The sequence below is a fragment of the Jannaschia sp. S6380 genome (assembly GCF_023015695.1).
Classification (GTDB): domain Bacteria; phylum Pseudomonadota; class Alphaproteobacteria; order Rhodobacterales; family Rhodobacteraceae; genus Jannaschia.
This window is the reverse complement of record NZ_JALKAS010000002.1, coordinates 448,330-505,651: the sequence shown is the minus strand read 5'-3', so window position 1 is coordinate 505,651 and position 57,322 is coordinate 448,330. Positions and strand designations below refer to the sequence as shown.

General features: G+C 68.9%; 52 protein-coding genes (2 of these 52 running past the window's edge). 29 read left to right on the top strand and 23 right to left on the bottom strand.

Going from position 1 to position 57,322, the window contains the following annotated elements; all coding sequences use genetic code 11:
* Both MWU52_RS15490 and MWU52_RS15485 read right to left on the bottom strand, forming a co-directional pair.
* Positions 1–748, bottom strand: the 5' portion of a protein-coding gene (locus tag MWU52_RS15490) for a DegT/DnrJ/EryC1/StrS family aminotransferase (RefSeq protein ID WP_246953845.1). It extends 428 nt beyond the left edge of the window; the window shows 748 of its 1,176 coding nt (coding positions 1–748); the start codon lies at positions 746–748; its stop codon lies beyond the left edge, outside the window.
* A gap of 52 nt (positions 749–800) precedes the next feature.
* Entirely contained in the window at positions 801–1,475 is a 675-nt protein-coding gene (locus tag MWU52_RS15485) for an HAD family hydrolase (protein ID WP_246953843.1), read from the bottom strand.
* 83 nt (positions 1,476–1,558) lie between these two features.
* Between MWU52_RS15485 and glmU the strand changes: the two genes are divergently transcribed.
* Together glmU and glmS are read left to right on the top strand one after the other, a co-directional pair.
* The gene (gene glmU / locus MWU52_RS15480) at positions 1,559–2,920 is read left to right on the top strand and encodes a bifunctional UDP-N-acetylglucosamine diphosphorylase/glucosamine-1-phosphate N-acetyltransferase GlmU (protein ID WP_246953841.1); all 1,362 of its coding nucleotides are present in this window, start codon (positions 1,559–1,561) and stop codon (positions 2,918–2,920) included.
* Entirely contained in the window at positions 2,920–4,725 is a 1,806-nt protein-coding gene (glmS, locus tag MWU52_RS15475; RefSeq protein WP_246953839.1) for a glutamine--fructose-6-phosphate transaminase (isomerizing), read from the top strand. The genes glmU and glmS overlap by 1 nt, the downstream gene beginning before the upstream one ends.
* Before the next feature lie 7 nt (positions 4,726–4,732).
* On the opposite strand, the gene MWU52_RS15470 is transcribed toward glmS, so the two are convergent.
* Positions 4,733–5,500, bottom strand: coding sequence for a DUF2189 domain-containing protein (locus tag MWU52_RS15470; RefSeq protein WP_246953837.1), 768 nt, complete (start codon positions 5,498–5,500; stop codon positions 4,733–4,735).
* A 154-nt stretch (positions 5,501–5,654) separates the two neighbouring features.
* Between MWU52_RS15470 and MWU52_RS15465 the strand changes: the two genes are divergently transcribed.
* From MWU52_RS15465 to ptsP, 5 genes are all read left to right on the top strand, one after another.
* Positions 5,655–6,914: an aspartate kinase gene (locus tag MWU52_RS15465; protein WP_246953835.1), complete on the top strand. Its 1,260-nt coding sequence runs from the start codon at positions 5,655–5,657 to the stop codon at positions 6,912–6,914.
* Positions 6,915–7,185: 271 nt separating this feature from the next.
* Positions 7,186–8,670: an FAD-binding oxidoreductase gene (locus MWU52_RS15460; RefSeq protein ID WP_246953833.1), complete on the top strand. Its 1,485-nt coding sequence runs from the start codon at positions 7,186–7,188 to the stop codon at positions 8,668–8,670.
* Positions 8,667–9,092: a hypothetical protein gene (locus tag MWU52_RS15455; protein ID WP_246953831.1), complete on the top strand. Its 426-nt coding sequence runs from the start codon at positions 8,667–8,669 to the stop codon at positions 9,090–9,092. Before MWU52_RS15460 ends, MWU52_RS15455 begins: the two co-directional genes overlap by 4 nt.
* Positions 9,089–10,144, top strand: coding sequence for a hypothetical protein (locus MWU52_RS15450; RefSeq protein WP_246953829.1), 1,056 nt, complete (start codon positions 9,089–9,091; stop codon positions 10,142–10,144). The genes MWU52_RS15455 and MWU52_RS15450 overlap by 4 nt, the downstream gene beginning before the upstream one ends.
* Positions 10,145–10,213: 69 nt before the next feature.
* Positions 10,214–12,451 (top strand): phosphoenolpyruvate--protein phosphotransferase, encoded by a 2,238-nt coding sequence (gene ptsP, locus MWU52_RS15445; RefSeq protein WP_246953827.1) that lies wholly within the window; start codon positions 10,214–10,216, stop codon positions 12,449–12,451.
* Here the strand turns inward: ptsP and MWU52_RS15440 are convergent.
* The 4 genes from MWU52_RS15440 to MWU52_RS15425 form a co-directional block, all read right to left on the bottom strand.
* On the bottom strand, positions 12,448–13,215 hold the full coding sequence (locus MWU52_RS15440; RefSeq protein ID WP_246953825.1) for an FCD domain-containing protein: 768 nt from the start codon (positions 13,213–13,215) through the stop codon (positions 12,448–12,450). The two genes, ptsP and MWU52_RS15440, sit on opposite strands and share 4 nt — an antisense overlap.
* Positions 13,216–13,357: 142 nt before the next feature.
* Positions 13,358–14,005, bottom strand: a complete 648-nt coding sequence (locus MWU52_RS15435) for an OmpA family protein (RefSeq protein WP_246953823.1) — start codon at positions 14,003–14,005, stop codon at positions 13,358–13,360.
* A 151-nt stretch (positions 14,006–14,156) separates the two neighbouring features.
* Positions 14,157–14,972 carry a bifunctional helix-turn-helix domain-containing protein/methylated-DNA--[protein]-cysteine S-methyltransferase gene (locus MWU52_RS15430; protein ID WP_246954625.1) on the bottom strand — a complete coding sequence of 272 codons (816 nt, stop codon included), beginning with the start codon at positions 14,970–14,972 and terminating at the stop codon, positions 14,157–14,159.
* Between the two features lie 136 nt (positions 14,973–15,108).
* A complete protein-coding gene (locus MWU52_RS15425) occupies positions 15,109–16,224 on the bottom strand; it encodes a Hint domain-containing protein (protein ID WP_246953821.1) in 1,116 nt (371 codons plus the stop codon).
* Positions 16,225–16,361: 137 nt separating this feature from the next.
* Between MWU52_RS15425 and nth the strand changes: the two genes are divergently transcribed.
* The 4 genes from nth (at position 16,362) to MWU52_RS15405 (ending at position 20,343) form a co-directional block, all read left to right on the top strand.
* Positions 16,362–17,012, top strand: coding sequence for an endonuclease III (nth, locus tag MWU52_RS15420; protein ID WP_246953819.1), 651 nt, complete (start codon positions 16,362–16,364; stop codon positions 17,010–17,012).
* Positions 17,013–17,070: 58 nt separating this feature from the next.
* A complete protein-coding gene (locus tag MWU52_RS15415) occupies positions 17,071–18,057 on the top strand; it encodes an adenosine kinase (RefSeq protein ID WP_246953817.1) in 987 nt (328 codons plus the stop codon).
* 85 nt (positions 18,058–18,142) lie between these two features.
* A complete protein-coding gene (denD, locus tag MWU52_RS15410; RefSeq protein ID WP_246953815.1) occupies positions 18,143–19,123 on the top strand; it encodes a D-erythronate dehydrogenase in 981 nt (326 codons plus the stop codon).
* A 128-nt stretch (positions 19,124–19,251) separates the two neighbouring features.
* Entirely contained in the window at positions 19,252–20,343 is a 1,092-nt protein-coding gene (locus MWU52_RS15405) for a histidine kinase dimerization/phosphoacceptor domain -containing protein (protein ID WP_246953813.1), read from the top strand.
* Positions 20,344–20,346: 3 nt separating this feature from the next.
* Here MWU52_RS15405 and MWU52_RS15400 read toward each other — a convergent pair whose 3' ends face one another.
* Positions 20,347–20,541, bottom strand: a complete 195-nt coding sequence (locus MWU52_RS15400) for a SlyX family protein (protein ID WP_246953811.1) — start codon at positions 20,539–20,541, stop codon at positions 20,347–20,349.
* 70 nt (positions 20,542–20,611) lie between these two features.
* Between MWU52_RS15400 and MWU52_RS15395 the strand changes: the two genes are divergently transcribed.
* Genes MWU52_RS15395 through hisG form a run of 3 tightly spaced genes read left to right on the top strand, consistent with a single transcriptional unit; the run spans position 20,612 to position 24,014 of the window.
* Positions 20,612–22,246, top strand: a complete 1,635-nt coding sequence (locus MWU52_RS15395) for a HisS family protein (protein ID WP_246953809.1) — start codon at positions 20,612–20,614, stop codon at positions 22,244–22,246.
* Positions 22,243–23,334 (top strand): ATP phosphoribosyltransferase regulatory subunit, encoded by a 1,092-nt coding sequence (locus MWU52_RS15390; RefSeq protein WP_246953807.1) that lies wholly within the window; start codon positions 22,243–22,245, stop codon positions 23,332–23,334. Before MWU52_RS15395 ends, MWU52_RS15390 begins: the two co-directional genes overlap by 4 nt.
* Complete coding sequence (hisG, locus tag MWU52_RS15385) at positions 23,331–24,014, top strand: ATP phosphoribosyltransferase (protein ID WP_246953805.1); 684 nt, start codon at positions 23,331–23,333, stop codon at positions 24,012–24,014. The genes MWU52_RS15390 and hisG overlap by 4 nt, the downstream gene beginning before the upstream one ends.
* On the opposite strand, the gene MWU52_RS15380 is transcribed toward hisG, so the two are convergent.
* From MWU52_RS15380 to xdhA, 12 genes are all read right to left on the bottom strand, one after another.
* Positions 24,011–24,664 (bottom strand): DUF938 domain-containing protein, encoded by a 654-nt coding sequence (locus MWU52_RS15380; protein ID WP_246953803.1) that lies wholly within the window; start codon positions 24,662–24,664, stop codon positions 24,011–24,013. The genes hisG and MWU52_RS15380 overlap by 4 nt on opposite strands.
* A complete protein-coding gene (locus MWU52_RS15375) occupies positions 24,661–25,725 on the bottom strand; it encodes an FAD-dependent oxidoreductase (protein ID WP_246953802.1) in 1,065 nt (354 codons plus the stop codon). Before MWU52_RS15375 ends, MWU52_RS15380 begins: the two co-directional genes overlap by 4 nt.
* Positions 25,726–25,794: 69 nt before the next feature.
* Entirely contained in the window at positions 25,795–26,727 is a 933-nt protein-coding gene (locus MWU52_RS15370) for an aldo/keto reductase (protein ID WP_246953800.1), read from the bottom strand.
* 120 nt (positions 26,728–26,847) lie between these two features.
* Positions 26,848–27,648 (bottom strand): nucleotidyltransferase domain-containing protein, encoded by an 801-nt coding sequence (locus MWU52_RS15365; RefSeq protein ID WP_246953798.1) that lies wholly within the window; start codon positions 27,646–27,648, stop codon positions 26,848–26,850.
* A gap of 120 nt (positions 27,649–27,768) precedes the next feature.
* On the bottom strand, positions 27,769–28,860 hold the full coding sequence (locus MWU52_RS15360) for a BMP family ABC transporter substrate-binding protein (protein ID WP_246953795.1): 1,092 nt from the start codon (positions 28,858–28,860) through the stop codon (positions 27,769–27,771).
* A 28-nt stretch (positions 28,861–28,888) separates the two neighbouring features.
* Positions 28,889–29,818 (bottom strand): ABC transporter permease, encoded by a 930-nt coding sequence (locus MWU52_RS15355; protein WP_246953793.1) that lies wholly within the window; start codon positions 29,816–29,818, stop codon positions 28,889–28,891.
* Complete coding sequence (locus MWU52_RS15350; protein WP_246953792.1) at positions 29,819–30,097, bottom strand: hypothetical protein; 279 nt, start codon at positions 30,095–30,097, stop codon at positions 29,819–29,821.
* On the bottom strand, positions 30,094–31,176 hold the full coding sequence (locus MWU52_RS15345) for an ABC transporter permease (protein WP_246953791.1): 1,083 nt from the start codon (positions 31,174–31,176) through the stop codon (positions 30,094–30,096). Before MWU52_RS15345 ends, MWU52_RS15350 begins: the two co-directional genes overlap by 4 nt.
* 9 nt (positions 31,177–31,185) lie before the next feature.
* On the bottom strand, positions 31,186–32,700 hold the full coding sequence (locus MWU52_RS15340; protein ID WP_246953790.1) for an ABC transporter ATP-binding protein: 1,515 nt from the start codon (positions 32,698–32,700) through the stop codon (positions 31,186–31,188).
* Positions 32,697–33,554, bottom strand: a complete 858-nt coding sequence (xdhC, locus tag MWU52_RS15335; RefSeq protein ID WP_246953789.1) for a xanthine dehydrogenase accessory protein XdhC — start codon at positions 33,552–33,554, stop codon at positions 32,697–32,699. The genes MWU52_RS15340 and xdhC overlap by 4 nt, the downstream gene beginning before the upstream one ends.
* Positions 33,551–35,875 carry a xanthine dehydrogenase molybdopterin binding subunit gene (gene xdhB / locus MWU52_RS15330; RefSeq protein ID WP_246953787.1) on the bottom strand — a complete coding sequence of 775 codons (2,325 nt, stop codon included), beginning with the start codon at positions 35,873–35,875 and terminating at the stop codon, positions 33,551–33,553. Before xdhB ends, xdhC begins: the two co-directional genes overlap by 4 nt.
* The gene (gene xdhA / locus MWU52_RS15325) at positions 35,872–37,230 is read right to left on the bottom strand and encodes a xanthine dehydrogenase small subunit (protein WP_246953785.1); all 1,359 of its coding nucleotides are present in this window, start codon (positions 37,228–37,230) and stop codon (positions 35,872–35,874) included. The genes xdhB and xdhA overlap by 4 nt, the downstream gene beginning before the upstream one ends.
* 147 nt (positions 37,231–37,377) lie before the next feature.
* Between xdhA and MWU52_RS15320 the strand changes: the two genes are divergently transcribed.
* The 5 genes from MWU52_RS15320 to MWU52_RS15300 all read left to right on the top strand — a co-directional run bounded on the left by MWU52_RS15320 (position 37,378) and on the right by MWU52_RS15300 (position 45,248).
* The gene (locus MWU52_RS15320; RefSeq protein ID WP_246953783.1) at positions 37,378–37,791 is read left to right on the top strand and encodes a hypothetical protein; all 414 of its coding nucleotides are present in this window, start codon (positions 37,378–37,380) and stop codon (positions 37,789–37,791) included.
* Between the two features lie 62 nt (positions 37,792–37,853).
* A complete protein-coding gene (dnaE, locus tag MWU52_RS15315) occupies positions 37,854–41,372 on the top strand; it encodes a DNA polymerase III subunit alpha (RefSeq protein ID WP_246953781.1) in 3,519 nt (1,172 codons plus the stop codon).
* Between the two features lie 26 nt (positions 41,373–41,398).
* Complete coding sequence (locus MWU52_RS18115) at positions 41,399–42,268, top strand: HNH endonuclease (protein ID WP_246953779.1); 870 nt, start codon at positions 41,399–41,401, stop codon at positions 42,266–42,268.
* Between the two features lie 218 nt (positions 42,269–42,486).
* Positions 42,487–44,076, top strand: a complete 1,590-nt coding sequence (locus MWU52_RS15305; protein WP_246953777.1) for a hypothetical protein — start codon at positions 42,487–42,489, stop codon at positions 44,074–44,076.
* A gap of 2 nt (positions 44,077–44,078) precedes the next feature.
* Entirely contained in the window at positions 44,079–45,248 is a 1,170-nt protein-coding gene (locus MWU52_RS15300; RefSeq protein WP_246953775.1) for a hydantoinase/carbamoylase family amidase, read from the top strand.
* Here MWU52_RS15300 and MWU52_RS15295 read toward each other — a convergent pair.
* Complete coding sequence (locus MWU52_RS15295) at positions 45,245–45,706, bottom strand: Lrp/AsnC family transcriptional regulator (protein WP_246953773.1); 462 nt, start codon at positions 45,704–45,706, stop codon at positions 45,245–45,247. The genes MWU52_RS15300 and MWU52_RS15295 overlap by 4 nt on opposite strands.
* A gap of 103 nt (positions 45,707–45,809) precedes the next feature.
* Between MWU52_RS15295 and MWU52_RS15290 the strand changes: the two genes are divergently transcribed.
* The gene (locus tag MWU52_RS15290; protein WP_246953771.1) at positions 45,810–46,028 is read left to right on the top strand and encodes a DUF6356 family protein; all 219 of its coding nucleotides are present in this window, start codon (positions 45,810–45,812) and stop codon (positions 46,026–46,028) included.
* Positions 46,029–46,034: 6 nt separating this feature from the next.
* On the opposite strand, the gene MWU52_RS15285 is transcribed toward MWU52_RS15290, so the two are convergent.
* Together MWU52_RS15285 and MWU52_RS15280 are read right to left on the bottom strand one after the other, a co-directional pair.
* Entirely contained in the window at positions 46,035–46,724 is a 690-nt protein-coding gene (locus MWU52_RS15285; protein ID WP_246953769.1) for a response regulator transcription factor, read from the bottom strand.
* Positions 46,721–48,625 carry a PAS-domain containing protein gene (locus MWU52_RS15280; protein WP_246953767.1) on the bottom strand — a complete coding sequence of 635 codons (1,905 nt, stop codon included), beginning with the start codon at positions 48,623–48,625 and terminating at the stop codon, positions 46,721–46,723. Before MWU52_RS15280 ends, MWU52_RS15285 begins: the two co-directional genes overlap by 4 nt.
* Before the next feature lie 103 nt (positions 48,626–48,728).
* On the opposite strand from MWU52_RS15280, the gene MWU52_RS15275 reads away from it, so the two are divergent.
* From MWU52_RS15275 to MWU52_RS15235, 9 genes are all read left to right on the top strand, one after another.
* Positions 48,729–49,211, top strand: a complete 483-nt coding sequence (locus MWU52_RS15275; RefSeq protein WP_246953765.1) for a DUF1993 family protein — start codon at positions 48,729–48,731, stop codon at positions 49,209–49,211.
* A gap of 118 nt (positions 49,212–49,329) precedes the next feature.
* On the top strand, positions 49,330–51,282 hold the full coding sequence (locus MWU52_RS15270; RefSeq protein WP_246953763.1) for an AMP-binding protein: 1,953 nt from the start codon (positions 49,330–49,332) through the stop codon (positions 51,280–51,282).
* A gap of 17 nt (positions 51,283–51,299) precedes the next feature.
* A complete protein-coding gene (locus tag MWU52_RS15265) occupies positions 51,300–51,512 on the top strand; it encodes a hypothetical protein (RefSeq protein WP_246953761.1) in 213 nt (70 codons plus the stop codon).
* On the top strand, positions 51,512–52,330 hold the full coding sequence (locus tag MWU52_RS15260) for an ABC transporter ATP-binding protein (protein ID WP_246954622.1): 819 nt from the start codon (positions 51,512–51,514) through the stop codon (positions 52,328–52,330). Before MWU52_RS15265 ends, MWU52_RS15260 begins: the two co-directional genes overlap by 1 nt.
* A gap of 166 nt (positions 52,331–52,496) precedes the next feature.
* Entirely contained in the window at positions 52,497–53,486 is a 990-nt protein-coding gene (locus MWU52_RS15255; protein ID WP_246953759.1) for a branched-chain amino acid ABC transporter permease, read from the top strand.
* A gap of 88 nt (positions 53,487–53,574) precedes the next feature.
* Complete coding sequence (locus tag MWU52_RS15250; RefSeq protein WP_246953757.1) at positions 53,575–54,651, top strand: branched-chain amino acid ABC transporter permease; 1,077 nt, start codon at positions 53,575–53,577, stop codon at positions 54,649–54,651.
* 61 nt (positions 54,652–54,712) lie between these two features.
* On the top strand, positions 54,713–56,008 hold the full coding sequence (locus MWU52_RS15245; protein WP_246953755.1) for an ABC transporter substrate-binding protein: 1,296 nt from the start codon (positions 54,713–54,715) through the stop codon (positions 56,006–56,008).
* Positions 56,009–56,069: 61 nt separating this feature from the next.
* Entirely contained in the window at positions 56,070–57,293 is a 1,224-nt protein-coding gene (locus MWU52_RS15240) for a patatin-like phospholipase family protein (protein WP_246953753.1), read from the top strand.
* A gap of 10 nt (positions 57,294–57,303) precedes the next feature.
* Positions 57,304–57,322: the 5' end (the start) of an ABC transporter ATP-binding protein gene (locus tag MWU52_RS15235; protein WP_246953751.1), read on the top strand. 830 nt of this gene lie beyond the right edge of the window; the window shows 19 of its 849 coding nt (coding positions 1–19); it begins with the start codon at positions 57,304–57,306; the stop codon falls past the right edge of the window.

Genomic DNA, 57,322 nt, shown 5'->3' with positions numbered 1-57,322 from the left:
CGGCGCGCAACTCGTCCATGCGGCCCGACACGTTCGGCATCGCACCCTCGTGGCGGGCGAAGACCTCCTCGGGCGGGGCGGTCCCGTTGCGCGCATAGAGCATGTAGCATCCCGACAGCAGGGTCATCTTCGCGGCCAGGTCGGCATCGTCGGTCACGATCAGCCCGCCTTCGCCCGAATTGATGTGCTTGTAGGTCTGCGTCGAATAGCAGCCGATCGCCCCCCAGCGCCCCGAGGCGACGCCGTCCCAGGATGCCCCCATGGTGTGGGCGCAATCCTCGATCACGGTGACGCCCGCGTCCTCGCAGATCCGCATCAGGCGGTCCATGTCGGCCAGGTGGCCACGCATATGCGACAACAGAAGGACGCGCGCGCGGTGGGCCTTGCCCGCGAGGTCGTCCAGGTCGATGACCAAATCCTCCGTCACCTCGACCAGCACGGGGCGGGCGCCGACGGCCGCGATCGCCCCCGGCACGGGCGCCAGGGTCCACCCGTTGGTCAGCACGGCATCGCCGGGCCCCACACCCAGCGCGCGCAGGGCGCACCCCATCGCATAGCCGCCCGAGGCGACCGCCAGGCAATGCCTCGCGCCGGTCGCGGCCGCGAATTCACGCTCCAGCGTGGAGACCTGGCTGGGATCGGCGCCGTAGCGATGCAGCGCGCCCGACCGCATCACCGCGACGGCGGCGGCGATGGCCTCCTCAGGGATCGGTTCCTGGCGGGTGAAGGACTTGGTGAATGTTTCCATTCGACCAGCTAGGGCCGGCCCCGGTCACGGGTCAATGCCCGCCGCACGCCAACTAGGGAAGGCCGATCGCGGCTAGCGCGCCTTCCAGCCCGGCGTAGTCGTCAAGCAGCGCCTCGGGCTCCAGTTCGGCCACGGCGCGGCCCGGAGGCGCGAAGGTCACCAGGATGCACGGGACGCCGGCCGCGCGGGCCGTGGTGCGGTCGGTTTCGGTATCGCCGACCAGGCAGGCACGGGACATGTCCCCACCCGCACGCGCCACGCTTTGGATCAGGTGTTCGGGATGCGGCTTGCGAACCGCCAGCGTGTCGGCGCCCACCAGGCTGTCGAACAGGTCCGCCACGCCCAACGCTGCCATCAGCTTGACGGCCAGCGCCTCGGGCTTGTTGGTGCATATGCCCACCGCGTCGCCCCGCGCGCGCAGGCGGCGCACCGCGTCCAGCGCCCCGGGATAGAACGCGGTATGCTTGGCGATATCGCGGTCGTAGGCGTCGAGCAGGGGGCGATAGCCGGAATCTACCTCGGCCTCGTCCACCGGACCCAGACGCGACAGGCCCAGCCGCAACATCGCCCGCCCGCCGCGCAAGGCCGTGGCCCGGTCCTCGACCCGACGGGGATCGAGCGCGACGTCGCGGCCCAGCGTCGCGAAGGCCGCGTTCGCTGCCGCCAACAGGTCGCCCGACGTGTCGCACAGCGTGCCGTCGAGGTCGAAGATCACGCAACGTTTCATGGTGGACGTCCTTTTGGGGGTCGCCGGGTTGCGGCATGTGGCCCCTCGGGTAGAACGGCGGGCAACCAAGGGAAAGACCTTCGATGTCCAAACGACCCCCCGTCGCGTTGATCGTCCTGGCCGCCGGACAGGGCAGCCGGATGCGATCCGACCTGCCCAAGGTGCTGCACCGGGTGGCGCATGCCCCGTTGCTGGCGCATGCCCTTCGCACGGGGCACAGCATGGACCCCGCCCGTTGCGTCATCGTCGCGGGTCATGGCGGGGCGGCGGTCGAGGCGGCCGCGCAGGCCCACGCCCCCAAGGCCGATGTCGTCCACCAGACCGAACAGAAGGGCACGGCCCATGCCGTGGCGCAGGCCCGCGCGGCGCTGGAGGGGTTCGACGGCGACGTCATCGTGCTTTATGGCGATACGCCCTTCATCCGGCCCGAGACGCTGGAAGCCATGCGCGCGGCCCGTGCCGATGGCGCCGACGTCGTCGTCCTGGGCTTCGAGGCCGCGGAGCCTGGCCGCTATGGGCGCCTGATCGCACACGGCGACCGGCTGGAGCGGATCGTCGAGGCCAAGGACGCGACCGCGGCGGAACTCGCCGTGCGCCTGTGCAATTCCGGCGTGATCGCGGCACGGGCGTCGGTTCTGTTCGAGCTGATCGACCAGGTCGGATGCGACAACGCGGCCGGCGAGTACTACCTGACCGATATCGTAGGACTGGCCCGCGCCGCGCGCCTGTCGGCCCGCGTCGTCACCTGCCCCGAGGCCGAAACCATGGGCGTGAACACCCGCGCCGACCTGGCTGCCGCCGAGGCCGCGTTCCAGGCCCGCATGCGGCGGGACGCGATGGAGGCCGGCGTGACGCTGACGGCGCCGGACACCGTGTTCCTGGCCTTCGACACCGTCATCGGCCGCGATGTCGTGGTCGAGCCGCATGTCGTCTTCGGCCCCGGCGTGACCGTCGATCCGGGCGCCACGATCCGCGCGTACAGCCATCTGGAGGGGTGCCATGTCTCCGCGGGATGCGTGGTCGGTCCCTATGCCCGCCTGCGCCCCGGGGCGGAGCTGGACCGCGACGTGCGCGTCGGCAACTTCGTCGAGGTCAAGGCCGCGACCCTGCGCCAGGGTGCCAAGATCAACCACCTGTCCTATATCGGCGACGCGGAAATCGGCGTGCGCGCCAATGTCGGCGCTGGCACGATCACCTGCAACTACGACGGGGTGTTCAAGCATCGCACGACCGTGGGCGCGCGGGCCTTCATCGGCTCGAACACCGCGCTGGTGGCCCCGGTCCGGATCGGGGCCGATGCGATGACGGGGTCGGGAAGCGTGATTACCGGCGATGTGCCCGACGGGGCTCTGGGCCTCGGGCGGTCCAAGCAGGTCAACAAGGACGGCTTCGCCCTGCGCCTGATGCGCAAGCTGCGCGAGGCCAAGGCAAGGAAGACGAACTGATGTGCGGTATCATCGGAATACTGGGCGACCACCAGGCGGCGCCGATCATGGTCGACGCGCTCAAGCGGCTGGAATACCGCGGCTATGACAGCGCGGGCATCGCCACGGTCAACGACGGGCGGCTGGACCGGCGCCGGGCCGTGGGCAAGCTCGTGAACCTGGCCGACCTGCTGGTGCATGATCCTCTGGCGGGGATGGCGGGCATCGGCCATACCCGCTGGGCCACGCATGGCGCCCCGTCCGAGGCGAACGCCCATCCGCACCGTGCCGGCCGCGTGGCGGTCGTCCACAACGGCATCATCGAGAACTTCCGCGCGTTGCGGGCCGAACTGGACGGCCCGTGGGAAAGCGAGACCGACACCGAAACCGTCGTGCGCCTCTGCGAGCGGTTCCTGGACGGGGGCATGACCCCGCAGGACGCCGCCTTCGCCACGATCGACCGCCTGCGCGGGGCCTATGCGCTGTGCTTCCTGTTCGAGGGGGAGGGTGACCTACTCGTGGCGGCGCGTGCGGGCTCGCCGCTGGCCGTGGGTCACGGACGGAGCGAGATGTATGTCGGCTCCGATGCGATCGCGCTCGGTCCCCTGACCGACCGCCTGACCTATCTGGAGGAGGGGGACCGCGCCGTTGTCACCCGCGCGGGCGCGCGCATCTTCGACGCGGCGGGGCAGCCGGTGGAGCGCGAGATGCGGCGGATCGCGGTCGACGCGCAACGCATCGAGAAGGCCGGCCACCGGCATTTCATGGCCAAGGAAATCCACGAGCAACCGCAGACCCTGTCCGATGTGATCGCCGCCTATGTCGCGGACGGTCGGATCGCGCCGCCCGCGCCCTACGATTTCGCCGCGACCGACCGGATCCAGATGGTCGCCTGCGGCACCGCGCAGATCGCCTGTTCGGTGGCGAAATACTGGTTCGAGGCACTGGCCGGCCTGCCGGTCGAGGTCGATATCGCGTCGGAGTACCGATACCGCGAGGGGCCCATCGGCGCCGACACGACAGCCCTTTTCGTCAGCCAGTCGGGCGAGACGGCCGATACCCTGGCCGCCCTGCGCTATGCCAGGGGACGCGCGCGCGCGATCCTGTCGGTGGTCAACGTCGCCGAGAGCAGCATCGCCCGCGAAAGCGACGTCGCCCTGCCGATCCATGCCGGGGTGGAGGTGGGCGTGGCCTCGACCAAGGCCTTCGTGAACCAGCTCGCCGTCCTTCTGGCCCTGGCGATCCACGCCGGGGTTCAGCGCGGCCGGATCGACCCCGCGCGCGAGGCGGAACTGGTCGCGGGCCTGCGCGGCCTGCCCGCCATGCTGAGCCAGACCCTGGCCATCGAGGCGCGTTGCGCGGACCTGGCGGGCCGGCTGGCCGAGGCGACAGACATCCTCTTCCTGGGGCGCGGCACGATGTTCCCGATGGCGCATGAGGGGGCGCTGAAGCTCAAGGAGATCAGCTATATCCATGCCGAGGCCTATGCCTCGGGCGAGTTGAAGCACGGGCCGATCGCGCTGGTCGACCGGATGCTGCCGGTGGTCGTCTTCGCGCCGATGGATGCCCTGTTCGACAAGACCGTCAGCAACATGCAGGAGGTCATGGCCCGCGAGGGACAGGTCCTGCTGGTCACCGATGCCGAGGGCGCGGAGCGGGCGTCCGACGGGGTCTGGGACGTGCTCATCCTGCCGACGGTCGATCCGGTCTTCGCGCCGATCCTCTATGCCGTGCCGGCGCAGCTGCTGGCCTATCACACGGCGGTCCACAAGGGCACCGATGTCGACCAGCCCCGGAACCTAGCCAAGTCGGTGACCGTGGAGTGATCCGCGATCACGCCTGCGGGATCGCCCGGCGGTAGAGGTGCCAGCTGGCATGGCCCAGCACCGGCAGCACGATCGGCAGGCCCAGGAACCACGGCACCATCGCCGCCAGCGTCAGCACCGCAATGACCGTGGCCCAAACCAGCATCACGCCCGGGTTGCGGCGGGTCACGCGTAGGCTGGCCAGCATGGCGGTGACGAAATCGACCTCGCGGTCCAAGAGCATCGGCAGGCTGATGGCCGTCAGCGCGAATAGAAGGAACGCGCAGGCCGCACCGAAGGTCATCTGCACGACGAGCATGGCCAGCCCGCGCCCCGACAGATAGGCGCCCAGTTCCCCCGGCGGTCCCAGAAGCGCGGTCGGCCCCATGAACAATGCAAACAGCATGTGGGCCACGAAGCTCCAGAACAGAAAGTACAAAAGGATCACCGCCCCGGCCCAGGGGATCTGCCGCGTCCGCTCCTGCCAGACGACGCCCAGGACGCCGGCGAAGTCGAGCGGCGCGCCCCGGTCCAGCCGCCGGCTGACCTCGTAGAGGCCGACGGCCAGGAACGGCGCCAGCAGCGGGAAACCCAGCGTCAGCGTCAGCGTCCAGGTGAACAGCCCCGCGCCGAGCTGCAGCAGGATCAGCCCCGCCAGCGCATAGATCGCACCGAAGAAAAGTCCGAACCGCGGCGCGCGCCGAAAGTCGGCCCAGCCCGCCCGCAGGACGTCACCCAGGTCGGACAGGTTCAGCGGCGCCGCGTCCGCGGGGCTCGGGTTCCAAGGCGTGGACATGGCGGTCATTCGCGGATCGGTTTCGATTCGCGCGATGCTGGCGCGCATCCGCGCGCAGGGCCTTGATCTGCATCATGGCGGCCCGTCCCGCCGACCTTGCCCCGGCGCCCCCCCTGCCCTAACAGGCGCGAAGCCAACCACCCCGGAGCGCGCCATGCCCCGCCTCGTGATGAAATTCGGCGGCACCTCCGTCGCGAACCTGGATCGCATCCGCCGGGTCGCCAAGCGCGTGGGCGTCGAGGTCGCCCGCGGCTATGACGTGATCGTCGTGGTCAGCGCCATGTCGGGCAAGACCAACGAGCTGGTGGGCTGGGTGAACGAGACCTCGCCGCTCTACGATGCGCGGGAATACGACGCGGTGGTCTCCTCGGGCGAGAACGTGACCGCCGGATTGCTGGCGCTGACCTTGCAGCAGAACGGGATCGAGGCGCGGAGCTGGCAGGGCTGGCAGGTGCCGGTCCGCACTTCCGCGGCCCATTCCAGCGCCCGGATCGAGGAGATCCCGACCGCGAATTTCGACGCCAGGTTCGAAGGCGGCATGCAGGTCGCGGTGGTCGCCGGATTCCAGGGCATCAGCCCCGAAGGGCGCATCACCACGCTGGGACGCGGCGGATCGGACACCACCGCCGTGGCCTTCGCCGCCGCGTTCGGCGCCGAGCGCTGCGACATCTACACCGATGTCGACGGGGTCTATACGACCGATCCGCGGATCACGTCGAAGGCCCGCAAGCTGGACCGCATCGCCTTCGAGGAAATGCTGGAGCTGGCTTCGCTCGGCGCCAAGGTGCTGCAGACGCGGTCGGTGGAACTGGCGATGCGCTACAAGGTGCGCCTGCGCGTGCTGTCGAGTTTCGAGGAACTGTCCGACGATGCGGGAACGCTCGTCTGCGACGAGGAGGACATCATGGAATCGAACGTGATCGCCGGGGTCGCCTTCGTGCGCGACGAGGCCAAGATGACGCTGATCTCGGTCGCCGACCGGCCTGGCGTTTCGGCCGCCATCTTCGGGCCGCTGGCCGAAGCGGGCGTGAACGTGGACATGATCGTCCAGAACATCGCCGAGGACGGCCGCACCGACATGACCTTCAGCCTGCCGGTCGACCACGTCGCGCGGGCCGAGAAGGCCGTGCGCGACGCGATGGACCGCGAGGAGATCAACTTCCACGACCTGATCGCCGACGAAGGCGTCAGCAAGGTCTCGGTCGTGGGCATCGGCATGCGAAGCCATGCGGGCGTCGCCGCGCGGATGTTCAGCGCGCTTTCGGCCGAGGGGATCAATATCAAGGTCATCACCACGTCCGAGATCAAGATCAGCGTGCTGATCGACCGCAAGTACATGGAACTGGCGGTGCAGGCGCTGCATGACGCGTTCGAGCTGGAAAAGGGCGCCGCCGGCGCCGATGTCACCGGATAACAGCGCCCCGCTATCGCGCGCCGGGCGACCCCTGTGGCAGGATGGGGGCATGAAAAGTCTGCCCCATATCCCCGTCTTCTGGATGGTCGTCTGCCTCGGCCTCGCCCTGATGCTACCCGCCCTCGGAGGCGATCCGACGCCCATGATCGCCCGGCCCTGACGCGATCGGCGCGACCGGGATGCGACACATGACGCGCCAACTTCGACAGCCCCCTGTCCGGGGCCACGCCCGCCCGGCATGATGCCACCGAGGCCGGAGTGGAGGACGACGATGGGCAGGATCACGCGGCGCGCGGCGCTGCTGGGAACGGGTGCCGTGATCGGTGCTGTCGCTGCACATGCCTGGTCGCCGGCGCTGCCGGACGCGACGGCCCTGACCCGTCTGCCGGAAGCCACGCCGGAGGGCATGCTGAACGACGCCTCGCTGCTGCAAGCCACGCCGATACATCGCCACAGGGTGACGGACGCGACGGGGGATGCTTTCGTCGACCTGATCCGTGCCGAGATGAACGAGGCGCGCGCAGCCGGACGGCCCGTCTGCGTCTCGGCGGCGCGGCATTCGATGGGTGGGCAGTCCATCCCGCGGTACGGCCACGCGATCACTGCCGACAACGGCGCGCTGGAGTTGGACCGGGACGCAGGCACCTACCGCGTCCATTCCGGGGCGCGCTGGGCCCAAGTGATCGCGGCGCTGGATGCGGAAGGGTTCAGCCCGAAGATCATGCAGTCGAACCACGACTTCGGCGTTGCCGCCTGTTTCTGCGTCAACGCGCATGGCTGGCCCGCGCCGTTCGGGCCGATGGGATCGTCGGTGCGGTCGCTGCGGCTGGTCCTGCCGTCGGGCGATCTGGTAACGGCCTCGCGGGATGAGAACGCCGATCTGTTCGCCATGAGCATGGGCGGCTACGGCCTGACCGGTGCGATCGTCGACCTGGAGGTGGAGGCGGTGCCGAACGCGCGCCTCGTCCCCCGCTTCGACGAAATGCCGGCCGGGGACTTCGCCACCGCCTTCCGCGCGGCGCTGGACGGGGGCGATGTGCCGATGGCCTATGGCCGGCTCAACGTGGCGCGGGACGGGTTCTTCGACCGCGCCCTTCTGATCACCTATCGCGCGACCGAGGATCAGGCCGACCTGCCGCCCGCCGCCGGGTCGGGCGCGGTATCGAAGTTGGCGCGGCACCTATACCGCGCGCAACTGGGGCGAGAGCGGATGAAGGCGCTGCGCTGGTGGCTGGAGGCGGATGTCGGCCCCCGCGTGGCCGGGGGCGAGACGACGCGGAACAGCCTCGTCAACGAACCCGTCGTCACGCTGGACGATCGCGATCCGACGCGCACCGACATCCTGCACGAATATTTCGTACCCTTCGAAAGCTGGGATGCCTATCTGGACCTATGCCGCAACGTGATCCCCGGCAGCTTCCAGGAGTTCCTGAACGTCACGTTGCGCTTCGTCGACACCGACGCCGAAAGCTGGCTCAGCTATGCCGCCACGCCCCGCATCGCCACCGTCATGTCCTTCAGCCAGGAGATGTCGGCCCGCGCCGAAGCGGACATGGCGCGGATGACGCGCGAGCTGATCGACGGGATCCTCGCCATCGGGGGCAGCTACTACCTGCCTTACCGTCCGCACGCGACGCCGGACCAGTTCGCCCGCGCCTATCCCCGTGCGGCGGACTTCGCGGCGGCCAAGCGGGCGATGGATCCGGACCTGATCTTCCGCAACAACCTGTGGGACCGATACGTGGGAACGCTATGACCCTCCAACGCAAGCTCGCCTGGGCCTATGCCGCCATCCTGCTGGCCGTGGCCTCGATCAACTACCTGCCGGTGCCGGGCCTCGTGGATGCGGAGGGGCTGGCCTTCGGCATCTTCGCGCTCGATCCGTTCGACGACGCGCTGCACGTGATCTCGGCGCTCTGGGCCGGCTGGGCCGCCTGGCGGTCGCACAAGGCGGCCGAGTTCTTTCTGATCGCGTTCGGGTTCCTGTACCTGATGGACGGGGCGCTGGGGATGCTGACGGGCTGGGGCTATCTGGATCTCGCCATCTGCTTCAACGCGTCGCTTGGGGCGGATTTCGGCCTGTTCCGCTGGCTTGCGAATCTGCCGCACATGATCCTGGGGGGCGTGGCGCTGGCGACGGGCCTGGCGTCACTGCGACAGCGGCCCGCCATCGCATGAAATTTCTGCTGCGTCTGGCCCGGCGGCTGCTCGTCGTGCTTCTGGTCGTCGTGCTGACCCTGCTGGCGCCCTCGGCCTATGTCGAGCTGGCCTGCCGGGGCGAGGCGGTGCCGCAATCCGCCTCGATCCTGCCGCCCGAGCATCGGCGCGCCGAAGCGCGAACGCTTCTGACTTATCCCGAATGGCACATCGTGCACGCCTATGACGACTACGCCCGGGTTATCGCGGATGGTGACCCGCATGATTACGGCTTCTTCTCCGCGATCGGCGGGTTCTGGTCATCCTTCTGCGCCCTGTCCGAACGCGCCGATGCGTTTGGGGCCGAGGATGGCGGCAGCCGGCAGACCGTGCATGTCATCGGTATCAGCTTCACGGCCGAGATGCTGATGAAAGCCCTCTACGAGGAGACGCTGGGCCGGATGGCCGCCACGACGACCGAAGCGCGCCGCCCGATCGAGGAGGCGGATGCGACGCAGATGGCCGAGTACGCAACCTTCCTGCAGCAGGTGCCGTGGTACGAAAGGGATTTCGGCGCCACTGTCGCTGCGCTCGACGCCGCCCTCGGGCCCGATCCGACCCTGCGCGACCGCGAGCGGCGGCTGGCGCTGGGCCTCGAATACGGGGTCAAGGCGCGCTACGCCCGGGTGATCGAGGCCGCGGTGGCCGGTGTCGGCGGGGATGCGCCGACGCTGCGATTGATCCTGCACGGCATCACGCGGACGAAGGCCCTGGAATGGGACGGCGTACGGGTGCTGGAGATGCGGGAGGAGGGGCTGGTCCTCGAGACGCCCCGCTACCGCGAACTGACCGATATTCTGGCCGGACTGGCCTTTCAGGGTGCCGATTTCGTCGAGATCGCGGGCAACGACGACATCCTGTTCACAACGATCTCGCGCGTCCCGGCGGAAGGACCGGGCATCATCACCAGCCTTCCGCGACAGGGAAGGGGCGATTTTCGCAACCTCCACCTCGTCTTCGTGCCCGATCTGGCGTCGCATCTGCGCGATCTGGCCGAAAACCGCCTCACGCTCGAGCATATCCACGACTACTGACGCGACGGACCCTCCCCTTCGGCGCCCGGGGGCCATATAGGGGTTGGGACGAGGGAGGCGGATCGACCGATGGCAGCGCCGAAGGACAGCGACAGCCGCAAGCTGCTGCGACGGCTTCAGGCCGTCATGGCCGAAGCCGGCGCGGGGCAGGAACGCCTGGACCGCATCGTGGCGCTCGTCGCCTCGTCGATGTCGACCGAGGTCTGCTCGATCTATCTGCATCGCGACGAGCAGACGCTGGAGCTTTGCGCGACCGAGGGGCTGAACCCTGCTTCCGTCCATGTCACCCGGATGCGTGTGGGCGAGGGTCTGGTCGGCCGCGTCGCACGCAGGCGCGCGCCCCTGAACACCGCCGACGCGCCCGCCACCAAGGGCTTCCGCTACATGCCCGAGACCGGCGAGGAGGTGTATTCCAGCTTCCTCGGCGTGCCGATCCAGCGCCTGGGCGAGCGGCTGGGCGTGCTGGTCGTGCAATCGAAGGATGCCCGCGAATTCACCGAGGACGAGGTCTACGCCCTGGAAGTCGTGGCCATGGTCCTGGCCGAAATGACCGAACTGGGCGCATTCACCGGCGAGGGCGAGGCGCTGAAGCCGCGCCATGCCCAGCAGGTCCTGTTCCGTGGCGTGACCGGCCAGGAAGGCGCCTGCGACGGGGTCGTCCACCTGCACGATCCAAGGGTCGTCATTTCGAACCCGATCTCGGACGACCCGGAAACCGAGCTGACGCGCCTGCGAGAGGCCGTGGACAAGCTGCGCCTCTCGGTCGATCGCATGCTGACGCAGGCGCATGGCGACCGCGCGCAGGAGGAGGTGATCGAGGCCTTCCGCATGTTCGCCTATTCACGGTCCTGGCTGCGGCGGATGGAGGACGACATCGACGCGGGCCTGACGGCCGAAGCCGCCGTGGAGAAGGAGCAGACCGCCGCCCGCGCGCGCATGGCCGGGGCCGATCCGTATCTGCGCGACCGGCTGGCCGACCTGGACGACCTGTCGAATCGCCTGCTGCGCATGCTGACGGGTCAGGGGCGCGACCGGGGCAACCTGCCGGACAACGCGGTTCTGGTCGCGCGCAATATCGGGCCGGGCGAGTTGCTGGACTACGGGCGCAAGCTCAAGGGCGTCGTGCTGGAGGACGGCGCCGTCGGCAGCCACGCGGCGATCGTCGCGCGCGCCTGGGCGATTCCGTTGGTGATCCAGGCGCGGGGCATCACCACCGAGGCCCTCTCGGGCGACCGGATCCTGGTGGATGGCGATCAGGGTGTGGTGCATCTGCGCCCCGACGAGATGGTGCGCAACGCCTTCGGCGAGAAGCTGGCGATGGCAGCCGAAGCCCAGACCCGCTATGCCACGATCCGCGACCGCGACTGCGTGACGATGGACGGCTGCCGGATCGAGCTGATGATGAATGCCGGCCTGATCGCCGATCTGCCCTCGCTGCCCAATTCCGGGGCCGAGGGGGTGGGGCTGTTCCGGACCGAATTGCAGTTCCTGACCCGGAACAAGGTGCCCCGCCGGGCCGAGCTGGCGTCGCTCTATGCCCGCGTGATCGACGCCGCGCATGGCAAGCCGGTAATCTTCCGCACGCTGGATATCGGGTCCGACAAGGTCCTGCCCTACATGAAGGCCACCGAGGAGCCGAACCCGGCGCTGGGCTGGCGCGCGATCCGGGTCGGGCTGGACAAGACCGGCGTCATGCGGATGCAGCTGCAGGCGCTTTTGCGGGCGGCGAACGGACGGCCCCTGAACGTCATGTTTCCCTTCATCGCGCAGATGGAGGAGTTCCTGGAGGCGCGCGCCCATCTGACGCGTGAGGTCCACCGCGAAACGTCCCTCGGCCATGTCCTGCCCGAAACCCTGCGTGTGGGCGCGATGCTGGAGACGCCGAGCCTCGCCTTCGCGCCCCGCCGCTTCTTCGAGGAGGCGGATTTCATCTCCGTCGGCGGCAACGACCTGAAGCAGTTCTTCTTCGCCGCCGACCGCGAGAACGAGCGCGTGCGCCGGCGCTATGATACGTTGAACGTCAGCTTTCTGACCCTGATCGAGCAGATCGTCGCCCGCTGCGAGGAGGCCGGAACGCCAGTGTCCTTCTGCGGCGAGGATGCCGGCCGCCCGGTCGAGGCGCTGTGCTTCGCTGCCATGGGCCTGCGCTGCCTGTCGATGCGCCCGGCCTCGATCGGTCCGGTCAAGCACATGCTCTTGAAGGCCGACCTGTCCGAAGTGCGCGACGTCATCAACCGGGCCCGGGTGTCCGGCGAACAGACGGTGCGGCCCGCCGTCATGGACTACCTGCGCACGCGCTCGGGCTAGCGCCCCACTTCCTGTTGCAGGCGCAGGCGCGCGACGTCCTCGTGGCGGTCGGCCTCGCGCTGTTCGGCAAGGCTGGCGCGGACATAGTTCAGATGCGCCTCGATCGCCCCGCGCGCGGCCTCCGGATCGCGGGCCTGCAACCCGTCATTGATCGCCCGGTGCTGATCCAGCAGCATGTCGCGCGTGGTGCGGCGCCGGAACATGACGGAGCGATTGTAGAACACGCCCTCTCGCAGCAGATCCATCATCGAGCGCATCATGTGCAGCATGATGACATTGTGGCTCGCCTCGACGATGGCCATGTGGAAATCCGCGTCCAGCGCCGCCTCCTCCGACGGGTCGCGCTTGGAATGGGCCCCCTCCATCTTGCGGAAGATCGTGTCGACCAACTCGAGATCGGTGTCGGAGCCATGCGTGGCAGCCCGCGCCGCGGCCAGCCCCTCCATGTCGCGCCGAAAGGCGATGTAGTCGAAGAGCGCGTCCTCGTGACTGGCGAAAAGGCGGGTCAGGGCGGGCGAGAACGCGTTGCCCAGCACGTCGGCCACGAAGACGCCCGCGCCGGCCCGACTGCTGAGCAGGCCGCGATCCTGCAATTCCGCCACCGCCTCGCGCAGCGACGGACGCGACACGCCCAGCCGCTCGGACAGTTCGCGTTCCGCCGGCAGGCGATCGCCGGGGCGCAGAATGCCACGCAGGATCAGCTGCTCGATCTGGCGAACGACGGCTGCGGCGAGCTTCTCGGCGGTGACGGGCTGGAACGGCATGGCGGATCCCCGGAATTGGTCAAAACCTATGACCACCGCCCCCGAAATCCAACGACCGATTGCGATGCCGCGGAATCCAGACGTGAATACGCCCGCCGGATCGCACGATCCGACGGGCGTGGTCTCGGGGCCGACAGTAGGATCAGACCGGCGTGATGACGATCTCGACTCGGCGGTTCTGCTGCTTGCCCGCGGCGGTGTTGTTGGTCGCCACGGGCTGGCTCTCGCCGCGGCCGATGGGCACCACGCGCGAACCGCTCACGCCCTGCTCCAGCAGGACGCCGGCCACCGCACGGGCACGGCGTTCGGACAGATCCTGGTTGTAGGCAGCCGAGCCGTCGCTGTCGGTATGGCCAATCACCTGGACCGTGGTGTTGGGATACTGCTGCAGGTTGCCGGCCAGCGCACGAATGTCGCTTTGCAGGTCGGGGCGCAGGTTGGCGCTGTCGGTGGCGAACAGGATGTCCTGCGGCATCGTCACGATCAGCTCGGACCCGGTGTTGGTGATGGTGATACGGTCGTCGCCCAGCTGCGCCCGCAGATCGGCCGCCTGACGGTCGAGGCGCGAGCCGATCGCCCCGCCGACGAGGCCGCCGACCACGGCGCCCGCGGCGATTTCGTCGGCGCGACTGCCATCTCCGGCGATCGCGCCGGCGGCGGCGCCGATGCCGGCCCCGATCAGGGCACCGTTGCGCGTGCGGTTCGGCTCGCCGGTGGTGGCGTCGACGCAGCCGGCCAGCACCAGGCTTCCGGCGACGGCGATAAGGGCGGGTGTTTTCACAAGGGTCATCTCAGGCTTTCCAGATTGGGTCGCGGTTGTGCGGCACGACAACGCATGTCCGCCCGGACTGTTCCACCCCGGTGGCGCATCGACGGTCGGATGCGCGGGGCTCCGCCGCAGATGGGCGCCAACCCACGCGATAGGCAATAGCAGCCCCGTGTCACGCGGTGGCGGCCTCCCGTTCGGCGCGGCTCGATTCCCAGGCCAGCAGGGCGCGCTTGACCGGAAGGCCCCAATGGTATCCGCCCAGGCCCCCCGACTTGCGTAGGGCACGGTGGCACGGGATCAGCCAGCTGACCGGGTTCCGGCCGACCGCGGTGCCCACGGCGCGCACCGCCCGCGGATGGCCCACGGCGCCCGCGATCTCGGAATAGGTGGTGACGTGGCCAGACGGGATCCGCATCAGCGCCTCCCAGACCTTGATCTGGAACGGGGCGCCGATCAGGTGAAGCCGCGCTTCGCCGCGCAGGTCGCCCAACGCCCGGGCCAACGGTGCGATAGCCGCGCGATCCTCGACCAACTCGGCGCCGGGCCATCGCCCGGACATGTCGGCCAGGGCAGCATCGCGCCCGGTCTCGGCGGCGAAGGCCAGGCCGCAGATGCCCCGATCGGTCGCCATCACCAGCATGTCGCCGAACGGTCCGTCGAACCACCCGTAGCGAATGACGAGGCCGTCCCCGCCGCGCGCGTATTCGCCCGGCGACATCGCCTCCCACCGCAGGAACAGGTCATGGAGCCGCCCCGTGCCCGACAAGCCGGTGTCGATCGCGGTGTCCATGAGGGTGAACCGGTCGCGCAACAGGGCCTTGGCATGGCCCAGGGCCAGGTATTGCTGGAACCGTTTCGGACTGACACCGGCCCAGGCCGAGAAGATGCGTTGGAAATGCGCGGGGCTCAGGTTCATCTCGGCCGCCAGGTCATCGAGCGACATCGGCGTATCGGCCCGCGCGTCGACCAGATCGATGGCCCGGCGCATCAGGGCGTAGTGATAGGCCCCGGCATTCGGCGCGTCGGGCGAGGCGGGCACGGGCGGGATGGGCAGGATCTCGGACATGGAACCTCCGGTCGTGAGGGAGCGGTGACTTTGCCGACCATAGCCCCGCTTCGCCCGATCACGCGACCCGGAACATGCGGCTTTCCACTGCCGGCCGCTCCGTCCGCATCGCCCGCGCATCGCGCCAGGCGGCAACTTCCCTCGACCGCAGGCATGGGCGGGCGGCGGTCATTCGACCTCCGCGGGCGATCGATGCCACCTGCCGTCGAAGGGATGTGGGAAGGGCAGCCAGCGCCTGTGGCGCGAGCAGAAGGCTCTCGACCCAGTGACCGGCCGCCGACACGACTTCGTGCTGGTCGAACAGGACATGATAGTACGTCACATCCCCCCGGACCGGAACACGCGCGCCCAGGAACTTCGCGGCGGCGAAGGCTTCGGTCAGGCCGAACAGCAGCGGCAGTTCCGGGCCCGTCAGGAGGACACGGTGGTTGCCTGACAGCAGCAGCGGCCGATCCCGTCCGGACGATGCGTCTCCGCCGGCATCGAGCCGCACCGGCGCCAGATCCGGCCGGTTCGCGATCTCGGCAGCGGAGACGCCACAGCGACCGATCCAGCGGACGGGCCGTGGCCCGTGATCGCGCGTCACGATCAGATCGCTACACGACAGCGCCTCCACCGCGACCGGCCCTCTCGGCGTAAGCAGCGGCGTACCTTCGACGAAACACGGAACGCTGCGACTTTCGTATTCGGCGTAACGCATTCGACCGGTGTCCGACCGCTCATCACCCTCATCCTCATCCTCATCGTCATCGTCATCGTCATCGTCGTCGTCGTCATCGCCGGGACCATGAACATTGCCGCCATCGACGATGGAGTACTTCGTACCGGGCACGAGCGGCTCCGATGTCACATAACCGACGGCCTTTCCCCCGATTTCGATCCTGTCGATCTCGATCCGGGTGCCATCCGGCGCCCGAAGCACGCCGTAATATTCGACGTAGATGCGGCCGGCCGTCGTTTCGCCGTCGCTTGCGGTGACGGTCCCGGTCTGGTTGCCATCCTCGCCCCGCTCATCGGCCCTGTAATCCCCGTCGAAATACGCATCGTCGTCGGTCACGTCGATACGGACACGGTCCTGCGTGTGATCGTAATCGGACGAGAACGAGACCTTTCCGGTTCTCGAATCGTAGGACAGAACGGACGGATCGTATCCCTGGAACGTGTATGTGGGCATCAGGCTCTCCTGCAGTCGCGAGATGCGTCTGGCAGCCGTTCCCTGCAGGTCTCTTAATGCCGGCCTCCGAAAATGCCGCGCATTTGAAACATCCCCCGCCCTTGCCCCCCGATCCCGGTCCGGTCAGAAGGACCGCCATGAACCGCGCCCTGCCCTATGCGACCCAGGTCGAGATCTTCCGACGTTTCCACGCGGCCGAGCCCGAACCGAAGGGTGAACTGGAGCATCTGAACGCCTATACGCTGGTCGTGGCGGTGGCCCTTTCGGCGCAGGCGACCGATGCTGGCGTCAACCGCGCCACGCGCAACCTCTTCGCCGTGGCCGACACGCCGCAGAAGATGCTGGATCTGGGCGAGGACGGGCTGACGGAACATATCCGCACAATCGGCCTCTACCGTCAGAAGGCGAAGAACGTCATCAAGTTGAGCCGGATCCTGGTCGAGGAGCACGGGGGCGAGGTCCCGAACTCCCGTGCGGCCCTGCAGGCGCTGCCCGGCGTGGGGCGCAAGACGGCCAATGTCGTGCTGAACATGTGGTGGGGGCATCCGGCGCAGGCGGTCGACACCCATATCTTCCGGGTGGGCAACCGCACCCGCATCGCCCCCGGCAAGGATGTCGACGCCGTCGAACGCGCGATCGAGGACAACGTCCCCGCCGACTACCAGCGCCACGCCCATCACTGGCTGATCCTGCACGGCCGCTACACCTGCGTGGCGCGCAAGCCGAAATGCCCGGCCTGCCTGATCCGAGACCTCTGCCCCTACGAGGACAAGACCGAACCGGCATGACCTCCATTCTCCGTTCCTTCAGGTGTCCTGGGGCGCCGCGACCGCAAAGGACCATTCCATGACCAAAAAATACGACGTGATCGGGATCGGCAACGCCGTCGTCGACGTGATCTCGCATGCCGATGACGACTTCCTCGCACAGATGGGGATCGAAAAGGGCATCATGCAGCTGATCGAGCGTGAACGGGCCGAGCTGCTCTATGCCGCCATGGGCGATCGCACGCAGGCGCCGGGCGGCTCGGTCGCAAACAGCCTCGCGGGGATCGGCGCGCTCGGACTGTCGACGGCCTTCATCGGCAAGGTGAAGGACGACGCGCTGGGCCGGTTCTACGCGGATGCGATGCGCGCGTCGGGCACCGCCTTTCCGAACGACCCGATGCCGGTGGAGCTTCCGACGACGCGGTCGATGATCTTCGTCTCGCCCGACGGCGAGCGGTCGATGAACACCTATCTGGGCGCGGGCGCCGACATCTCGTCGCGCGACGTGCCGGACGTCTTCGCGGGCGGGGGGCTCCTGTTCCTGGAAGGCTACCTCTTCGACAAGGATGACGGAAAGACCGCCTTTGCCGAGGCCGCCGCGAAGATGAAGGCCGCGGGGGGGCAAAGCGCCATCACCATCTCTGACCCGTTCTGCGCCGAACGCCACCGCGACGACTTCAAGCGCCTGATCGCCGAGGACGTGGACATCGCCATCGGCAATGCCGCCGAATGGACGACGCTCTACGAGACCGACGACCTCGACCGCGCCATCGGCATGGCGTCGGAGGCCTGCGGCATCGTCGCCTGCACCCGCTCGGGCGAGGACGTCTGGGTCCGATCCGGCGCCGAGTGGGTGTCCGCCCCGGTCACGCCGGTCAAGGTGGTCGATGCGACCGGCGCCGGCGACCAGTTCGCGGCCGGGTTCCTCTACGGCCTCGCCACCGGCCGGGACCTGGACGTCGCCGCGCGCATGGGCGTCGTCTGCGCGCGCGAGGTCATCGGTCATATCGGCCCGCGCCCCGAGGTGGACGTGGCCGATCTGTTCCGCGCGGAAGGGCTGCTCTGACCCGGCCGCGGGGCTGACACGACCGGGGCTGGCGGCCGGGGACGCGGTCGCCTAGCCTCGGGCGCAATCTACGGGAGGACGCGCGATGCACATTCTCATCACCGGCGCGGCCGGCATGATCGGCCGCAAGCTGACCGACGCGCTGGTCGCAAGGGGCCGGCTGCGCGATCGCGAGATCACCGGCATGACGCTGGTCGATGTCGATACCCCCGTCCTGCCCGATGGCGTGCCGGGCGCCGCGCTCGCCGCCGACCTGTCCGACCCGGCCGCGGCACCCGCCCTGATCGAGGCGCGGCCGGACGTGATCTTCCACCTGGCCGCCATCGTCTCGGGCGAGGCGGAAGCCGACACCGCCAAGGGCTATGCCGTCAACCTGCACGGGACCATTGGCCTCTGCGACGCCATCGCCGCCCAGGCGGACTATTGCCCGCGCCTGGTCTTCACCTCGTCGATCGCGGTCTTCGGCACGCCCCTGCCCGACGTCATCCCGGACGACCAGCCGCCCATCCCGCTGACCAGCTACGGCACGCAGAAACGCATGGGCGAGCTTTTGATCGACGATCTGTCGCGCAAGGGCCGGCTCGACGGCGTGTCCCTGCGCCTGCCCACGATCTGCATCCGGCCCGGCAAGCCCAACGCAGCGGCCTCGGGCTTCTATTCGTCGATCCTGCGTGAGCCGCTGATTGGGCAGGAGGCGGTGCTGCCGGTTGCCGACACGACGCGCCACTGGTTCGCGAGCCCGCGCGCCGCGGTTGGGTTCCTGATCCACGCCGCCGAGATGGACACCGCCCCCATGGGCCAGGAACGGGCTCTGAACCTGCCGGGGGTGGACGCCACCGTCGCCGACGAGATCGCGGCCCTGGAACGCGTCGCCGGGCCGGAGGCCACCGCGCTGATCCGGCGGGAGCCCGACGCCACGATCGCGGGCATCGTGGCGGGATGGCCCAAGGGATTCGACCCCGTCCGCGCCCGCGAACTGGGCTTTGAGGCGGAGCCGGACATGGACACCATCATCCGCGCCCATGTCGAGGACGAGTTGAACGGCCGAATTCCCGTCGCCGATTGACAGCGGCCGCATCAAGGGAGTTGTGCAAATCTTTTCCGTAAGATAATTGAGACATCGACCCGCCGACGTGTTACCCGCACCCGCGTTCCGGCGACATCATCTGTGATTACCGAGAGGGCCCGACCCGGATGACCGTCGCTGCTGCGCACCCCCGACAGGCCGAACGCCTGCGCGCCCTGCGCGCCTACGAGATCCTGGACACCCCGCGCGAGAGCGATTTCGACGACATCGTCGCGCTGACCTCCGAAATCTGCGAGGCGCCTATTTCGGTGGTCAACCTGATCGACGCCGAGCGGCAGTGGTTCAAGGCCGAGGTCGGGCTGGGCGTCCGCGAGACGCCGTTGGCGACCTCCCTGTGCAGCCATGTCATCCTGGAGCAGGATTTCACCGAGATCCCGGACACCCTGGCCGACCCCCGCATGGCCGATAACGAGCTGTGTCTGGCGCCGCCGGGCGAGGGCCTGCGCTTCTATGCGGGTGCCCTGCTGCGCGCGCCCGAGAACGGGCTGCCGCTTGGAACGCTCTGCGTCCTCGACGTCCGGCCGCGCACCCTGACCCCGCTGCAGCGGAACGCAATACAGGTGCTGGCTCGCCAGGTCATGACGCAGTTGGAGCTGCGCCGCGCCTTGGCCCGGGCCCAGCATCTGCGGCAGGAGGCGGACCACCGCGTCAAGAACTCGCTGCAGTCGATCTCGGCACTGACCCGGATCCAGGGGATGCGCGCCGACCCCGAAACCAAGGCGGCGCTGGCCGCGGTGAACAACCGGATCGACGCCGTGGCCACCGTCCACGCGATGCTTGACGACCGAAACGAAAACGGGCGGATCGACCTGGGGGATTTCTTGGAACGCCTCGTCGCATTGCTGGCCGAGATCGCACCCGCGGGCGTCACCATTCGCACCGAGATGGCGCCGGTGACCGTTTCGTCGGCCGAGGCGGTGGCCGTCGGTACGATGGTGAACGAACTGGCCGCGAACGCCTTCAAGCATGCGTTCGGCGATGGCGGCGGCACCGTGACCGTAGTCTGCGCGCGTGAAGACGACCATGTCCGCATCACATGCGCCGATGACGGGCAAGGCCGCACGCAAGGTGGCGACGGGCCCGGATTGGGCACATCGATCCTGCGCATGGTGGAACTGCAACTCGACGCGCAGCTGACCTACGACAATTCCACCGCCGGCACGCGGGTGACGCTCAGCTTCCGGCCCAATCCCGGCTGAACCCTACCAATGCGGCGGGCGTTCGTCGCCCAGCGGCACAGACCCGCCGGCCTGCAGCTCGGCCTCGGCGGCCCGCGACATCAGCATCTGGACCCTGCGCTCCAGCGTGGCGATCTCGCCCGCCTGACGGGCCACGACGTCGGACAGATCCTCGACCTGCCGCGTCAGGTGGGCGATGCGTTCCTCCAGTTCGGTCATGCGATCCCTCTCCGGGTTGTGCGCGAAAGGCGCGGGACGTAATAGCGCGGGCGACGAAAGGACCGATCCGATGGCCAGGAAAGACAAGCCGCGGCGCCCCCAGGCGCAGACGCCCAAGGGCTTCCGCGACTATTTCGGGGCCGAGGTCACCGAACGCAAGGCGATGCTGGATGCGATTGCCGAGGTCTATCACCGGTACGGCTTCGACGCGCTCGAAAGTTCCGCCGTCGAAACGGTCGAAGCCCTGGGCAAGTTCCTGCCCGACGTGGACCGCCCGAACGAGGGCGTCTTCGCCTGGGACGAGGGCGAGCCGGGCAAGCCCGACTGGCTGGCGCTGCGCTACGACCTGACCGCGCCGCTGGCCCGCGTCTACGCCCAGCATCGCAACGATTTGCCGGCCCCCTATCGCCGCTATGCCATGGGCCCCGTCTGGCGCAACGAAAAGCCGGGTCCGGGACGGTTCCGGCAGTTCTATCAATGCGACGCGGACACGGTGGGGACGGCCAGCGTGGCGGCGGATGCGGAGATCTGCGCGATGCTCTGCGACACACTGGAGGCCGTGGGGATCGCGCGCGGCGAATATGTGGTGCGGGTGAACAACCGCAAGGTGCTGAACGGGGTGATGGAGGTCGCGGGCATCCTCGACCCGTCGGACCCGGAGAAGTTCGCGAAGGAGCGCGGGATCGTGCTGCGGGCAATCGACAAGCTGGATCGGTTGGGGGTCGAGGGGGTCCGGGCGCTGCTGGGTGAGGGGCGCCGGGATGAGAGTGGGGACATTACGGAGGGGGCGGGGCTCTCGGCGGCGCAGACAGACAAGATCATCTCTTTCGTGCTGGCAAGCGAGAGCGTCCACCAAGAACTGCATGAACGAGCGGAAGAGATTGAGCCGTTTTCGCAGAGAGGTGCGCAAACGCTCATTGCGGCGAGTATGAGTGGCTCCGACCCGTTCATCAGGAGTGGTAATTTCCTGAGTGCCGCTCGGGGTCCCTACAACAGGGCAATTATCGCATTTTTGGGCGAACTTGTAGAAAGTTCCAGTGAGGGGAAGGTCGGTGTGCAGGAACTCCGTGATATCGCCGCCCTCCTCGAAGCCCAGGGCTACGGCCCCGACCGGATCGTCATCGACCCCTCCGTCGTGCGCGGCCTCGGTTACTACACCGGCCCGGTCTTCGAGGCGGAGCTGACCTTCGAAATCCCCGACGAAAAGGGCCGTCCGCAACGCTTCGGCTCCGTCGCCGGGGGCGGGCGCTACGACGACCTCGTGACACGGTTCACCGGCCAGTCGGTGCCCGCCACCGGCGTCAGCATCGGCGTCGACCGCTTGCTGGCGGCATTGCGGGCCAAGGGCCGGCTGGGCGACACCGCCACCGGCCCCGTCATCGTCACCGTGATGGACCGCGACCGCATGTCAGACTACCAGACGATCTGTGCCGACCTGCGACGCGCCGGCATCCGGGCCGAGGTCTATCTGGGCAATCCCAGGAACTTCGGCAACCAACTCAAATACGCCGACCGGCGCGGTAGCCCCGCCGCCGTCATCCAGGGCTCCGACGAGGCGGCGCGGGGCGTCGTGCAGGTCAAGGACCTGATCCTCGGGGCCAAGCTGGCGCAGGATGCCACCGTCGAGGAGTGGAAGGAGAACCCCTCCCAGACCGAAGTGCGGATCGAGGACCTGCCCGCCTTCCTGCGGAACCTCATCGGATGATCACGCCGGCCGACAGGCAGCGCGCGGCCGATCTGCTGGAGGCGTTCCGCGCCGCGGGTGCCACGCTCGTCCAGCCGGAGATCCTGCAGCCCGCCGGCACGCTTCTCGACCTCTACGGCGAGGATATCCGCGCGCGCGCCTTCACCACCAACGACCCGATGGCCGGCGAGGTGATGCTGCGACCCGATTTCACCGTGCCCGTCGTTCAGGCGCATATGGCCAATGGTGCCGCGTCGGCCCGCTACTGCTACGCGGGCGAGGTGTTCCGCCGGCAGGAGGGCGACCCGGACCGGCCGCGCGAATACCTGCAGGTCGGATACGAGCTGTTCGGCGGCGAGGACCCCGCCGCCGCCGATGCCGAGGTGTTCGACCTGATCTCGCGCGCCTTGGCGCCCTGGTCCCCGGTGGCGGCGACGGGTGACCTGGGCATCCTGATCGCCGCGGTCGAGGGGCTGACGACCTCCGAGCGCCGGCGCGCTGCCTTGCGCCGCCATATCTGGCGTCCGGTGCGGTTCCGGCGGCTGATGGACAGGTTCGGCGGCACCGCCACCCCACTGGGCACGCGCACCGCGTTGCTATCGGCGATGGAAGGGCGCACGCCGGAGGACCTGATGGCTGCGGCCGGCACCGCCGTCGGAAAGCGCGGCGAAGGCGAGATCGCCGCGCGGATGCAGGGCCTGCGCGCCGATGCCGAGGAGCCGCCGATCGACCAGACCGAGGCCGAGGTGATCGAAACCCTGCTCGACCTCGACTGTCCGATGTCGGCGGCGATCGGACCGCTACGCGACATGGGCGTCGACTTGCCGAACCTGACGGCGGCCGCCGACCGGCTGGAAGCGCGGGCCGAGGCCCTGGCGCGGCGCGGACACGACCCCGACACCATGCCTTTCGCCCCGGCCCGCGGTCGGACGGCGATGGAATATTACGACGGTTTCGTCTTTACCCTCTCGGTGCCGGGCCGCGCGGACATCGCGCCGCTTGCGACGGGGGGCCGCTACGACGCGCTGACCGGCGTGCTGGGGGCAGGACGGGGCGTGCCTGCCGTGGGCGGGGTGATCCGTCCCGGTCTGCTGGGGGACATCGGATGATCCGCCTGGGCGTGCCGTCGAAGGGGCGGCTTATGGAAAAGACCTTCGACTGGTTCGGCCGCCACGGCCTGACCCTGCGACGGACGGGCAACGACCGCGAGTACGCGGGCGAGGTGGAGGGCGCGGACATCGCGCTCGTCCTGCTGTCGGCCGGAGAGATCCCGCGCGAACTGGCGGCGGGGCGCATCCATCTGGGCGTGACCGGCAGCGATCTGGTCCGCGAGAAGCTTGTTCGCTGGGATACGCTGGTGGAGCCCTTGGCGCGCATGGGCTTCGGTCATGCCGATCTGGTGCTGGCCGTGCCCAAGGTCTGGATCGACGTCGACACGCTGGACGACCTGGACGCAGCAGCGGCGCAGTTCCGTGCGATCCACGGCCACCGCCTGCGCATCGCCACGAAGTATCACCGCCTGGTCCGCGACTTCCTGCGCGATCACGGGGTCGCCGACTACGCGCTTGTCGACAGCCAGGGCGCGACCGAGGGAACGGTCGTCAACGAGACCGCCGAGGCCATTGCCGACATCACTTCGACCGGCGAGACGTTGCGGGCCAATCACCTCAAGACCCTGCAGGACGGGCTGATCCATGCCAGCCAGGCGACGCTGTTCCGCTCGCTCGCCGCGGACTGGGACGATGCGGCGCGGGCCGAACTGGCCGGGCTGTCGGCCAAGCTGGGCTAGAGCGCCGACCCGGCGTCCTTCTGCGCCAGGATCATCAGGTTGTTGGCCGGCATCTCGACCATCTCGACCGCGCAGCCGAGCACCGTCAGCACCGTCTCGATCATGGCCGCGTCCTTCAGCCCGATGGCCTCGTCCTGCGCCCGCAGATCCGCATCGAAGGCCCGGTCGCCGGGGCTGGACAGGATGCCGTCCCGCCGGAAGGGCCCGTAGATCGCCAAGAGGCCGCCCGGCGACATGGCGCGATGCGCCTCGTCCAGCAGGATCGCCAATTCCCCGTCCGAGATCAGATGCAGCAGGTTGACGACGAGGACCGCATCGGCCCCGGCCTCCACCGCCCATCCGGCCTGCCCGGCATCGATGTCGCCCGCCGGCATCACGTTGGGCAGCCCCCGGCAATGCGCGTCGATCGAGGCGCGCCGCGTCGGGTCGGGATCGGTGGGATGGAACGACAGGTCGGGCCGGTGCGCGGCCAGGGCGGCAATATGCTGGCCGGTGCCCGAGGCCAGTTCCAGCACGTCGCCCCGGCGGGGCAGGCGCGGCAGCAGGACGTCCAGGATCGGCCCGAGATTGCGCGCGGCCGGGGCGGCGATCAGGCGGCCGTCGCCATCCGCCTCGACCCGGGTGCCGGTCGTGATGACGCGACGGATCAACCGAAACGTCCGGGGTCGAGCGCGGCCACCGTCGCCGGGTCGAGCATCGGCGCGCGGCGCGCGACCAGGTCCGCCAGCAGGGCCGACGCGGCCGGGGCGGTCTGGAACCCGTAGCCCCCCTGCCCCGCGCACCACCAGAACCCTTCGACCGCGCCACGGCCGATCGCCAGGCAGCGGTCGGGCGTGAAGGTCCGCAAGCCGGCCCAGGTCGAGATCGGGCGCGTCACCGGCTCGGTCACCGCCTGCTGATACCGCTCCAGCCCCTCGGCCAGTGTCATGTCGTCGGCGAAGGCATCCGTCGGGTCGGTCGGTGCCTCCTCGGCCGGAGAGACGATGAGCGCGCCGGCATCGGGCTTGGCGTACCAGCTTTCACCCGCGCCCAGCATCATCGGCCAGGCCGAGACGTCGTGTCCGCCGGGCGCGCGCAATCGCGCGATCGATCGTCGCATCGGCGTCAGGCCCAGCGGCGGGATGCCGGCCAGTTCGGCCACCGCATCTGCCCAGGGACCCGCGGCATCGACGATATGGCGGGCGGTCACCTCCGCGGACCCGGCGCGCACCGACCAGCCGCCGGGGATGTGCGAAATGGCGTCGACGCGCCGCGACGTCCGCGCGGCACCGCCCTCGCGGATCGCACGCAGCCCGGCCTGGATCATCGCGTCGGTGTCCAGGTCGAACGCCTCCCGCTCCAGCGCGACGCGGGCGACCGTCGGGGCGAGGATGGGCACCATCGACCGGGCCGTGTTGGCCGAGAGTTCGTCCAGCCCCATCGCGGCCAGGTCACGCTCGAAGATCGCGTCCTCGCCGGCTAGGCCGATCAACAACAGCCCGCGCGGGGACATCCACCCCCCGGCCTCGTGCGCCGGGCGCGAGGCACGGTTCAGGGCCACAACCGGCGCCAGGCCATAGCTCTGGTCGAAAAGCGCGGCCGACCGGCCCGACGCGTGGTAGGCGAAGGCGTCCTCCGCCTCCCACAGCTCCACCGATCCCAGCGCGGCAAGCGCCGCCCCGGCCGCGATTCCGGCGATTCCGCCACCGACGATGAGAAAGTCCCGATCCACGACGGGCACAGTGTCACAGCCGGGCCCGGACCCTCAAGCGGGACGATGGCGGCCGGCGACCGGCGGCGCTCAGGCCTCCTCCAGCCGGTCGGTGGCGGGCGGCGGATCGAGCGAGAGCGCGGACAGGCGGGCGCGCAACTCGTCGTCCATCGGCAACGTGGCGGCGGCGAGCGAGGGGGCGAGCTGGTCGGCGTGGCGGGCGCTGACGATGGGCGCTGTGACGTCCGGGTGCGCGGCCACCCAGGCCACCGCCAGCGTGGCCGGGTGATGGCCCATCTCGCCGGCGAGGTCGGCCAGGCCCGCGGCGGCGCGGTGCATCCAGTCGGGGCCGTAGCGCGCGGCATAGCGCGCGTCGGTGGAGAGGCGGCCGGTGCCACCGGCGGCGTATTTCCCCGACAAAAGCCCGCCGCCCAGCGGCGAATAGGGGGCGACCGCGATCCCTTCGGATGCGGCCATCGGCAGGATCTCGACCTCGGCCTGGCGCTTCACGAGGTTGTACATCGGCTGGATCATGTCGATGCGCACCCCCATGCCGGCGGCGACCGCCTGCGCCTTCACGACCTGCCAGGCGGCGAAGTTGCTGACGGCGATATGGCGGATCGCGCCTGTGCGATGCAGCTCGGCCAGGGTTTCGATACTCTCCTCCAGCGGGGTCTCGGCGTCCCATCTGTGCAGGTAGAAGACGTCGATCACGTCGGTGCCCAACCTGCGCCGGCTGTCATCGAGGCTCGTTAATATGTTGCGGCGACCCGCGCCGCCGGCATAGGCGGCCTTGGTGGCGATCACGAGGCTGTCGCGCTCGCCCGCGGCAAACCGGCCCAAAAGCGTCTCGGAGGCGCCGTCGGTATAGACGTGAGCGGTGTCGAAAAAGGTCACCCCCGCCGCACGGCAGGCGTCGTACATGGCGCGACTGGCGGCCTCGTCGGCGGTGCCGCCGAACTGCATGCAGCCGAAGCAGAGCGCGGAGATCGGGGTGCCGTCGGGGGCGGTGAGATGGGTCATGGCCCGACCGTGGCAGGGTCGGCGGCATGTGGCAACTTGGGCGTCGCCCCGACCTGCGGCCGGGACTGACCGGACAAGGGATGTCCGGGGTTTCCGCGCCCGCCGATCCTGTGTGGGCCGTCAGGCATAGGGGCGTTCGATGCCGATGGCCTCCCCAAGCATGGCCCAGGTCGCGACTTCGAAGCGTTCGGGCCAGTCGATGCCTCGTTCGGCGGCGAGGCGCCGCGCCCGGGGCAGGTAGGCGCGGGCATAGGCGAGGTGGGCCGCGACGATCGCTTCGCGTTCGGGACGCAGCGGGGGCAGACCCGTCACCAGGGATTTCTGTTCCGCGCTCAGCAGGCGGTTCAGATGCAGGGCCCCGCCGCGATCGGGCGCGGCCGTCTCCTCGATCAGGAGGTCGACGAGCAGGGCGCGCAGGTGAAACAGGCCGGTGACGCCGTTGATGTACTCCTCGCGGCCCATGACGAGGTGGAGAAGGCCAAGGATGCGGATGAACTCCTCGAACTGGTACCGCAGCCGCGCGGGCGGGGTCCGCTGCGGCAACGCGCTTTCGGGCAGGTCGGCATGGATGCCGTCATGGTCGAAGACCGGCGCGAGGTCGGACCGGACATGCGCGCCCATCCGACCGGGCTCCTGCACGATCAGATCGATGCGTGTCCAGTCCTCCGTGATCGCGTTGATGAGGACGGGCCGGACCGTCCGGTCGCGCCAGAGGACGATCTCGCCCGTCCGCCCGACCGCATCGCGCCAAAGCGACGCGATCTCGTCCGTTGCCCCGTTCGCCGAGACGAGGACGAAATCGATGTCGCTATAGGCATCCGCCCGCCCGTTGCCGTGACTGCCGCCGAGAAAGAGCGCGCGGATGACGGGCTTGTCGGCGAGGACCGCGGCGATGATGTCGATGACGTCCGTGGCTTCCATGATGCGCCCTTACGGATCGCCGGACCTTTGCGGGAAGCGGCTTGGCGGACCCCATCCCAGTGTTCCAGATACGAAACGCCCGGCGCGGGGCCGGGCGTTCGGGCGACCGCTTGCGTGCGATCAGTTCGGGATCTCACCCTCGATCCCCTCGACGTAGAAGTCCATGCCGAGCAGTTCGCCATCCTCGGCGACCTCGCCCTCCTCCAGCCAGGCGGAGCCGTCCTGCTTGCTAATGGGGCCGGTGAACGGATGGTAGTCGCCCGACTTGATGTCGGCGATCATCTGCTCGGCCTCGGCCTTCACTTCGGCGGGCACCGCGTCGGTGATCTCGCCGATGACGACCTCGCCCTCGGCCATGCCGCCCCAAGACGCCTGCTGTTCCCAGGTGCCGTCGATCACCGCCTGCACCCGGTCGATGTAGTAGGGCGACCATTCATCGATGATCGACGCGACCCGCGGGGTCGGCTTGAACTGCGCCATGTCCGAGGCCTGGCCGAAGGTGAAGACCCGTCCACCATTCTCGTTCGCCTCCTGCGCGGCAGCCTGCGGCGCGGTGGAATCGGTGTGCTGCAGGATGATGTCGACGCCCTGGTCGATCATCGCGCGCGCGGCATCGGCCTCCTTGGCGGGGTCGAACCAGGTATAGGCCCAGGTCACGACCATCTCGACATCCGGGTTCACCTTGCTGGCATGCAGATAGGTCGAGTTGATGCCCTGGATCACTTCGGGGATCGGGAAGGACGCGATATAGCCGATCTTGTTCGTCTCCGTCAGGTGCCCGGCAATCGTACCCAGCACGGCACGGCCTTCGTAGAAGCGGGCGTCATAGGTCGACACGTTGGGATGTTCGCGCTTGAAGCCGGTGGCGTGCTCGAACTTCACGTCCGGGAACTTGGCCGCGACGGCGTTGGTCGGATCCATGTAGCCGAAGGACGTCGTGAAGATGATGTCCGCCCCGCCCAGTGCCATCTGGGTGATCGCGCGCTCGGCATCGGCGCCCTCGGGGACCGATTCCTGGAACACGGTCTCGACCTTGTCGCCGAAATGCTCCTCGACGGCGAGGCGACCCTGATCGTGCTGATAGGTCCAGCCGCCATCGCCGATCGGGCCGACATAGATGAAGCCGACCTTGACGGGGTCATGCCCGTCGGCGGCGACCGGAACGGCCAGGCCGAGCGACAGGACGCCGGCCAGCAATGTGGTGAATTTCATGTGGTTCTCCCCTGTGGTGACCCGCCCCTCAGGTGGAGGCGTGGAACGGTTTGGCCAGATCGGCGGGCGCGTCGCCGCCGCGTCCGGCGCGGATGGATATGAGCACGAGCACGAGGATCGTGACAAGGTAGGGCGCCGCCGACAGAAGCTCCACCGGAACCCGTGCGCCGGCCGTCTGCAGGTTGAGCTGCAACACGGTAATGCCGCCGAAAAGATAGGCACCGATCAGAACGCGCCCCGCCCGCCAGGATGCGAAGACGACGATGGCGAGCGCGATCCATCCGGCGCCGGCGGTCATCCCCTCGGTCCATTGCGGCACGCGCACGAGCGAAAGATAGGCACCGCCCAGCCCCGCGCAGGCGCCGCCGAAGGCGATCGCCGCCATCCGCACCCGCCGCACGTGGTAGCCCAGCGCGTGGGCGGCGTCGTGGCTCTCACCCACCGCGCGCAGGATCAGACCCGCGCGAGTGTAGCGCAGGAAGGCCCAGACCGCCGCGACCAGGGCGAGCGACAGATAGACGATGGGATCGTGCCCGAAGAGCACGCGACCGACGAAGGGCAGGTCCGACAGCCATCCCATGTCGACCCGGCCGAGGCTGTTGGCCTTGATCCCCACATAACCCTGTCCCAGCAGCGCCGAGAGCCCCAGCCCGAACAGCGTCAGCGCCAGCCCCGTCGCCACCTGGTTCGACAGCAGTATCTGCGTCAGGAACCCGAACAGGAGCGCCATCAGCGCGCCGCCCAGGGCCGCCATCAGGAAGCCGAACCAGGGCGACCCGGTCTCGACCGCCGCGATGAAGCCGAAGACGGCGCCCATGATCATCATCCCCTCGACGCCCAGGTTCAGGACGCCCGATTTCTCGACCACCATCTCGCCCAGCGCGGCCAGCAGGATCGGTGTCGCGGCCACCATCAGCGACGCGATGAGGAGGGTGGGGGAGATGGCGGACAGGTCCATTCAGACACCCGATTTCGAAAGAAGGATGACGAGAACGCCGAGCAGCCCGAGAGTTGCCCCGGTGCACATGGGGCCGAGCCAGTATCGTCCCGTGGCGATATCGAGGGTCCAGCCGATCGCGAGACCTGCGAGCGCGGCGCACAGCACGAACGGCAGATGGACGGCCAGGACCACGAGGAGGAGCGGAAACAGGATCAGGGCCGCACCGGCAAACAGTGCCGTCGTGATCCCGACGGCGACCCGACGCCGCGTCATTCCGTTGGCGGTCGCGCCGGTCATGCCATCCCCCTTCGCCCGATCCGCACGCGGAAGTTCGTCAGCACGTCCACCGCCAGCAGGAAAAACAAGAGCATCCCCTGGAACGCGCTGATCGCGGCGATGGGCAGGCCCAGATTGGCCGACGCCGCCTCGCCGCCGACATAGGTCAGCGCCATCAGGAGGCCGGCGGCGACGATGCCGAGCGGATTGAGCCGTCCGAGGAAGGCCACGATGATCGCCGTAAAGCCGTATCCGCTGGCGAAGTCGATGCTGATCTGGCCGGCCGGACCGGTCACCTCGAAGAGGCCCGCAAGGCCCGCGAGCGCGCCCGACAGGCCAAGGCAGAAGATCACCAGCCGCGCGGGCGCGACGCCCGCGAAGCGCGCCGCGCGGGGGGCCGCGCCGGTCAGGCGGATCTGGAAGCCCATCAGGTGCCGCGTCAGCAGGACATGCGCGAAGATCACCGCGATCACGGCGGCGACCACCCCCCAGTGCATGCCCGTGCCCGCGATCAGTTCAGGATTCGCGGATGCCGCCCATTGCGACAGGTTGCGCGATCCGGGAAAGCCCACGGCGTCGGGATTGCGCAGCCAGCCCACGGCGGCCGAGGCCAGCAGGTTCTCGGCCACGTAGACCAGCATCAGCGACACCAGGATCTCGTTCGTGCCCAGCGTCACCCGCAGCACCGCCGGGATCATCGCCCAGAGGAACCCGCCCAGCGCGCCGCAGACCACCATCAGCGGAAAGATCAGCCACGTTTCCGACGGATAGAACGCCAGCCCCGCCGCCGCCCCCGCGATGGCGCCGACGATGTACTGCCCCTCGGCCCCGATGTTCCAGATGCCGGCCCGGAAGCCCAGCGCCAGCCCCACCGCGATCAGGATCAGCGGCGCGGCCTTCACCAGAAGCTGGCCGCGGAAATACCACGCGAACTCGCCCAGGATCGGATCCCAGAAGATCGTGCGGATCGCCTCGAACGGGTCCTTGCCCAGTGCCGCGAACATCAGACCGCCCGCCACCATGGTCAACGCCACGGCCAGCAGCGGCGATGCGGCGGCCCAATGGCGGGACGGCGTCGGGCGGCGCTCCAGCGCGATCATGTCCGATCCTCAGACATGGGCGGCCTCCATCCCGTGGGCCCCGCCCAGCATCAGGCCGATCCGCTCCATCGTCAGGTCCGCGGTCGCGACCGCTTCGCCCAGGCGGCCCTCGTTCAGGGCGGCGAAGCGGTCCGATATCTCCAGAAGTTCGTCGAGGTCTTGGCTGATGACGATCACGCCCGCCCCTCCGGCGGCAAGATCCAGCAGCGCCTGCCGGATCGCCCCGGCGGCGGCGGCGTCCACACCCCAGGTCGGCTGGTTGACGACCAGCACGCCGGGGTCCTGCAGGACCTCGCGCCCGATGACGAATTTCTGCAGGTTGCCGCCCGACAGCGCGCGCGCCGCCACATGGGCGCCGGGCGTGCGCACGTCGAAGCGGTCGATGATGCGGTCGGCGAAGCCCCTTGCGCGCGACCAGTCGAGGAAACCGCGCCGCAGCATCTGCTGCCGCGCCGCGCCGGTCAGCGCGGCGTTCTCGGTCAGGGTCATGTCGGGGGCGGCGGCATGACCCAGCCGTTCCTCGGGTGCGGTCAGCAGGCCCGCGCGGCGGCGGGCCGTGGGACGCAGACGCGAGACGTCCCGCCCCGATAGCGAGACGGTCCCCGGCCGGGAGACGGCCTCGCCCGAAAGCGCGGCCAACAGCTCGTCCTGGCCGTTGCCGGCAACGCCGCCGATGCCCAGCACCTCGCCCGCGCGAAGCCGAAGCGACACGTTGCGCAGGGGGGTCCCGAATTGCGACGCGGGCGGCAGCGACAGGCCCGAAACCTCCAGCACGGTGTCGCCGGCGGCATGGGCGCGGGCCTTGGGCGCGGTCAGCTTGGCGCCGACCATCCGTTCGGCCAGTTCCGCCGCCGAGGCGGCGCGCGGGTCGCATTCACCGACCACGCGCCCACCGCGCAGGATCGTCGCCGCGTCGCAGAGCGCGCGGATCTCCTCCAGCTTGTGCGAGATATAGAGGATCGAGGTCCCCTCGGCGGCCAGCTTGCGCAGGGTCGCGAACAGGATCTCGACCTCCTGCGGGGTCAGGACGCTGGTCGGCTCGTCCATGATCAGAAGGCGCGGATCCTGAAGAAGGCAGCGCACGATTTCCACCCGCTGGCGCTCCCCCGCCGAAAGGTCACCGACCCGGCGCCCGGGGTCGAGCGGCAGGCCGTAGGCCTCGGACACCTCGCGGATGCGGCGGCTCAGGTCGCGCAGACGCGGCGGATCCTCCATGCCGAGCGCAACATTCTCGGCCACGGACAGCGCCTCGAACAGGCTGAAATGCTGGAACACCATGGCGACGCCCGCCGCCCGCGCCGCGCGCGGCTCCTCGGGCGCATAGGGCGCCCCATTCAGGCGCATGGTGCCCGCGTCGGGCCGGACCAGACCGTAGATCGTCTTGACCAGCGTCGATTTGCCGGCCCCGTTCTCGCCCAACAGGGCATGGACGCCGCCGCGCGCCACCGAGAAGGACACCGCGTCGTTCGCGACCACGCCTGGATAGGCCTTGGTCAGACCTTCAAGCTCGAGCAAGGCGCTCATGGGCGGGACGAAAAGCGGTTTTGCATCTGCGGCGACAGTAGCCACGACGCGACGCCGACGGCAATGGCCTGCGGGTGCTTGCCCAGGGCCGGGTCGCCGATCGGGCAGGTGATCTGGTCGATCGCGGTGGCGTCATGACCCAGCGCGGCCAGCCGCGACCGGAACCGCGCCCATTTGGTCGCGGACCCGATCAGGCCGCAGCAGCCGAAACCCCGCGTCAGGGCAGCATGGCAGAGGGCCAGATCGATGGAATGGCTGTAAGTCAGGATCAGGTGTTCCGCATGAAGCGGGGCGTGGCGCATCGCCTGCGGCATGTCGGCACTGGCTAGAAGCGTGGCGCCCGCCCATGCATCGGGCAGCCGCGCAGGCTCGTCCACCATGGTGACGGTGAAATCCGGCAGCGGCTCCAGCACACCGGCCAGCGCGCGTCCGACATGTCCCGCGCCCCAGATCCAGACGGCCCGCCCCGGTCGGGCGACCTCCTCGCGGATCCGACCGTCCTGCGCGAACGGCCCCTCCGCCCCTTCGATCCACCGGACCCAGGGAAGGCCCGGCACCGCGTCCAGCCGCTCGATCGCCAGTGTCACGGCGCCGCCGCAACACTGGCCCAGCGACGGCCCCAGCGACATCCGCTCCACGCGCGGCGCGCCGGCTTCCAGCACCGCGCGCGCCAGCGCCAGCGCGCGCCATTCCAGCGCGCCACCGCCAATGGTGCCGTCGAAGCCGTCCGCCCAGACCAGCATCTCGGTGCCCGCTTCGCGCGGCGCCGATCCCCGCGCCTCTATCACGACGACGCGCGCCACCGCGCCATGCGCGTCGAGCGCCCGTTCCAGCCGCGCGACGTCGAGGCTCATGAGGCGGCGCGCACCGTGGTCAGCACCCGTTCCGCCGTCGCCGGCGCGTCGAGGTCGGGATAGGCCGTGCCACAGGCCGCGACCGCGTCCGACAGGGCCAGGAAGACGCTGATCCCGTGCATCAAGGGCGGCTCGCCCACCGCCTTGGAGCGATAGATCGTGTCCTCCCGGTTCTCACCCTCCCAGAGCGCGACCTCGAACACCTCCGGCATGTCGGACGCGCAGGGAATCTTGTAGGTCGACGGCGCATGCGTCCGCAGACGACCCTTGCCGTCCCAGACCAGCTCCTCGGTCGTCAGCCAGCCCGCGCCCTGTGCGAACCCGCCCTCGATCTGGCCGATGTCGAGCGCGGGGTTCAGCGAGGCGCCGGCGTCGTGCAGGATATCGGTACGCAGGATACGGTTCTCGCCCGTCAGCGTGTCGATGACCACCTCGGAACAGGCGGCACCATAGGCGAAGTAGTAGAACGGCCGCCCCTGTCCTGCCTCACGATCCCAGCTGATCTCGGGCGTGGCGTAGAAGCCGGTCGCCGAAAGCGGGACACGGGCGGCATAGGCCATCGCGGCGGCTCGCTCGAACGGGTACTCGGCGCCGCCGACGCGGACCATGTCGTCCGCGAAGACGACGGCATCGGCGGGCGCCTGGTGTTCGGCGGCGAGATGCGCGGCGATCCGGGTGCGTAACGTGTCGCAGGCGGCGCGGACGGCCATCCCGTTCAGGTCCGCCCCCGAACTGGCCGCCGTGGCCGAGGTGTTGGGCACCTTGCCCGTATCGGTCGCCGTCACCTTGACCCGCGCGATGTCGCAACCGAAGCGGTCCGCTGCGACCTGGCGCACTTTGGAATGCAGGCCCTGCCCCATCTCGGTGCCGCCATGGTTCAGGTGGATCGATCCGTCGGCATAGACATGCACCAGCGCGCCCGCCTGGTTCAAATGCGTCAGCGTGAAGGAGATGCCGAACTTGACCGGTGTCAGCGCGATCCCGCGCTTAAGCACGTCGTTGGCGGCATTCCATTCGGCCACCCGCGCCCGCCGCGCGTCGTAGTCGCAGCTTTCGGCCAGGCGTTCGGTCAACGCGTTGAGGCAGAAGTCCGTCACCGCCTGCCCGTAATGCGTCCGCCCGTTCCTCTGGCCGGAAATACCTCGGGGCGCGCGAGGGGCTGGCCCCTCGCCCCCGTCCGCATCGGCATAGAAGTTGCGCCGCCGCACGTCCAGCGGATCGCGCCCGACGGCATGGGCGACGTGGTCCATCACCCGCTCGATCCCCAGCATCCCCTGCGGCCCGCCGAAACCGCGGAAGGCGGTCGCGGACTGGGTGTTGGTTCGCAGCCGCCAGCTTTCGATCGACATGGCGGGGATGTCGTAGGCGTTGTCGGCATGCAGCATCGCCCGGTCGGCCACCGGCAGGGACAGGTCCTGCGACCAGCCGCAGCGCGTCCAGTGGCGGAAGCGCACCGCCAGCACGCGCCCGTCGTCGTCATGCCCGACCTCATAAGCGATGCGGAAGTCGTGGCGCTTGCCGGTCACGACGAAATCGTCGTCGCGATCGTAGCGCATCCGACAGGCCCTCCCGGTGTGCCGCGCGGCGACGGCGCAGGCGACGGCGAGGTGGTTGCCCTGGCTTTCCTTGCCGCCGAACCCCCCGCCCATGCGGCGCACCTCGGACCGGACGGCATGCATCGGCACGCCCAGTGCGTCGGCCACCTTGTGCTGGATCTCCGTCGGGTGCTGGGTGGAGGTCAGGACGTGCATCTCGCCCGCCTCTGACGGGATCGCCAGCGCGGCCTGCCCTTCGAGGTAGAAATGCTCCTGCCCGCCGATCTCGATCTGGCCCGACAGGCGGCAGGGCGCACCATCCAGCGCGGCGACGACATCGCCATCCGTCCAGACGCGGGGGCCACCGTCGAACCAGCTCTCGGCGGCCAACGCATCTTCGATGGTCAGGATGGCCGGCGCATCGGTCACGCGTGCCTCGTGCAGGCGGGCAGCGCGGCGGGCGTTCAGGTGGCTGTCGGCCACGACCAGATAGAGCGGCTGGCCCGCATAGTGGATGTCGCCCGTGCACAGCAATGGCTCATCCCCCAGCGAGGGCGAGCAATCGGGGACCGGGTCCAGATCGTCGGCGGTCAGCACCGCGACGACGCCGGGCGCGGCGCGGACAGCGTCGAGCGCCAGCCCGTCGAGCGTGCCGCGGGCCGTCTCGGCCAGGCCGAAGGCCAGATGCAGGCAGCCGGCGGGGGCGGGGATGTCGTCGGTATAGCGCGCGGTGCCGGTGACGTGCAGGCGCGCGGATTCGTGCGGCAGGGGTTTGGCGACGCTCATGGGCGGACCTCCAGCACCGATGGGCTGTCGTGGCTCAGGCGCCGCAGCATCCCCTGCGCCGCCGCCAGGCGATATCCGGCCGAGGCGCGCATGTCCGAGAGCGGGGTGAAATCCTCCGCCAGCGCGGCCGCCGCGCGGGCCAGCGCGTCCGGGTCGAGGGGGTGCCCATCCAGCGCGGCCTCGGCCGCCGTCGCGCGCCTGGGAACGCCGGCCATGCCGCCGAATGCGAGGCGCGGGCGACGGATGATGCAGTCGGAGACGGGCAGGTTGAACGCCCCGCACACCGCCGAGATGTCCTGATCGAAGCGTTTGGACAGCTTGTGGCAGGTCAGGCTGTCGATCTGACGCGGGATGGTGATCCGTTCCACGAACTCGCCCGGTCGCCGGTCCTGCCGGCCGTAGTCGAGGAAGAACGCCTCCAGCGGCATCGACCGCCGGTCGTCGCCGCGCCGCAGATGCAGAACCGCGCCCAACGCGATGAGCGGGGGCGGGCTGTCGCCGATCGGTGAGCCGTTGGCGATGTTGCCGCCGATCGTGGCCGCGTTGCGGACCTGCACGCTGCCGTAGCGGCGCAGTAGTTCGGCGAAGGAGGGGTGCAGAGGGGCAATGGCGTGGCGCAAGGTCTCCATGTCGCACATGGCGCCGATCTCGACCGCGTCGTCGGTTGCGGCAACGCCCCGCAGGTCGTCGCATCCGGCGAGGAACGCCACCTGGCCCAGCGGGCGGAACTGCTTCGTCACCCAGAGACCGACATCCGTGGCCCCCGCGATCAGCGTGGCGTCGGGGTGATCGAGATACCAGTCCGCGAGCTCGTCAGCCGAGCGCGGGTAGAAGGCCCCGTCCCCCCGGATCGCGGCCGGGGACGCGACGTCGCGCATGTGGTCCGGGACCGGCTGTCGGGCCGCATCGCGCGCGGCCGACAGGATCGGGGCATAGCCGGTACAGCGGCACAGGTTGCCCGCGACCTGGTCGGCATGATCGGTCGCTCCGCGCGCATGGGCGGCGGCCAGCGTGGTCACGAAGCCCGGCGTGCAGAAGCCGCATTGCGACCCGTGCCGATCGACCATTGCCTGCTGGACGGGGTGCAGCGCGCCGTCGGGGCCCGTCACCCCTTCGACCGTGCGCACGGCGCGACCGGCGAGTTGCGGCAGGAACAGGATGCAGGCGTTGAAGGCCCGGGCCACGCCGTCGGCGCCGGTGACGATCACCGAGCAAGCGCCGCAATCGCCCTCGTTGCAGCCCTCCTTGGTGCCGGTCAGGCCGCGATCCTCGCGCAGCCAGTCCAGCAGCGTCCGGGTCGGGTCGTCGGTCGTGGCGACCGCGTCCTCGCCGTTCAGGCGAAAGGGGATCTCCATTTCGGTCATCCGCCGCGTTACCGGGTTTCGGTCTGCCGCGCGCCTTCGATGCGGCGTAGAAGGCGCGGAACGCAGGAAACCCGGCCTCACCGTAATTTGCAAGGCCGGCGGGTTGATCGCGCCCCTTCCCCGTGGTCAGCCTTGCCGATGGCAATCGCGAAGCTGGTCCACGACGTGACCGAACATCTTCGGGTCTATCTTCTGTCGGGCACGCTGGTCGCGGTCGGCATCGACGTGGCCACCAATGTCACCGGGTCGATGGGCGGCGGCATGTCGGGGGCGATGGCCGCGGTCCCGATGCAGATGGACAAGCTGTCGATCGCCACGCCGTTCGCCCTACTGGTCCAGGGGATCGGCCTGACTATCCTGGCGATCGGCGCGGCGCTTTACGCGGGCAACATGTGGTGTGGCTATGCGGCGCTGCGCAACCTGCGGTTCCGGTTCCGGGAGCGGGGGCCCGTGCTCATGGCCTGCGGCTGGAGCCTGGCCTTCCTCTATGTCCTGGCCAGCGTCATGATCGGGATCGCGGTGAACGCCGTCTATCTGGCCCTGGTGAACTGACGCGCGGTCCGGACCCCGCATCCGGTCTTTCGGCACCGGGCGGCGGGGGCTAGACATCGGGTATGACCGCGCCCCGATTCCTGCATCTTCGCCTTCACACCGAATACTCGCTGCTGGAAGGGGCCGTGCGCCTGAAAGGGTTGCCCGATCTGGTGGCGCGCCACGACATGCCCGCCGTCGCGGTCACCGACACCAACAACATGTTTGCCGCGCTCGAGGCGGCGACGGCGCTGGCCGGGCGCGGCATCCAGCCGATCATGGGCTGCCAGATCGACGTGATGCACGACCCCGCCGCCCCGGGCGAGAAGCCGCGCCGCCCCGCCCCGATCGTCCTGCTGGCCCAGGACGAGGTCGGGTACGAGAACCTGATGAAGCTGAACTCCTGCCTCTACCTCGCGCGGCCCGAGATGGTGCCCCAGGTGACGCTGGAGGAGCTGGACGCCCATGCCGGCGGCCTGATCTGCCTGACCGGCGGGCCCGACGGCGCGGTCGGGCGGCTGGTGGCCGACGGGCAGGAGGCCAAGGCGGAGGCGGTGCTGGACCGTCTGGCCGCGAGTTTCGGCGACCGTCTCTATGTCGAGCTGCAGCGCCAGCGCGCGCCCGAGCCGACCGAGCGGTTCATGGTCGAGGCCGCCTATGCCAAGGACCTGCCGCTGGTGGCGACGAATGACGTCTATTTCGCCGAGGCGTCGATGCACGAAGCGCATGACGCGTTCCTCTGCGTGGCCGAGGGGGCCTATGTCGACCAGCAGGCGCCCCGCCGCCGGGTGACGCCCCGGCACCATTTCGCGTCGCAGTCCGAGATGGCCGCCCTCTTCGCCGACCTGCCCGAGGCGCTGGAGAACACCGTCGAGATCGCGCGGCGCTGTTCGTTCAAGGCCTATGGCCGCGACCCCATCCTGCCCAAGTTCGCCGAGGACGAGATCGAGGAGCTGCGCCGTCAGGCCCGTGCCGGGCTGGAGGCAAGGCTGGCCGTCATCCCGCATGCGGCCCCCGTCGCCGAATACGAGGCGCGGCTCGACTACGAGTTGGGCGTGATCGAGGGGATGGGCTTTCCCGGCTACTTCCTGATCGTCGCCGACTTCATCAAATGGGCCAAGGACCAGGACATCCCCGTCGGTCCCGGTCGGGGGTCCGGCGCGGGGTCGCTGGTGGCCTACGCCCTGACGATCACCGACCTGGACCCGCTGCGCTATGGGTTGCTGTTCGAGCGGTTCCTGAACCCCGAGCGCGTCTCGATGCCGGATTTCGACATCGACTTCTGCATGGATCGCCGCGAGGAGGTGATCGCCTACGTGCAGCGCAAATACGGCCGTGACCGGGTGGGCCAGATCATCACCTTCGGCGCGCTTCTGTCCAAGGCGGCCGTGCGCGACGTAGGGCGGGTGCTGGGCATGCCCTACGGGCAATGCGACCAGATCTCCAAGATGATTCCGGTGGAGGGGGTCAAGCCCGTCAGCATCACCAAGGCCCTGGCCGACGAGCCGCGCCTGCGCGAGGCCGCGCGCGAGAGCGAGCAGGACCGCCGCGACGGGCGCACGAACCCCGTGAAGCGCCTGCTCGACTATGCCGAGAAGCTGGAGGGGCTCCTACGCAACGCCTCGACCCACGCGGCGGGCGTGGTGATCGGGGACCGGCCGCTGGACGCGCTGGTCCCGCTCTACAAGGATCCGCGGTCGGACATGCCGGCCACGCAGTTCAACATGAAATGGGTCGAGAAGGCGGGGCTGGTGAAGTTCGACTTCCTGGGCCTGAAGACCCTGACCCAGGTGCAGAACGCGGTCGAGCTGATCCGCGCGCAGGGCCGCGACATCCACGTCGCCGCCGACGGGCGACACCTCTATCGGCCGACCGAGGGGACCGAGAACGACATCAACGCCATCCCGCTCGACGACGCGGCGGCCTATGCGCTCTATTCGGCGGCGCGCACGGTGGCGGTGTTCCAGGTGGAATCGACGGGCATGATGGACGCGCTGCGGCGCATGAAACCCACCTGCATCGAGGATATCGTGGCGCTGGTCGCGCTCTACCGGCCCGGCCCGATGGAGAACATCCCGAAATATTGCGAGGTCAAGAACGGGCTGTCGAAGCGCGACAAGCTGCATCCCTCGATCGACCACATCCTGGACGAGACGCAGGGCATCATCGTCTATCAGGAACAGGTGATGCAGATCGCGCAGGAGATGGCGGGCTACTCCTTGGGTGGTGCCGACCTGCTGCGCCGTGCGATGGGCAAGAAGATCCAGGCCGAGATGGACGCCCAGCGGCCCCTGTTCCTGGAAGGCGCCGCCAAGAACGGCGTGTCGAAGGACAAGGCGATGGAGGTCTGGAACCTTCTCGACAAGTTCGCGAATTACGGCTTCAACAAGTCCCACGCCGCCGCCTATGCCGTCGTCAGCTACCAGACGGCCTGGCTCAAGGCCAACCACCCGGTCGAGTTCATGGCCGGGATCATGAATTCCGACATCCATCTGACCGACAAGCTCGCCGTCTATGCCGAGGAGGTCCGCAAATCCGCCGATCGGGGCGGCCTGGGGTTGGAAATCGTGCCGCCCTGCGTCAACCGCTCGGCCGCGCGGTTCACGGTGGCCGACGGCAAGCTGGTCTATGGCCTGGGCGCGCTCAAGAATGTCGGGATCGAAGCGATGGCCCTCGTGGTCGAGGGGCGCGGCGATGCGCCGTTCGCGACGCTCTACGACTTCGCCCGGCGCGTCGACCTGAAGCGCGTCGGCAAGCGCCCGCTGGAAATGCTGGTGCGCGCCGGCGCGCTCGACCAGCTCGACGCGAACCGGGCGCGTGTGCTCGACGCGCTCGACGCGCTGGTGGGCTACTCCGCCGCCATCCACGCGCAGCGCGCCTCCAACCAGGTCAGCCTGTTCGGCGAGGCCGGCGAAGACCTGCCCGAACCCCGCCTGCCCTTCCGCGAGGACTGGTTGCCCGCCGAACGACTGGGCGAGGAGTTCAAGGCGATCGGCTTCTACCTGTCCGGGCACCCGCTCGACGATTACATGCCGGCGCTGAGGCGGCAGAAGGTCCTGACGCTGGCCGATGTCCAGACCCAGACCCTGAACGGACCGATGGTCGCCAAGATGGCCGGCATTGTCTCGTCGCGGCAGGAACGGAAATCGGCGCGCGGCAATCGCTTCGCCTTCGTGCAGGTCTCCGACCCGACGGGCGCCTACGAGACGATGGTGTTCTCGGACACGCTGGACGCCAGTCGCGATCATCTGGAGGCCGGCTGCCGCGTCATCCTGCAGGTCGAGGCCACGCAGGAGGCCGACCAACTCAAGCTGCTGGCGCGGGCCGTCACCCCCATGGACGACGCGGTGGAGGCCGCCCCCCAGATCGGACTGCGGATCTTCGTCGAAGGGGCCGGCGCCGTCGCCCCGCTCCGCGGTCTGCTGGACCGGCTGTCGGGCGAAAGCGGCGCGCGGGGCCGTGGCCCGATGCACCTGTGCCTGCTGGGCGACGACCTGCCCGGCGAGGTGGAATTGCGCCTGCCCGACCTCTACCCCGTCAACCCGCAGGTGAAGGGCGCGCTGCGCTCCCTTCCCGGCGTGGCGATGGTTGAGGAGGTATGACGTCCCGCCGGCGGTGCGCCTGAGCGGTGCCCGCGGTCTTCATCCAGAATCCGACGTCGATCTATGACGACGTCTACGGGCAGCACTATCACTTCCCGAAGATGTATCGCGGCACGGTCGAGCGTTGCCTCGGGGATTGGGTCGTCTTCTACGAAGGAAAACGGGGGTCCTTCGGGTACACCCATGTCCAGAAGGTCGTTGGCATACGTCCCGACCCCGAACGGGCGGGACACTTCTACGCCGATCTCGATTCCGCCTCCGCGCTGGATTTCGAACGGCTGGTTCCCCGGACCCGCCTCGACGGATCGCGATACGAATCCACGCTGGCCCCCGTTGCGGGAAACAACATGCTGGCCGTCCGCGCCCTGTCCAAGAGCGATTTCGCCGCCATCGTGAACGAAGGATTGCGCGAGGTGCCAGATAGCGACGCCCATCCGCGAACGGGGCCGCTGTACGAGATGGCCGAGGGTCCGGCACCCTTCGCCATCGACCGCCGGCAGGTCCTGACCAGCCGTCCGGCCCGCGAGGCGAGTTTCGCGCGGACGGTCAAGCGCGCCTATGGCGGGCGCTGCGCGATATCGGGGCTGACGCTGCGCAACGGGGGCGGCCGGTCCGAGGTGCAGGCTGCACATATCAGGCCGGTCAAGGACGGCGGGCCCGATGTCGTGCGCAACGGTCTGGCGCTGTCGGGGACACTCCACTGGATGTTCGATCGCGGCTTGATCTCGGTCGCCGAGGATCATTCCGTGCTGATTTCACACAACAAGGTCGACATGGCGACCGTCGCGCGGTTGATCCATCCGAAACACGCGCTGATCCCCCCGGCCGATCCGCGTCATTGGCCGCATCCGGATTTCCTCCGCTACCACCGAGAGGAGGTTTTCGGCCGCGCGTGACTGGGGCGAGTTTGGCGGCGATGCGGCGGGGTCGTGGCGGGAAATCCTCACCGGGGCCGGGACGTTGCAGATTTGTCAGCCGGGTGCCCGCCGGCGCGGAATGCCATCTGGACCGGGCGGATGAAACATAGAATTGTCGCGCCGAGGTGCGTTCCGCACCGAACCTGCATCCAGCGCGCCCCGACTGCCCCCGCGCAGCACGCCCCCCGGAGATCGACATGCCCGTCGTGAACAGTTTCGACTCGATCCTCGCGATGAACGAGGACCCGGCGTTCCGTTGGAACGCGAACCAGCCCCTCCAGACCCCGGTGATCGTCACCTACCGATTCCCGCAGGGCAACGAGCTGCCGCCGCTCTGGATGACGTTCTACAATGGAAGCTTCGTCAGCGGGTTTTCCGCGATCGAGCGGGAACAGTTCCGCGAGGCCGCCGCCGAGTTCGAGCGTGAAACCGGCGTCCGCTTCGTGGAGGTCGAGGGCGACGCGATGATCGACGCCTACAACGTCGCCGAGCTGGGCACCGAGCCGGGGCTGGACGACATCGCGGGCTATGCCAACTATCCCTATGTCGAAGGTGACACGACCTATCACGGCGACCTGGTTATGAACGTGCCCGACGTCTCCGAATGGCGGAAGGGCGGCGAAGGGTTCGTCATCCTGCTGCACGAGCTGGGCCACTCCATGGGCCTGCAGCACACGTTCGAGGGCCCGTATTTCCTGAGCTATCACCTGGACAACCACGACAGCACGGTCATGACGTACAACTGGTACCACGCGCCGGTCCCGGGCGGGTTGCAGCCGCTGGACGTGGCCGCGCTGAACCATCTCTACGGCGGATCGGTCCTGGATCAGGACTGGACCGTCCGCTGGTCGTCGTCGAAGGACCGGGTCGAGGTGCTGGGCGGATCGGGCGACGACGCGCTGATCGCGCCCACCGGCGCCTCGCGCATCAACGGCGCGGCGGGGGACGACACGCTCTGGGGGCGCGAGGACGACAACCTGCTGATCGGCGGCGATGGCGCGGATATCGTCCACGGCGAGGATGGGCGCGACACGCTGTTCGGGTCCGACGGGCGCGACGCGACCTATGGCGGTGACGGCGACGACCGGCTCTATGGCGGATCACAAGCCGATCGGCTGGGCGGCGGCACCGGGTCCGACCGCATCGACGGCGGCGGCGGAAGCGACCGTATCAACGGCGGTGACGGCCACGACTGGATCGCCGGCCGCGACGGGCGCGAGCGCGTCTGGGGTGGAGAAGGGAACGACGTGATCCTGGGCCATGACGGCAGCGACAGGCTGTCGGGCGAGGGCGGCCATGACGAGATCCGGGGCGGCAAGGGCCACGACGAACTCTCCGGCGGCGCATGGGCCGACATGCTCTATGGCGACGCGGGCAACGACACGCTGGGCGGCGGGTCGAGCGGGGACGAGCTGCGCGGCGGCAAGGGCTCGGACCGCCTCTCCGGCGGCGCGGGCGACGATCTGCTGATGGGCCAGAAGGGTGACGACCGGCTGGACGGCGACGGCGGAAACGACACGCTGACCGGTGGCGGGGGCGCGGATGTGTTCGTCTTCTCTGGCGGCGACGACCTGATCACCGACTGGGTCGATGGCGAGGCGATCCGGCTGAACCGCGACGCGCTGGGCCTGGACGGGGTCACGCGGCTGGACGTGCGCCAGGCGGCCGAGGTCCAGGGGACGACCGCCATCTTCGACCTGGGCGGCGGGCACGCGTTGACAATCGACCTGGTCGAGAACGGCGCGACGGGCATCAACCGCATCATCGACGACGTGATCCTGTTCTAGCCATGGCCGTCGACGCCGGGCGCTTCCTGTCGGACCTGCATGCGCTTCGCGCGATCGGGGCGCGCGGGCCGGGCGTCGTCCGCCGTGCCTTCGATGCCGACGACATCCGCGCGCGCCACTGGCTGGCCGAGCGCTTCGCCGAAGCCGGCCTGACCCCGCGGATCGATCCGGCCGGCAATGTCTGGGGCCTGCGCGGCCGCCTGCTGATGGGCAGCCACACCGACACGCAGCCCGAGGGCGGATGGCTGGACGGCGCGCTGGGCGTGATCGCCGCGCTGGAAGTCGCGCGCGGCAACCCCGACATCTCGGTCGTCAGCTTTCAGGACGAGGAGGGCCGCTTCGGCGCGACCACCGGGTCGGAGATCTGGAGCGGAGCGCTGTCCCTTCCGGCGGCCGACGATCTGCGGGACCTGTCGGGCCTCCGCTTCGGCGAGGCGCGCTTGGCCCTGCCCGCGACCGACGACTTTCCCGATCCGGCGGCGTTCGACGCCTATCTGGAACATCACATCGAACAGGGTCCCGTGCTGGACGCGGCCGGCGAGGTCGCGGGCATCGTCACCGCCATCGTCGGCCTGCGCCAGATCACGGTGACCCTGACCGGCCGCCAGAACCACGCCGGCACCACGCCGATGGCGCAGCGGGCCGATGCTTTCCGTGGACTGGCCGCGGCCGACCGCGCGATCGGCAACGCGCTCGCCCCGCTCGTCACGCCCGACACGGTTTGGACGATCGGTCACATCACACTCCATCCCAACGCGCCCTCGGCCGTGCCGGGGCGGGCGCGGTTCACCGTGCAGTGGCGCGACGCCGATCAGGCCCGGCTCGACCGGATGGAGGGGGCGATCCGGGACGCGCTGTCCCGGACGGCCACCGATCAGGGGCTCGGTTTGGAGGTCTCGGACACCGCCGCCCTGCCTCCGGCCGCGATGTCCCCCGACATTCGCGCCGCGCTGTGCCGCGCCGCCGAGGCGCACGCCCCCGGCCGTTGGCGCGAGATGCCGTCGGGCGCGTTGCATGACGCGACCAACGTGGCGCGGCTGATGCCGGTGGGGATGCTGTTCGCCCCCTCGATCGGCGGGATCAGCCACGACTTCGCCGAGGATACCGACACGGACGATCTGACAACGTGCCTGACGATCCTCGACACGGCGGCAGCCCGGCTGACGGCCTAGATCGGCAGGGCGGTCGTGTCCTTGATATCCTCCATCACGAAGCTGGCGGAGATGTCGGCCATCGGGATCCGACCGATCAGGATCTTGTAGAACCGGTCGTAGTCGGCGACGTCGCGCACCCGGACCCGAAGGACGTAATCCAGCTCACCCGTCATGCGGTGCGCGCTCTGTATCTCGGGCATCGCGGCGACGACGGCCTGGAAGCGCGCCAGCCAGCCGGGGTCATGCGTGCCGACGCGGATCATCACCAGCACCGAAAGCCCCAGACCCAGGCCGCCCGCGTCCAGATGAGCGACACGTTCCCGGATCACCCCGGCCTCCTCCAGCCGGCGGATGCGGCGCCAGCAGGCGTTCCGCGACAGCGAGACGCGATCCGACAGGGCGTCCAGACTGACCGTGCAATCCTGCTGAAGCAGTCGCAGTATCGCACGATCCTTTTCGTCGATGGAAGCGGTCATACTTGGGACGTTATTCCACAATATGGCTGAAAGGCCAGTATGAATGGGACATGATCCCCCTTCGATCCGGGCATTCTGGTCCAAATCGGACGTGAGGTTCCCAATGACCCAGATCACCCAGTTCCTGCGCGGCTTCCAGACCCACCCCGCGTCGGTCGACGAGACCTATTTCGGGCACATGCGTTTCGCGCTGGGCTTCGCCGGCGCGTTGTTCCTGGCCGGCGGCGCGGCCCTCGTCCATGCCTTCGTGCCGCCGCTTTGCGAGACGACCGCCAGCCGCCGGGTCAAGGCGCTCCACGCGCGGATCCACAACCGTCACTGACGGCGGTCACTCCCACAGGACGTCCCCGAGAAAGATATAGCCGGCGCCGTAGATCGTGCGGATCAGAGCCGGGGCCTTCGGGTCCTCGCCCAGCTTGGCCCGCAGGCGCGAGATGCGCACGTCGATGGCGCGGTCGAACCCCTCGCCCGCCGTCCCGCCCAGCGCCTCCTGCATGTCGGCGCGGCTCAGCAGGCGGCGGGGCCGCTCCAGGAACAGGCGCAGGACTTCCGCTTCGGCCTGGCTGACCGGGGTCTCGCCCTCGGGGCCCGACAGGGTGAACCGGTCGAAATCGGCGGTAAAGGCACCGAACCTCGCCCGGCGCCGCGCCGGCGGGGCCGCCTTGCGCAGGCGCGCGCGAATGCGGGCGACGATCTCGGCGGGCTCGAACGGTTTGACTACGTAATCGTCGGCACCGAGTTCCAGGCCGGTGATCCGGTCCTGCACCTGCCCCCGCCCCGAGATGATGATGATCGCGGCGCCCCCCTCCAGCGCCAGGCGCGACACGACGCCCAGCCCGTCGCGGTCCGGCAGGCCCAGATCGACCAGCGCGACATCGGGCATCGCCTGACGCAGCGCCGCCTCGAACGCATCGGCGCGGGCGTAGGCGCGAACCTCCATCCCTGCGTCGGCGATGGCTTCGGTCAGCAGCGTCCGGATGTTCGGGTCGTCGTCGAGAATGGCCACCCGCGCTGTCACGACAGCGCCGCCGACAGCTTCTCGACCGAGAACGGCTTGCGCAGGACGGGCCAGTCGCGCGCGGCCTCGCGGAAGAGCGGGGCGTCGGGGGGCAGCGACGTCATCATGGCGGCGCGCAGGCCCCGGCCCCGCGCTTCGCGCGCGAGGTCCAGGCCGGTCTCGTCGGTCTTGAGCATGATGTCGGTCAGCAGCAGGCCGATCCCCTCGATATCCAGCAGTTCGAGCGCCTCGGCCACGCTACCCGCCTCGAGGACGGAATGGCCGCCCGCGACGAGGCGCTCGCGCACGGCCTCACGGATATGCGGCGCGTCCTCGACCAGCAGGACGAGCGTCGGCGGAAGGCCCGGCGGCGGACGGCGCAGCGGCAGGCGCATGGTGACCCGGGCCCCGCCGTCCGGCGCGTTGGACAGGCGCGTGCGCCCCCCGGCCAGCTTGACCACGTCATAGACCATCGAAAGACCCAGCCCGGTCCCGTCCTCACCCTTCTCGGTGAAGAAGGGTTCGATCCCTTTCTCCAGCGCCGCGGCAGAGAAACCGGGCCCATCATCGCTCACGGTGACCTCCAGCCATGTGTCGCGGACGGGCTTGGCTTCGACGGTGATGACGCCGCTTTCCGCGCCGATCGCGTCGCGCGCATTCAGGATCAGGTTCAGCACCGCGTCGCGCAGCGCCTCGGGGTCCAGCAGGACCGGCGCCTCCAGACCCTGCACGTCCCATTCGAGCGTCGTCTCCTTCGGCAGCGACGCGCCGCCCAGAAGGGCCAGTTCGGACATGAAGGCCCGGAGGTCCGTGGCCCGCGGCGCCAGGTCCCGCGGCCCCGACAGCCCGGCGATCTGGTCGATCAGCACGCCGCCGCGCGTGGCCGCCAGGCCGATCGCGTCCACCGCCTCGCGCGCGGCGGGCGGCAGGTCGAAGCGGCTCAGCTTGTCCTTCAGGCCCAGGATCACGGTCAGCAGGTTCGCGAAATCATGGGCCATCCCGCTGGTCAGTTGCGCGGCGACCTGTCGGCCCGCGGCCTGACTGACGGCGGCGCGGGCCTGGGCCTCCTCGGTGATGTCGACGGACAGGGCGTAGACCCCCATGACCTCGTCTGCCTCGATCTCGGGGGTGAAGCTGACGCGGATGCGCCGGCTGGACGGCTCGTGCGTGATCTCGAAGACCGGCGCCTCGCCGGCCAGCGCGGCGGTCAGGTGCGGCGCGATGCCGGCATAGGTCTGGGGGCCCAGCGCCTCCTCCATGGTCAGGCCGACGATGTCGGACTTGGCACCGGGCATGACCGCGCCCAGACGGCGATTGGAGAAGGTATAGCGCCGGCTGCGATCCAACCGGGCGATATGCGCCGGCAGCATCTCGGTCGTCAGGCGAATGCGGGCGGCCATCTCGGTCGCCTCGCGGCGCGCCTCCTGCAGAGCGGAGTTCGAGGCCGCGAGCTGCCGATTGGCCTGGGCCAGTTCCTCGTGCCGGGTCAGAAGCTGATCGGACAGAACCTCCGACCGGGTCCGCAGCAGGCGTTCCTGCGCCCGCGTCGCCGTGATGTCGGTATAGACGGTGACCCAACCCCCTTCGGGCAGGGGCGAGCCCTCGACCGCCAGCACGCGCCCGTCGGGTCGGGTGCGCTCCAGGTAATGCGGCTCGAAGGCGCGGGCCTGGGCCACGCGTTCGGCGACGGTCTTCTCCACATCAGGCACGTGGCCGTATTCGCCGCGCAGGACCAGAAACCGGATCGTGTCGGCGAAGGTCGCACCTGGCCGGGTCAGGTGTTCGGGCAGGTCGAACATCGTCGCGTACATGCGGTTCGACACGGCCAGACGCAGGTCGGCATCATAGATCGACAGGGCCTGTCCGATCAGGTTCAGCCCCGCCTGCGTCAGACGGCCGGTGGTCGCGCGCTTGTCGTTCATGGCCCCTCCCCAGGGCGGACGGTAGGCGCGACGCGGAGGCACGGCAAGCGGTGGCGCCCGTGGCGTGCCCGTCCTAGCCTCGGCCCATATGAAGGAGGGCGCGATGGCGATCGGAGACGAGATACCGGACACCATTCGACACTATCTGGACCGGATGCGGCAGGTCGTCGAAAGGGTGGCGGCGGCGGGAGATGCCGACCGGATGCTGGCGCAGAGACTCGCGCCCGACATGTTCGACACCGGCTTCCAGATCGCCGTGGCCATGGGGTTCGCCGCGCGCACCCTGGGCCCGCCCGCCGGCCTTGCCATGCCCGAGGAACCCGAGGAGGGCGGCGTGCCGGCGCTTCGGGCCTTCGGCGCCGACATCGCCACCCGGATCGCCGGTATCCGCGGCGCCGACCTGACCCGTACCGTGAGCCACCGCGCCGGCGAGGCCGATCTGGTCCAGCAGCCTGCGGATTACGTGACGCGGTTCGGCTTGCCGAACATGATCTTCCACATGGCCCTGGCCCATGGCGGCCTGCGACAGGCGGGATTGGCGCTGGGCAAGGCCGATTTCGACGGACTGCATATCTACGGCCGCTGACCGGCAGTCCCGGCTGTTACAATTCGTTGGAAGTCGGAAACATCCGTGAAGGAATCGCAGGCCAGCTTCACGCCAGGATCGGCCCGCCCGGGGAGGGGCTGGCCCTAGGGAGGACATGATGAGCGACACCGCCTTGCGGACGATTCCCGAATTCCTGGACCGGAACGCCGAACGGTACGGCACGGCCGCCGCCTACCGCGAGAAGGAATTCGGTATCTGGCAGGAGTGGAGCTGGAGCCAGGCCCGTGCCGAGATCGAGGAGACGGCCCGCGGCCTGATCGCCCAGGGCCTGGAGATCGGCGAGCATGTCGGCGTCATCGGTCGCAACCGCCCCCAGCTTTACATGGCGATGGTGGCCGCCCAATGCGCCGGCGGCATCCCGGTTCCGCTCTACCAGGACGCGGTGGGCGAGGAGCTGGCCTATGTGCTGGGTCATTGCGGCGCCAAGTTCGTCATCGCCGGCGACCAGGAACAGGTCGACAAGGTGATCGAGGTTCGCGACCGGATCGAGGGGTTGCGCCACATCGCCTATCTCGACGGTCGCGGCCTGCGCAAATACGACCATTCGGAGATGTCCTCGCTGGCCGACCTGCGCGAGCGCGGCCGCGCCGCCGACCGCGCCGAGATGGACCGCCGTCGCGCCCAGCAGACCGGGGCCACGACCTGCGTCATGCTCTACACCTCGGGCACGACCGGCAAGCCCAAGGGCGTCGTATTGAGCCACGACAACATCGTCGCGACCGCCAAGGCGTCGTCGGAATTCGACCGTCTGCGGCAGACGGACGACGTGCTGGCCTACCTGCCGATGGCCTGGGTCGGCGATTTCATCTTTTCCATCGGGCAGGCGATGGTCACGGGCTTCTGCGTCAACTGCCCCGAAAGCGCCGACACCGTCATGCATGACCTGCGCGAGATCGGGCCGACCTACTACTTCGCGCCGCCGCGCGTGTTCGAGACGCAGCTGACCAACGTGATGATCCGTATGGAGGACGCGAGCCGCTTCAAGAAGAAGCTGTTCGACCGCGCCATGGCCCATGCCAAGACGGTCGGGCCGAAGCTGCTGGACGGCGAGCCGGTCGGCCTGTGGGACAAGCTGCGTTACCGGATGAACGAGCTGCTCGTCTTCGGCCCGCTCAAGAACACGCTGGGCCTGAGTCGCGTTCGTGTCGGCTATACCGCGGGCGAGGCGATCGGGCCGGAACTGTTCGATTTCTACCGCTCCATCGGGATCAACCTGAAACAGCTCTACGGCCAGACCGAGGCGTCGGTCTTCATCACCCAGCAGAAGGACAACGAGGTCCGCTCCGACACGGTGGGCACGCCCACGCCCGGGGTGGAGCTGCGCATCGCCGAGAACGGCGAGGTATTCTATCGCTCGCCCGGCAGCTTCGTGGAATACTACCAGAACCCCGAAAGCACCGCGTCGACCAAGGACGCGGAAGGCTGGGTCGCCACGGGCGACGCGGGCTTCATCGAGGAAGGCACCGGCCACCTGCGGATCATCGACCGCGCCAAGGATGTGGGCAAGATGGCGTCCGGCGCGCTGTTCGCGCCAAAATTCGTCGAGAACAAGCTGAAGTTCTTCCCCGAGGTCTATGAGGCGGTGGTGTTCGGCAACGGCAAGGACCGCTGCGTGGCCTTCCTCAACATCGACCTGACGGCGGTGGGCAACTGGGCCGAGCGCAACAACATCGCCTATGCGAGCTATCAGGAACTGGCCCAGCATCCCCGCGTGATCGAGATCATGAAGGGCAATGTGGAGGCGGTAAACAGATCCGTGGCCGAGGACGACATGTTGGCCGGCTGCCAGGTGCACCGCTTTCTGGTCCTGCACAAGCAGCTCGACGCCGACGACGACGAGCTGACGCGCACCCAGAAGGTCCGCCGCCGGATCATCGAGGAGAAATACGCCGACCTCATCGCCGGCCTCTATGGCGGCGCGGACGAGGTCTATACCGAGACGGAAGTGACCTACGAGGACGGCCGCAAGGGCAAGATCAAGGCGACGGTGAAGATGGTGGATGCCGAGGTGGTGGCGGTGAAGACGAAGACGTTGGAGGCGGCGGAGTGAGAGATTTATCACCGACCATGCGGTTATTCATGGGTAGCGGTTGGGTCGTACTCTCGATCATCTTCCTCATTGTCCTAAACGGCCTCGTTCCTCGCCTCGTCGCTGGCTACTTCATCGCTGCGGCGATCGGCCTTCAGATATTTGGCATGCGACTGATCCTTCTCGTCCCCTGCGGGCTGGTGGGCGCATTTGTCGGCTATCTGACGACTTTTGTGTGGGGCGCCGCATGATGCTTGATGACCCCGACACCATCACCACCCCCGACGGCCGCACCATCGGCGGCACGGTCCTCGACCTGCGCAACATCACGCTGCGCTTCGGGGGCGTGGAGGCGATCAAGGACATCTCCTTCGACATTCGGGAGGGCGAGATCCGCGCGATCATCGGGCCGAACGGGGCGGGCAAGTCTTCGATGCTCAACGTCATTTCGGGCTTCTACGTCCCGCAGGAGGGAGAGGTCTGGTTCCGGGGCGAGAAGCGCCCGCCGCTGAAGCCGTATCAGGTCGCCCAGCAGGGGATCGCGCGGACGTTCCAGAACATCGCGCTCTTCGAGGGGATGAGCGTGCTCGACAACGTGATGTGCGGGCGGCTGGGTTACATGTCCTCGAACCTCGTGACGCAGGGCCTCTGGTGGGGCGGCGCCAGCCGGGAGGAGGTCGCCAACCGCGCGGTGGCCGAGCGTGTCATCGACTTCCTCGAGATCCAGGCGATCCGCAAGACGCCCGTGGGCCGCCTACCCTACGGCCTGAAGAAGCGGGTGGAGCTGGCGCGCGCCCTGGCCGCCGAGCCGGCGCTTCTGCTCCTCGACGAGCCGATGGCCGGCATGAACGTCGAGGAGAAGGAGGACATGTCGCGCTTCATCCTCGACGTGAATGACGAGTTCGGCACCACCATCGCCCTGATCGAGCATGATATGGGTGTGGTCATGGACATCTCGGACCGGGTGGTCGTGATGGATTACGGCCGCAAGATCGGCGACGGCACGCCCGCCGAGGTGCGCGCAAACCAGGACGTCATCGACGCCTATCTGGGGGTCGCGCATGACTAGGGCCCGCCGAACGGGGTGTTGGCCCGGACCCCAAAATGTATCCGGGGTGAAGATGGGGGCGGCCGGCGCGCCGGAATCGGCCGATGCGTGGTCGGCCTTCGCGATCCCCGATGCGGGCGGCGCCCCGCGCCACGACGTCCGCGAAACCGGTCTGGAGGCCTGAGACATGCCCGATCAACTGCTCTTCGGAATGGAAGTCGCGCTGAACGGTCTGATGGCCGGCGTCATGTACGCGCTGGTGGCGCTGGGCTTCGTGCTGATCTTCAAGGCGTCCGGCATCTTCAACTACGCGCAGGGTGTCATGGCGCTGTTCGCGGCCATGACGCTTGTCGGCATTCAGAACGGGCAGGTGCCGTTTGCGCATCTGATCAACGCGACCTTCGGGACCGACATCCACCATTTCGGGTGGGAGGTTCCGGCCCTTCTGGCGATCCTTCTGACGGTCGTCGTGATGATCGCCTTCGCCTGGATGGTGAACAGGTTCGTGTTCCAGCACCTGGTCAACCAGGAACCGATCATCCTGTTCATGGCGACCATCGGCCTGGCCTTCTTCCTCGAAGGGGTGGCCGACCTGATGTGGGGGTCCGAGATCAAGACGCTCGACGTGGGTCTGCCGCAGGGCATCAACGAGTATATCGACAGCGCCACCTTCGAGGCGTTCGGCTACGGCTTCTTCATCGACAACCTCGACATCGTGGCGACGATCATCGCGGCGCTGCTGGTCGCGGGTCTGGTCGCCTTCTCGCAATATACCAAGCAGGGCCGCGCCCTGCGCGCGGTGGCCGACGACCATCAGGCGGCGCTCAGCGTGGGCATCTCGCTCAACTTCATTTGGGTGCTGGTCTGGTCCATCGCGGGGTTCGTGGCTTTGGTGGCGGGCATCATGTGGGGCGCGAAATCGGGGGTGCAGTTCTCGCTCTCGCTGATCGCGCTCAAGGCGCTGCCGGTGCTGATGCTGGGCGGCTTCACCTCGATCCCGGGCGCCATCGTCGGCGGCCTCATCATCGGCGTGGGCGAGAAGCTGTTCGAGTTCCTGATCGGCGCGCCGTACCTGGGCGGCGCGACCGAGAACTGGTTCGCCTACGTGCTGGCGCTCGTGTTCCTGGTGTTCCGGCCACAGGGGCTGTTCGGGGAGAAGATCATTGAGCGGGTTTGATGATCATAGCCATTCCAGACGGAATAGCCCTGAAATGAGTTGGTCTTGGCCCGCCGGTCTCTCCAAGAAGCCCAAGGAGGTGAATTGAATGCTCTACCGTGAAGCCGGAGACTTCAAGACCTCCTACGCCAAGGACAACCAGACCTTTCCGATCAAGTTCGACCGCTGGGGCTATTGGGTCATCCTGATCGCCGCCGCCTTCGTGGTGCCGTTCGTGGTAAACGACTACTGGGCGAGCGCGCTTCTGGTGCCGTTCCTGATCTATGCCATCGCCGCACTGGGGCTGAACATCCTGACGGGCTATTGCGGCCAGGTCTCGCTCGGCACGGGAGGTTTCATGGCGGTGGGGGCCTATGCCTCCTACAAGCTGATGACGGCGTTTCCATGGATGGACATGTTCACCGTCACGATCCTGTCGGGGTTCGTCACGGCGGCGGTGGGCCTGCTGTTCGGACTGCCCAGCCTTCGCATCAAGGGGTTCTACCTGGCGGTGGCCACGCTGGCGGCGCAGTTCTTCCTCGTCTGGCTCTTCAACAAGGTGCCGTGGTTCTACAACTACTCCGCCTCGGGCCAGATCAACGCGCCCGAGCGCGAGGTCTTCGGCATCCTGGTGACCGGCCCCAACACGCAGCCCTGGGCGGAATACACCTTCTGCCTGATCTTCGTGGTGGCGCTGGCCTGGGTCGCGCGCAACCTGACGCGGGGCACGGTGGGGCGCAAATGGATGGCGATCCGCGACATGGACATCGCGGCCGAGATCATCGGGGTGAACCCGCTGCGCGCGAAACTGTCGGCCTTCGGCGTGTCGTCCTTCTTCATCGGCATCGCGGGGGCGTTGTTCTTCACCGTCTATCTGGGCGCGGTCGAGGTGGGCGAGGCGTTCGGCATCCAGAAATCGTTCCTGGTGCTGTTCATGGTGATCATCGGCGGCCTGGGCTCCATCTTCGGCAGCTTCGCGGGAGCGGCGTTCCTGGTCCTGCTCCCGGTCGTGCTGAAGGTGCTGGGCGTCGACCTGCTGGGCTGGCCCACGGATATCGTGGCGCATCTGAACCTGGTGATCGTCGGCGCGCTGATCGTCTTCTTCCTGGTGGTGGAACCGCACGGGCTGGCGCAACTCTGGCGGCTGACCAAGGAAAAGCTGAGATTGTGGCCGTTCCCGCATTGACGGGGCGCGCCACGGAAGACGGCGGGGCCGAACCCCGCCCCACGGTTCAACCAAGGGAGGAATGGAACCGATGAAGACGCTAGGAACCCTTACCGTCGCCGCCATCATGGCAGCGGCCCCCGCGATGGCCGATCTGGTCATCCCGGATCTGAGCTATCGCACCGGTCCGTATGCCGCAGGCGGCATCCCGTTCTCGGACGGGTATCAGGACTACTTCACGCTTCTGAACGAGCGCGACGGCGGCATCGGCGGCGAGCCGGTCCGGGTGATCGAATGCGAGACCGGCTACAACACCGAGAAGGGCGTCGAATGCTACGAGTCGACCAAGGGCGAAGGTGCCCTGGTCTATCAGCCGCTGTCGACGGGCATCACCTATCAGCTGATCCCCAAGGCGCAGGCCGACGGCATCCCGCTGCACACGATGGGCTATGGCCGGACGTCCGCCCGCAATGGCGAGGTGTTCAACAACGTCTTCAACTATCCCGCGAACTACTGGGATGCGGCCTCGGTGGCGGTGAACCACCTGCTGGACGAGAACGGCGGCTCGCTCGACGGCAAGAAGATCGCGCTGGTCTATCACAACTCCGCCTACGGCAAGGAACCGATCCGCACGCTGGAGGCGCTGTCCGAAAAGCACGGCTTCGAGCTGACGACCATCGCCGTCGACCATCCGGGGCAGGAGCAGAAATCCCAGTGGCTCCAGATCCGGCGCGAACAGCCCGACTACGTCCTGATGTGGGGCTGGGGCGTGATGAACCAGGTCGCCATCCAGGAGGCCGCGAACATCCGCTATCCGATGGAACAGTTCATCGGCAACTGGTGGGCCGGCGCCGAGCATGACGTGGAGCCCGCGGGCGCCGCGGCGGACGGCTACCTCTCGCTCAACATGAACACGATCAACCCCGACGCGCCGATCTTCGACGAGATCCGGTCGACCGTGATCGACGCCGGCAAGGGCGCGGGCGACGGATCGAACGTGGGCAAGGTGCTCTATACCCGTGGGATGTACGCCGCGATGCTGGCCGCCGAGGCGATCCGCAAGGCGCAGGAGATCCACGGAACCAGCGACATCACGCCCGCGCAGATGCGTGACGGTATGGCCGCGCTGGAAATGACCGCCGCGCGCATGGAGGAACTGGGCGCCCCCGAGATCGGTCCCGAGTTCAGCGTCTCCTGCGACAACCACGGCGGGTCGGGCGAAGGCCTGGTGCAGCGGTGGAACGCATCCGATCAGCGCTTCGAGCCGCTGACGGGGTTCATCGCGCCCGACCGGTCGGTCATCGATCCGCTGGTCGAGGAGGACTCGGCCGCCTATGCCGCCGAGAACAACATTACGCCGGCCTGCGCCGAAAGCTGAGCCGATCGCCCGGCCGCACCGTCTGCGGCCGGGCACCCCCGCCCCTTCGCCGGATCCGTCCATGCGCCAGCCCTCCATTCCCCGGATCGCAGCCCTGTTGGCCCTGACCGCGGTGCTGGCCGGCTGCGGGCTGACGCGACCGGCGGACCTGTCCTGCCCGGCCCTGGTACGCGACGGTGCCGCGACCACGAAATCGTCCCAGGGCGACGCCACACCGACCCAGCCCGACGCGCCGCCCGGCCCTTCGATGATGGAACGCACCGAGGTCGTGATCGAGGACGCCATCCGGGCCGAGGTTGCGCGCGCCGCGCCCCGCGAACGCGTGACCCTGCAGGTGGTCACCCTGTCGGCCGGCGGTCAGTACGGGGCCTTCGGCGCCGGGTTCCTGACCGGCTGGTCCGACAATCCGGCCGCCCCGCGCCCCGACTTCAATCTCGTCACCGGGGTCAGCGCCGGCGCGATGATGGCGCCCGCCGTCTTCGCCGGGTCCCGGTTCGACCCGCTGCTGGAGCAATATGCCGGGCTCGGCGCCGACGACGTGCTGACGCGCCGCCCGCTCTTCACGCTGCTGCGCGCGCCCTCCATCGCGTCGCCCGCCCCGCTGGCGCGGTTCCTCGATGCGTCGCTCAGCCCGGGGCTGCTGAACGCCATCGCGCGCGGCCATGCCGACGGGCGAAAGCTGCTGATCGGGGCCACCAATATCGACGACGGCACCGGCGAGGTCTTCAACCTGGGCGCCGCCGCCGATGCGCCCGATGCCGGCCCCTGCCTGCGCGAGGCGATGCTGGCCTCGGCCGCGATTCCCGCGCTGCTGCCGCCGCGCCACATCAACGGCGCGCTCTATGCGGATGGCGGCCTGCGCGCGCATGTCTTCCTGGAAGCGCTGGAAGAGGCCCGCGCCGATGTCAGCCGCGAACGCGACGTGGAGATCGACGTCGAGGCCTATCTGATCGTCAACGGCGCGTTGCTGCCGCCCGAGCCGCCGGTGGCGGACACGCTGCCGGCCTATGCCGTGCGGTCGGTCTCGATCCTGGCGGACGAGGTGCTGCGCGATTCCATCCTGGAGGCCGTCGCCTTCGCCGAGGCGCGGCGCGACTGGCGCCTGCGCGGCATCCGTGCCGAACTGGCGCCCGACATCTGCCCCGGCACCGACCCGGACGCGCTGGGCGGCTTCGACGCCTGCCTGACGGCGGCCCTGTTCGAACACGGCCGAACGGTCGGCCGCACCGATCCGATCCCATGGCTGGATGCGGGCGAACTGCGCGCCCTGGCCGAGGAATTCTGAGGAGAAACGCATGCTGGACCAGACCACGC

Bases quoted from the DNA above. Each gene is read 5' to 3' on its own strand.
- MWU52_RS15320 (WP_246953783.1), top strand. From the start codon at position 37,378: ATGGCAATCGCGAAGCTGGTCCACGACGTGACCGAACATCTTCGGGTC.
- MWU52_RS15240 (WP_246953753.1), top strand. From the start codon at position 56,070: ATGCGCCAGCCCTCCATTCCCCGGATCGCAGCCCTGTTGGCCCTGACC.
- MWU52_RS15265 (WP_246953761.1), top strand. From the start codon at position 51,300: ATGCGGTTATTCATGGGTAGCGGTTGGGTCGTACTCTCGATCATCTTC.
- MWU52_RS15295 (WP_246953773.1), bottom strand. From the start codon at position 45,706: ATGACCGCTTCCATCGACGAAAAGGATCGTGCGATACTGCGACTGCTT.
- MWU52_RS15360 (WP_246953795.1), bottom strand. From the start codon at position 28,860: ATGAAATTCACCACATTGCTGGCCGGCGTCCTGTCGCTCGGCCTGGCC.
- MWU52_RS15365 (WP_246953798.1), bottom strand. From the start codon at position 27,648: ATGGAAGCCACGGACGTCATCGACATCATCGCCGCGGTCCTCGCCGAC.
- MWU52_RS15485 (WP_246953843.1), bottom strand. From the start codon at position 1,475: ATGAAACGTTGCGTGATCTTCGACCTCGACGGCACGCTGTGCGACACG.
- MWU52_RS15470 (WP_246953837.1), bottom strand. From the start codon at position 5,500: ATGTCCACGCCTTGGAACCCGAGCCCCGCGGACGCGGCGCCGCTGAAC.
- MWU52_RS15340 (WP_246953790.1), bottom strand. From the start codon at position 32,700: ATGAGCGCCTTGCTCGAGCTTGAAGGTCTGACCAAGGCCTATCCAGGC.
- MWU52_RS15270 (WP_246953763.1), top strand. From the start codon at position 49,330: ATGAGCGACACCGCCTTGCGGACGATTCCCGAATTCCTGGACCGGAAC.
- MWU52_RS15400 (WP_246953811.1), bottom strand. From the start codon at position 20,541: ATGACCGAACTGGAGGAACGCATCGCCCACCTGACGCGGCAGGTCGAG.
- xdhC (WP_246953789.1), bottom strand. From the start codon at position 33,554: ATGAGCCTCGACGTCGCGCGGCTGGAACGGGCGCTCGACGCGCATGGC.
- MWU52_RS15440 (WP_246953825.1), bottom strand. From the start codon at position 13,215: ATGCCGTTCCAGCCCGTCACCGCCGAGAAGCTCGCCGCAGCCGTCGTT.
- ptsP (WP_246953827.1), top strand. From the start codon at position 10,214: ATGGCAGCGCCGAAGGACAGCGACAGCCGCAAGCTGCTGCGACGGCTT.
- MWU52_RS15430 (WP_246954625.1), bottom strand. From the start codon at position 14,972: ATGCGCCGGGCCATCGATCTGGTCGACGCGCGGGCCGATACGCCGATG.
- hisG (WP_246953805.1), top strand. From the start codon at position 23,331: ATGATCCGCCTGGGCGTGCCGTCGAAGGGGCGGCTTATGGAAAAGACC.
- MWU52_RS15455 (WP_246953831.1), top strand. From the start codon at position 8,667: ATGACCCTCCAACGCAAGCTCGCCTGGGCCTATGCCGCCATCCTGCTG.
- MWU52_RS15250 (WP_246953757.1), top strand. From the start codon at position 53,575: ATGCTCTACCGTGAAGCCGGAGACTTCAAGACCTCCTACGCCAAGGAC.
- MWU52_RS15275 (WP_246953765.1), top strand. From the start codon at position 48,729: ATGGCGATCGGAGACGAGATACCGGACACCATTCGACACTATCTGGAC.
- MWU52_RS15435 (WP_246953823.1), bottom strand. From the start codon at position 14,005: ATGACCCTTGTGAAAACACCCGCCCTTATCGCCGTCGCCGGAAGCCTG.
- MWU52_RS15290 (WP_246953771.1), top strand. From the start codon at position 45,810: ATGACCCAGATCACCCAGTTCCTGCGCGGCTTCCAGACCCACCCCGCG.
- MWU52_RS15390 (WP_246953807.1), top strand. From the start codon at position 22,243: ATGATCACGCCGGCCGACAGGCAGCGCGCGGCCGATCTGCTGGAGGCG.
- MWU52_RS15280 (WP_246953767.1), bottom strand. From the start codon at position 48,625: ATGAACGACAAGCGCGCGACCACCGGCCGTCTGACGCAGGCGGGGCTG.
- MWU52_RS15415 (WP_246953817.1), top strand. From the start codon at position 17,071: ATGACCAAAAAATACGACGTGATCGGGATCGGCAACGCCGTCGTCGAC.
- MWU52_RS15245 (WP_246953755.1), top strand. From the start codon at position 54,713: ATGGAACCGATGAAGACGCTAGGAACCCTTACCGTCGCCGCCATCATG.
- MWU52_RS15460 (WP_246953833.1), top strand. From the start codon at position 7,186: ATGGGCAGGATCACGCGGCGCGCGGCGCTGCTGGGAACGGGTGCCGTG.
- MWU52_RS15300 (WP_246953775.1), top strand. From the start codon at position 44,079: ATGGCCGTCGACGCCGGGCGCTTCCTGTCGGACCTGCATGCGCTTCGC.
- xdhA (WP_246953785.1), bottom strand. From the start codon at position 37,230: ATGGAGATCCCCTTTCGCCTGAACGGCGAGGACGCGGTCGCCACGACC.
- glmU (WP_246953841.1), top strand. From the start codon at position 1,559: ATGTCCAAACGACCCCCCGTCGCGTTGATCGTCCTGGCCGCCGGACAG.
- xdhB (WP_246953787.1), bottom strand. From the start codon at position 35,875: ATGAGCGTCGCCAAACCCCTGCCGCACGAATCCGCGCGCCTGCACGTC.
- MWU52_RS15355 (WP_246953793.1), bottom strand. From the start codon at position 29,818: ATGGACCTGTCCGCCATCTCCCCCACCCTCCTCATCGCGTCGCTGATG.
- MWU52_RS15305 (WP_246953777.1), top strand. From the start codon at position 42,487: ATGCCCGTCGTGAACAGTTTCGACTCGATCCTCGCGATGAACGAGGAC.
- MWU52_RS15370 (WP_246953800.1), bottom strand. From the start codon at position 26,727: ATGACCCATCTCACCGCCCCCGACGGCACCCCGATCTCCGCGCTCTGC.
- nth (WP_246953819.1), top strand. From the start codon at position 16,362: ATGAACCGCGCCCTGCCCTATGCGACCCAGGTCGAGATCTTCCGACGT.
- MWU52_RS15405 (WP_246953813.1), top strand. From the start codon at position 19,252: ATGACCGTCGCTGCTGCGCACCCCCGACAGGCCGAACGCCTGCGCGCC.
- MWU52_RS15255 (WP_246953759.1), top strand. From the start codon at position 52,497: ATGCCCGATCAACTGCTCTTCGGAATGGAAGTCGCGCTGAACGGTCTG.
- MWU52_RS15260 (WP_246954622.1), top strand. From the start codon at position 51,512: ATGCTTGATGACCCCGACACCATCACCACCCCCGACGGCCGCACCATC.
- MWU52_RS15395 (WP_246953809.1), top strand. From the start codon at position 20,612: ATGGCCAGGAAAGACAAGCCGCGGCGCCCCCAGGCGCAGACGCCCAAG.
- glmS (WP_246953839.1), top strand. From the start codon at position 2,920: ATGTGCGGTATCATCGGAATACTGGGCGACCACCAGGCGGCGCCGATC.
- MWU52_RS15345 (WP_246953791.1), bottom strand. From the start codon at position 31,176: ATGATCGCGCTGGAGCGCCGCCCGACGCCGTCCCGCCATTGGGCCGCC.
- MWU52_RS15450 (WP_246953829.1), top strand. From the start codon at position 9,089: ATGAAATTTCTGCTGCGTCTGGCCCGGCGGCTGCTCGTCGTGCTTCTG.
- dnaE (WP_246953781.1), top strand. From the start codon at position 37,854: ATGACCGCGCCCCGATTCCTGCATCTTCGCCTTCACACCGAATACTCG.
- MWU52_RS15425 (WP_246953821.1), bottom strand. From the start codon at position 16,224: ATGCCCACATACACGTTCCAGGGATACGATCCGTCCGTTCTGTCCTAC.
- MWU52_RS15350 (WP_246953792.1), bottom strand. From the start codon at position 30,097: ATGACCGGCGCGACCGCCAACGGAATGACGCGGCGTCGGGTCGCCGTC.
- denD (WP_246953815.1), top strand. From the start codon at position 18,143: ATGCACATTCTCATCACCGGCGCGGCCGGCATGATCGGCCGCAAGCTG.
- MWU52_RS15465 (WP_246953835.1), top strand. From the start codon at position 5,655: ATGCCCCGCCTCGTGATGAAATTCGGCGGCACCTCCGTCGCGAACCTG.